We start from the raw sequence: 54,417 nt of genomic DNA on the forward strand, positions 1-54,417 counted from the left end.
TGAACGACTGCATCAACAGGCCGGACACAAGACTGCACCCGACCAACGCGTCAGAAGCTCAATTCGCCACTTGCAATGCGGGAGCCATCCACACAAGACGGCCGCCGACGCGACGAGTGCCTGAACGCAAACTGCGTCCCTGTCGCTGGCCGACATGAGGAACAAGATCGAGACGAGGCGGCGGCACTACAACGAGAGCGGTCCTCAGACCGCCCTGGGGTGGCCAACGGCCCAGGAATTGGCCCTGGAAACGGCCTTGCAAGCCGCCTAATGAGACTTGGAAGCTCACCTTCCGGCCGGATCAAGATCTGAGCGACCCTCAGGAACGTCGTCGCCCATGTTAGGCAATTTGTGATGCATCCCGGCCCGATTGCAAGCGAGATGGTCGACGATCTTTAAGCGTTTGCAGCGCCTTAGCTAATTGGTGGTGGGCCCGGCAGGACTCGAACCTGCAACCAGACCGTTATGAGCGGCCGGCTCTAACCATTGAGCTACGGGCCCGGGAGGCGCCGACGGATAGCCGATCTCCGGCCGGCCGTCACCCGGATTTCGCCGTGCCGCGGCGGCGCCGGGCCCAGGGCGCCGGTTCCGTCCGGGTCGGCAGGTCCGCCGGTAGGTCCGCCGGTGCGGGCGCCGTGTCCTTGATCCGCCACAGGTAGCGGGCCAGGATCGAGCGGTACGGCGCGAAGGCGGCCGCCACCGCGGCGGTGTCGGCCTGCCCGGTGAGGCGGCGCAAGCAGCCCACCGCCGCCACGTCGCCCGCGGGCCAGATGTCCGGGTCGTGGAAGTGGAAGATGCCGACCATGTCGGCCGTCCAGGGGCCGACGCCGCGGATGCCGCACAGGATCGCCGCCCGCTCGGGATGCGGCAGGGCGGCGAGGCCCGGCCCGAGGAGGCCCGCCGTCTCGGCCGCCACGATCGCCTGGAGCGCCCGCACCTTGTTGCCCGAGATGCCGCAGGCCCGCAGCAGCGCCGCGTCCCCGGCCTCGAACAGGCCCCTCGGGCTCGCGCCCGCCGCCGCGGCCGCGGCCTCGATCCGGGCCCAGATCGCCGCCGCCGCCCGGACGGAGAGCTGCTGGTTGACCACCTCGACGAACAGGTGGTCGGCGACGCACGGATGCGCCGGCGGCTCGATCCGGATCGGACCGGCCCGCTCCAGGGCGGCCCGCAGCGGCGGATGGGCGCGCGCCGCGTCCAGAAGATGGGCGTAGATGGCGGGATCCAGCATCGCCGCAGCCTTACCGGCCCGCGGGGCTTCCCGGAAGCGGGCCCGAGTCGGGCTGGAAGCGGGCCCGAAGCGGCGGTGCGGCCGCGCGCCCCGCGCCGGCCGGCCTGGACGGGACGCGCCCGCGGCCCAGGTCTCGACACCATGGCGATCTTCTTCACCGCGGACACGCATTTCGGCGATCCGCACATCCTCCGCCACCGCGGTGCTCGGTTCGGCAGCGTCGAGGCCCACGACGAGGCCCTGGTCGCCGGCTGGAACGCCGTGGTCGGCCCGGAGGACGTCGTCTGGCACCTCGGGGACTTCGCCGCCCATGCCAGCCGGGCGCATTGCGCGGCGATCTTCGCGCGGCTGAACGGCGCCAAGCGCCTCGTCCGTGGCAACCACGATTCGAACCGTGTCCTGGACCTGCCCTGGGCCGAGCCGCCGGTGGAGAGCGCCCGCCTCTCCGTCGCGGACGCGCGCGGGCGGCCGCACCGCCTGTTCCTGTCGCACTACGCGCACCGGGCCTGGCCGGGCCTGTGGCGGGAGACGCGCCACCTCTACGGGCACAGCCACGGCTGGCTCGCCGACACCACGCGCTCCTGCGATGTCGGTGTGGATGCCTGGGACGACCGCCCGGTCACCCTCGAGGCGATCCTGGTGCGCCAGGACGCGGCCGCTTGCGTGCCGGAGGAACTCGCGGCCCACGGCCTGCGCTGATGGGCGGGGACCGGCGCGCTATATCGTGCGCCGGAGCATCGACAGCCCGGCAGGAGGCCGCATCGCCATGACCGACATCCCCGCCCCGCCGCCGGGCCCGGCCGACGCCGCGACCCGGGCCGCGACTCAGGCCGCCACCAAAGCCGCCACCGAACTCGGCCTCGGGACCGACTGGGCCGCCCTCGGCGCGCCGGACTGGGACCGGGTCTGCCGCCGGGCCGGCGCGATCCTCGCCGGGCAGGGCCAGGCGCCGGCGCCCGGCTGGGACGGGGCCCTGGCGCGGGCCCTCGGCCGCCCCGATCCCGCGGCCGCGCGGGACGAGCTGGCCCGCGACGCGGCCAACACCGTGCTGGCCGAGAAGGGCGAGGTCTTCGCCCCGGAGGACGATGCCTGAGGCGGACGACGAGACGCCGCCGGTCGTGCCGCCGGGCGTGCCATCGGGCGGACCGGTGGTTGCCGCGGCGGGGGTGCGGGCCGATGTAGTAGGCATGCCTTATCCCGAACACCGGCCTGAACCGCGGCCCGAGCACCGGCGTGCCGCCCCGAGACCGACCGAGCGCTACGCCCCCGGCGCGGCACCCGCCGCCCTGCGGGTGATCCCCATCGCGGGCGGCCCGACCCTCGACGCGCAGACGCGCGTGCGGCTCGGCCACCAGATGCGGGCGATGTATGATCCGGTGATCGACGAGGCGTTGGATCCCCGGCTGGCGGAGCTGCTGCGGCAGCTCGATGCGGATCGGGGCGGCTCGACCTGAGATCGGGGGCGGGGGTGTCCGGCCCGCGCATCCGCTGCGGCTTCCGGTGAAGAGGCTCCCATCGGTGGATCGGGGGGGTGTCACACCGATGGGAGCCCGGCCGAGTCGACGGATCGACCCAACCCGCCCCATATCGCCCAGGCGGCGGCCCGGGCGCTTTCACCTAAGTCAATTTGCTTGCGAATACGGCCGTCGAAGTGTCGAATTGGCGTATTCGATCGTGAGAATCGTCGCGATCAGGCCGAGGTGCCGGTCACCGAGAGCATGACCCCGTCGCTGCCGATCTCGTCGCCGCCGTAGCCGAGCATGCGCGCGAGTTGCTCGCGGGCGCGCCAGACCCGGCTCTTCACGGTGCCGATCCGGCAGTTCATGACGACGGCGGCCTCCTCGTAGCTCAGGTTCTCGATCGCCACGAGGACCAGCGCCTCCCGCATCACCGGCGCGAGCCGATCCAGGGCCGCGCGCACGTCCTGCAGGTCGAGATGGCCCCCCTGCTCGGGGATGCTGGTCAGCCGGTCGGCGTAGCTGCCGTCGGTGTCGGCGACCTCGCGGCCCTGCTTGCGGTGCTGGCTGTAGAAGACGTTGCGGAGGATCGTGAACAGCCACGCCTCCAGGTTGGTCCCGGCGGTGAATCCGCCGCGGCCGCGCCAGCCGCGCAGCAGGGTGTCCTGCACGAGATCGTCCGCCGCGGCCGGGTCGCGCGTCAACGAGACCGCGAACCGGTGCAGCGCCGGCACCACCTGCAGCAGGCCCGCGCGGAACGTTCTGTCGCGCTCGCCCTCGGCCTGGGCGAGGGCGGCCTCCAGGCGCGCGAGCAGGTCGGCGAAGGGGTTCGCATCCCTGTCCGAGTCGAGGTCGATCCGGTCGTAGGCGCGACCGAGGAGCGTGCCGAGATGGGCGCGCACGGCCTCCGGCAGGCCGAAGCGGGTCTCGTCCCCGGCCTCCTCTGCGACATCCGCGATGGGATCGAGGAGCGATGGGCCTTCGGTGTCGGGCATTCGGTCCGGTCGTCGGCGGGCGGGCCGGTCAAGCCCAGAGGACCGGTTGTGGCGCGCCCCGGCCGCCCATGCCGCAACATGGGTTAACGCCTGTCCCGAACGGGACTCAGCCGCGGGCGCCAAACCGCCGCGCCGCCGCGAGACCGGCGAGGACGGCCGCGCAGGCCCCTGCGGCGGCGAGCCCCGTGCCGAGGGCCGTACTCAGGGTTCCGGCATCGGGGACGCCCTTGCGGGCGCGCCAGCCGCCGTCGGCCCGCGTGCCCTCCGGCGTCGGCGCGCGCAGGGCCCCGTGCGTGCGCGGCCCGGGTTCGGCCCGGTCGAGGGCCCACCGGAACCCGGCACCCATCAGGTGCTCGGTCGGGTACGGAGCCAGCGCGTAGCCGACCTGCGCGAGGCGGGCCGGCCAGCCGACCGCGACCTCGTCGCGCGGGTGGCGCGCGAGGCGGAGATAGGTCTCCGCCACGGCCTCGGGCGCGTAGTACAGGTGCCCGGGATTGAGCCGCCGGCCGCTGACATTGGCGCCGTGCTCCAGGCCCGGCGTGTCGACGATGGCGGGAAATACGGCGCAGACGCGGATGTGGCGGTGCCGGGCGAGTTCCTGGCGCAGGCTCGCCGAGAAGCCGCGCAGGCCGAACTTGCTGGCCGTGTAGGCGGCGGCGAAGGGCGTCGGCGCCCAGCCGCCCATCGAGACCGTGTTGATCAGCGTCCCCCGGCCGCGGTCGAGGAAATGCGGCAGCACCGCGTAGGCCCCGTGCACGGCGCCCAGCAGGTTCACCGCGATCGTCTGCCGGTGCAGGTCCAGGGGAGCGTCCAGCAGGGGGCCGAACACCCCCACCCCGGCATTGTTGATCCAGACGTCGATGCCGCCGAAGGCCCGGAGTGCCTCCCGGGACAGGGCGTCCACCGCCTCGGGCTCTGTGACGTCGGTGGGGACAGCGACGGCCTCGGCGCCCGACGCGCGCAGGTCGCGGGCGATTCCGTCGAGCACGTCGGCCCGCCGCGCCGCCAGCACCACCCGGGCGCCCCGCGCCGCGAAGGCCTCGGCCGCCGCCCGGCCGATGCCGCTCGAGGCCCCGGTGATGACCACCGTCCCGCCGTCCAGGCGTGCCATGCCGGTTCTCCGCGTCGTGTGTCGTCGAGTTGCAACTGCACGGCGAACCCTTCCCCGCGCCGCGGCGTTCCCCCTCGCAGCTGCGGCCATTCGGACGCGCCCGGGACGGCGCGTCCGAATGGCCGCCGCGACGCGCGGCCCCGAAGGCCCGCCCCCGTCTGCCCGAACCCTTCCGAGGTCGCCGATGCCTGCCCCCGATTCAGCCCCCGCCAGGGCCGCCGCGCCCGAGGGAGGCGCCTCGACGGTCTGGACCCTCGCCCTCGCCACCGCGCTGATCGGCATCGTCGCCCTTCCCCGCCGGTCGGCGCGCGGCGCGGTCGGTGCCTCGGTCGACCGTGCGCCCGGCCGGTCCGCCGACCGGGACGGGGCGCGCCGGACGTCGCCTGCGCATGCGGGACGGGAGGCCCACGCCGTGGCCCGGGCCGAGGCCGATCGCGGGCGGCAGGCCGCGACGCCGACCGAGATCCCCGCCAAGGGCTGGAAGGACATCGCGCTGCGCGCCTATCACGACATCGGCGAGAACCGCCTGTCGCTGATCGCGGCCGGCGTCACCTTCTTCACGCTCCTGGCGATCTTCCCGGCGGTGGCGGCCCTGGTCTCCTGCTACGGCCTCGTGGCCGACGCCTCGACCATCAACGACCAGCTCGCCAGCCTCCAGGGCATCCTGCCCCAGGGCGCCCTGGAGATCGTCGGCGATCAGGTGAAGCGGCTGAACGAGCAGGGCAACACCACCCTCGGGTTCAGCCTGCTCATCAGCATCGCCCTGTCCGTGTGGAGCGCCAATGGCGGCGTGAAGCACGTCTTCGACGCCCTCAACCTCGTCTACAACGAGCGGGAGAAGCGCAACTTCCTCGTCCTCAATCTCGTCTCCCTCGCCTTCACGGCGGGGGCGCTCCTGTTCCTCCTCCTGGCGCTGGCCGCGGTGGTGGTGGTGCCGGTGGTGCTGGAATTCGTCGGGCTCGGCGCGGACGCGTGGTGGCTGGCGCTGCTGCGGTGGCCGGTCCTGCTCCTGGCGGTGCTGCTGGGCCTCGCCCTGCTCTACCGCTACGGGCCGAGCCGGGACGCGCCGCGCTGGCGCTGGGTCACGCCCGGGGGCGCCCTCGCGGCCGTGTTGTGGATCGTCGCGTCGCTGCTGTTCTCCTGGTACGTCGGCCATTTCGGCAGCTACAACAAGACCTACGGCTCGCTCGGCGCGGCGATCGGCTTCATGACCTGGATCTGGCTCTCGACCATGATCGTGCTGGCCGGCGCCCAGGTGAACGCCGAGATGGAGCATCAGACCGCCGAGGACACGACCGTCGGCGAACCGCAGCCCCTGGGCACGCGCCGGGCGCGCATGGCCGATACGGTGGGCGCCGCCGCGGAGTAGCGCGGCGCCCGGCCCTCACCGGGGGCACGGCCTCCTGAGCGAGGGGGGCTCGCGGAGCGCGTCGCCGGCGAGAACGCCGACTTAACACAGGTTGGCGCGCGTTTTTCTGCTGCAGGCACAAGCCGATCAAGAAGATCCGGACTTCGATGTTCGGGCGACGGTTTGGCCCCCTGCCGATAGAAATATCTGTGCCTCATTATTTGACCGATACCCATGGCGGCGCCGTCGTTCGGGACGCTTCGGATGGGCGCGACGTCGCCCGATCCCCCATGGCCCCCCGCTTCGGCGACCTCCCCGGCGCCTGTCCCGGCGACTGCCCGGCCGCCGGCACGCCGGCGCCGCGGTGATCTGACCGGAGGCGGACGTGGACAACCCGTTCGTACGGAAGATGGAGCGGCATGTCAGGCTCGCGCCCGAGGACCGCGCGATCCTCGACGGGTTGGGGCGCCTGCATGTCCGCCACGTCGCGGCCCGGCAGGATATCGAGGGGCAGCAGAGCGACCCGTACCACACGCACCTGATCCTCGACGGCTGGGCCTGCCGGTACAAGCAGTTCCCGGACGGCCGGCGGGCGATCGTCGCGCTGCTCCTGCCGGGCGACCTGTGCGACCCGTTCGTGTTCCGCCGGGCACGCATGGACCACGCCATCGGCGCGCTGACGCCCGCCACCGTCGCGCGGATCGCCCCGGAGCAGATCGGCGACGCGGTCCGCGGCCGGCCCGCCGTCGAGGAGTGCCTGTGGCGGGAGCTGCTCGCCGCCACGGCGATCCACCGCGAGTGGATCGCCAGCGTCGGCCGGCGCTCGGCGATCGAGCGGCTGGCGCACCTGTTCTGCGAGTTGCACCTGCGGTTGACGCGCGTCGGCCTCGCGGACGGGACGACGCTGCCGATGCCGGTGACCCAGCCCGACCTCGCCGACGCCCTCGGCCAGACGAGCGTGCACATCAACCGCACCCTGAAGGAGCTGCGCACCGGCGGCCTCGTCGCCCTGCGCAGCCGCCGCCTGACGATCCGCGACCTCGACGGACTGCGGGAGCGCGGCCTGTTCGATCCGGCCTACCTGCAGCTCTCCTGAGCGGCGCGGGCGATACGCCGCGGCACCGGAGGCCGCGTGCGCCTTGCCGCGGGGCTGCCGCGGCCGATCTGAGGCGGACCCGTCACCCGCCACCGGCGCCCGCGCGACACACGATGCACATCCACCTCGACGCCCTCGGCGGCGTCGCCGGCGACATGTTCGCCGCCGCCCTGCTGGACGCCTTCCCCGAGCATCGGGCCGGCGTGTCCGCCAGCGTCCGGGCGGTCGACGCGCGCATCGCCTGCGCGGTCAGCGCGCACAACGATGGGATCCTCAGCGGCGCGCGCTTCACCGTGTCGGCGCCCGGGGCGGAGCCCGTGCCCGCGCCGCACCGGCACGCGCATACCGGGCAGCGCGACCATCCGCATGCTCACGGCCACGATCACGGCCACGATCACGGCCACGATCACGGCCACGATCATGCCCGCGACCACGGCCACCGTCCCTGGTCGGAGATCCGCGCCGCGCTGGAGACGGCGGATCTCGCGCCGGCGGTGCGGGCGCACGCGCTCGGCATCTTCGGGCATCTGGCCGCGGCGGAAGCCCGCGTCCACGGCATCGCGGTCGACGCGGTGGCGTTCCACGAGGTCGGCGCCGCCGACTCGATCGCCGACATCGTCGCCGCCGCCCACCTGATCGCCGCCCTGGAGGCGCGCAGCTGGAGCGTCTCGGCCCTGCCGCTGGGCTCCGGCCGGGTGCGAACCCAGCACGGCCCCCTCCCCGTCCCGGCTCCCGCCACGACGCTGCTGCTCGCAGGCTTTTCCACCCTCGACGACGGGATCCCCGGCGAGCGCGTCACCCCCACCGGCGCGGCGATCCTGCGCCACCTCTGCGGCGACGATCCCGGGCGGGGTCGCCCCCGGGGGATCCTCGGGCGCACCGGCATCGGCTTCGGCACGAAGGTCCTGCCGGGCCTGAGCAACTGCCTGCGCGCCCTCGTGCTGGAGGACGGCGCCGCGTCCCGCCCGGGCCGGCGGGATCTCGCGGTGATCGCCTTCGAGGTCGACGACCAGTCCGGCGAGGATCTCGCCACGGGCCTCGACCGGCTGCGCGCCGAGCCCGGCATCGTGGACGTCGTGCAGATGCCGGTCATCGGCAAGAAGGGCCGGATGATGGCCCGGATCCAGGTCCTGGTCCGTCCGGAGAGCCTGGAGGCGGCGGTCGCGGCCTGCTTCCGGGAGACCACGACCATCGGCCTGCGTTACCACCCCGTGGAGGGCGCGGTGCTCGCGCGCGCCGCCCGCACGGTCGAGCACGACGGCCGGTCGGTTCGCGTGAAGATCGTGGCGCGGCCGGGCGGGCGCACCGCCAAGGCCGAGGCCGACGACGCCCGCGACCGTCCGGACCACGCGGCCCGGGCCGCCCTACGCCGCGAGGCCGAGCGCCTCGCCCTGGAACAGGAGCAGGAGGAGCGGTGACGCGCCAGCATCTGGAATCCGTCCTCGCCGGGCTCGGCCCTGTCGCGGTGGCGGTGAGCGGCGGGGTCGACAGCCTGACGCTCGCCACCCTCGCACACCGGCTGGCGCCAAGCGCTACTCTGGTGGTCCACGCGGTCTCGCCGGCCGTGCCGGAGGAAGCGACCGCGCGCGTGCGCGCCGAGGGCGCCCGCGAGGGCTGGTCCTTACGGGTGATCGAGGCCGGCGAGTTCGCCGACCCGGCCTACCGGGCAAACCCGGTCAACCGCTGCTTCTTCTGCAAGACCAACCTCTACGGCGCGGTCCGGCGCGTCACCGACCGCCAGATCCTGTCGGGCGCGAACCGCGACGACCTCGGCGAGTACCGCCCCGGCCTCGACGCCGCCCGGGAGCACGGCGTGCGCCACCCTTACGTGGAGGCCGGGTTCGACAAGGCGTCGGTCCGGGCGCTCGCCCGCGACCTCGGCCTCGGGGCCGTGGCGGAATTGCCGGCCGCGCCCTGCCTGTCGAGCCGGGTCGAGACCGGCATCGCCATCGAGCCGGAGACCCTGACCTTCATTCACGCGGTCGAGCGGCTGGTCGGCGGAGCGCTGGCGACCGACGGCGCCGGACGGGCCGTCCGCTGTCGGGTCCGCGCCGAGGGCGTGGTGGTGGAACTCGATCCAGCAAGCCTCGCCGCCCTCGACGCCGAGGGTCGCGAGACGCTCGGGGCGGGCATCCGGGACATGGCGCCGGCCCGTCTCGCCGGCCCGGTCCGCTTCGCCCCCTACCGGGTCGGCAGCGCCTTCCTGGTCGAGCCGCGGGAGGCCCGGGCGTGAGCATCTCCGAAGAGTTCACCCTCGATTTCGCCCGGCCCGAGCGGATCGGGCTGGAGGAGGCGATCTTCTGCGCCGGCAAGAGCCCGGAGCAGATCGACGCGATCCTGGAGGCCGCCCGGGCGCGCGGCGCCTCGCTGCTCCTCACCCGCCTCGACCCGGAGAAGCGCAACCGGCTCCGGGACGCCGCGCGGCTCGATTACTGCCCGGTCTCGCGCACGGCGGTGTTCGGCGAGGCCCCCCGGATCACCGGCCCGGCCCGGGTCGCGGTGGTGGCGGCCGGCACCTCGGACGTACCCGTCGCCCGCGAGGCGCTGCGAGTGCTGGCCTATGCCGGACGGGCGGCCTCGCTCTTCGCCGATGTCGGCGTCGCCGGCCTGTGGCGGCTGACGTCGCGGATCGAGGAGATCCGGGCGCACCCGGTGGTGATCGTCGCCGCCGGCATGGACGCGGCTTTGCCCAGCGTCGTCGGCGGCCTCGTGGCGGGCGCGGTGATCGCGGTCCCGACCTCCGTGGGCTACGGTGTCGCCGCGGGCGGGCGCGCCGCCCTCGACGCCGTGCTGGCGAGCTGCGCGCCGGGCATCACGGTGGTCAACATCGACAACGGCTACGGCGCCGCCTGCGCCGCCCTGCGCCTGCTCCACGCGGCGGGACGCCTCGCCACGGGGACCGAACGATGACGCGGCCCGACGCATTACCTCCCCTCACCAGGACATCCTCGAACGGAGACAGCCGATGGAACGCCGCAGCTTCCTCCAGGGCGCCGTGCTCGGCGCGGGCCTCGCTGGCGCCGGCAGCGCGGGTGCGGCCGTGAACGCCCCCGTCCTCCCCGGCAACCGCCCGCAGGACCCCGCGGATCTGCCCTTCGTCACCGATCCCGGCGAGCGCCGGGGCGAGATGCTCTACCGGTCGTTCGGGAAGAGCTCCGAAAAGATCTCGGCGATCGGCATGGGCGGGTTCCATCTCGGCAAGAGCGCCGTGACGGACGACGAGGCGACGCGGCTGATCCATGCCGGGATCGACCGCGGCATCACCTTCATGGACAATTGCTGGGACTACAACGAGGGGCGCTCCGAGCTGCGCATGGGCGCGGCCCTGGCCCAGGGCGGCTACCGCGACAAGGTCTTCCTGATGTCCAAGATGGACGGGCGGACCAAGGAGGAGGCGCTCAAGCAGATCGACCAGTCGCTCCTGCGCCTGCGCACGGACCGGATCGACCTCGTCCAGCACCACGAGATCCTGCGCTACGACGACCCGGACCGGGTCTTCGCCGAGGGCGGCGCCATGGAGGGCTTCCTGGAGGCGAAGAAGCAGGGCAAGCTGCGCTACATCGGCTTCACCGGCCACAAGGACCCGCGCATCCACCTGCAGATGCTGGAGGTCGCCGCCGAGCGCGGCTTCCACTTCGATGCCGTGCAGATGCCGGTCAACGTGATGGACGCGCATTTCCGCTCGTTCAGCCACCTCGTCCTGCCCTACCTCGTGCAGAACGGCATCGCGCCGCTCGCCATGAAGACCTTCGGCGACGGGGTGATCCTGAAGGCGGACGCGCCGATCAAGCCGCTCGAGTACCTGCACTTCTCGCTGAACCTGCCGGTCTCGGTGGTGATCACCGGCATCCAGAACCAGCGCGACCTCGACCAGGCCTTCGAGGCGGTGAAGACCTTCGAGCCGATGGACAAGGCCACGGTGGCCGAGCTGCTGTCGCGCTCGAAGCCCTACGCGCTGGAGGGCAAGTACGAGCTGTTCAAGACGAGCGCGACCTTCGACGGCACCGCCAAGAACGCGGCGTGGCTCGGCGAGGACGTGGCGAGCGTGAAGAAGCTCGCGCCGACGATGGAGTAGGCGGCGGGCAAGCGCGTCCGATATTCCCCTCCCCCTTGCGGGGAGGGGTTAGGGGTGGGGGTGGTTTAGAAGGAACCGCCGAGCCCTTTCCGGCCCCACCCCCACGCGGGATCTGCGATCCCCAAGCTCCTCCCCGCAAGGGGGAGGAGAGTCAGCCCCTCACGCTACGTCCTCCAGCCGGATCGGCAGGCTGCGGATCCGGCGGCCGGTGGCGTGGTGGATCGCGTTGGCGATGGCCGCGTTCACCCCGATGATCCCGAGCTCGCCCAGGCCCTTCAGGCCCAGCGCATCGACCTGATCGTCGGGATCGGGCACCAGCAGCGCCTCCACCTCCGGCGCGTCGGCCGCCGTCGGGACGAGGTACTCGGCGAGATCCGAGTTGCGGTAGGCGCCGCCGTCCACCACCGTCTCCTCAAGAAGCGCCGAGCCGAGGCCCCAGATCATCCCGCCCGTGAGCTGGCTCCGCGCGGTCAGCGGGTTGAGGATGCGCCCCGCCGCGAAGGCGCCGGTGAGCCGGGCGACGCGGATCTCCCCGGTCTCGGCGTGGACGTGGACCTCGGCGAACTGCGCGCCGAAGCCCCAGGAGACGGCCTTCCCGCCCCCACCGAGGGCGAGCCCGATTTGGCCCTGCCGCAGGCCCGCGAGCGCCTTCTCCCGGTCGCCGCCCTCGGGCACGAACTCCGCGACCGTCTCGACGCCTTCCGGGTCGACGACCTCGCCGAGCGCGATCCCGGCCCCGTCCGGCGCCGCGAGCCGGTCGCCCGCGAGGCGCAGGCTGCCCGGATCGCGGCCGGCGAGGCGCCCGCCCTGCCCGGTCGCGGCCTGCGCCAGGCTCTCGCGGATCTGGCGGCAGCCGAGCGCCAGGGCGCTCATCAGGCTGGTGGTCGTGCTCGACCCGCCCGAGATCCCCGCCGCCGGCAGGTCGGTGTCGCCGAGCCGGACGGTGACCCGCTCCACCGGCACGCCGAGACCGTCCGCCGCGCCCATCGCCAGCAGCGTGGTGATGCCGTTGCCGATCTCGTGGTGCGCGCAGGCGACCTCCGCGGCGCCGTCCGGGCCGAGCCGGACCCGCAGGGTCGCGGCCGCGATCTTGGTGGGCCGCACCGAAGTCGCGCAGCCGAGACCCACCCGCCAGGGCCCGTCGCGCATCGCGCCCGGGCGCGGCACCCGGCGCGACCAGCCGAAGGCCTTCGCGCCGGCGTCGAAGCAGGCCATCAGCGGCCGGGTCGAGAACGGTTTTCCGGAGACCGGATCGACCGCCGTGTCGTTGAGGCGGCGCAGCGCGATCGGGTCCATGCCGAGCGCGACCGCCATCTCGTCGACGGCGCTCTCCAGGGCGAACAGGAACGGCACCTCCGGGGGCGCCCGCATCGGCCCCGGCGTGTTGCGATCGACCCGCACGGCCCGCTCCTCGGTGCGGATGTTCGGGCAGGCGTAGAGGCTCGCCGTCACCTCCGCGCCCTCCATGACGAAGGGATCGAAGCGCGACGTCACGGTCTCGGCCTCGTGGACCAGGGCGGTGAACCGGCCCGTCCGGTCGGCGCCGAGTCGGATGCGGTGGCGCGATTCCGGCCGATAATTGGCGATGGTGAAGCACTGTCGCCGGCTGGGCACCAGCGAGACCGGCCGGCCGAGGTGCCGCGCCGCGAGCGCGACCAGCGCGGTGTGCTGCGACAGGGCGAATTTCGAGCCGAAATGGCCGCCGATCAGCCCCGCCACCACCCGCACCTGCGCGGGATCGAGCCCGAGCTGCGCCGCGAGCCCGTGCTGCACGGCGCCGACGTAGCGGGTCGGCTCGTGGACGGTGAGCCTTTCGCCGTCCCAGGCGGCCCGGGTGGTGAACAGCTCGATCGGGTTGTGGTGCTGGACCGGCGTCGCGTAGCGCGCCTCGACGCGGAGCGCGGCGTCCCTAAACCCCGCCTCGGCATCGCCCCGGGCGATGTCCGCGTGGTGGGGCTTCAGGTCGGCGAGGCGCACGGTCTCGGCCCCGGGGGCGTCGAAGCCGCCGGCGGCGGGCTCCTCCGCGTAGGCGACCTTCACCGCACCGGCCGCCGCCTCGGCGGCCCCCTGACTCTCGGCGACCACGAGGGCCACGATCTGGCCAGCATAGGCGACTGCGTCGGAATCGAGCGGACGGTGCGAGCTGTTGGCGTACCCGCCGGCCATCAGGTGCTTCACCGGCGCCACCGCGCCCGCGAAGTCCCGGTGGGTGAAGATCCGGAGGAGTCCCGGCACCCGCTCGGCCGCCGCGAGGTCGAACCCGGTGATGCGGCCCCGGGCGATGGTGCTGGTCACCAGGGCCGCGTGGGCCGTGTCCCGGTCCGGGCCGGTCAGGTCGGAGCTGTAGAGCGCCCGGCCGGTGACCTTGTCGGGTCCCTCGATCCGGGTGTGGGGGCGGCCGAGACGGCCGTCGGTGTCCTGCGCGCCGGCGTCCATGCCGCCCTCCCCGTTCGCGGCCGCCCGGGCCGCATCGCAAAGGGAGGAAGCGCCGTGAGGGCTCGACGGCTCCCCGGACGGTGGAGCGACATGATGCAGCAACCGACCCGGTCGTCCTCGCGAGCGCGGCGACGCGACCCAGGGCAGCGCGCCCTGGATCAGCGCGGCGCCGCCTGGATCGCCAGGCTGCGCTCGCGAGGTCGGTGCGGGCTGCGGCAGCCTTCACTGCCGCAGCCTGGGACCTCAGTTCAGGATTTCAGTTCAGGACCTTGCCGTCCGGTCCGACCTTGACCTCCTGCTCCTTGTCGGCGCCGGCGACCTTAATCTCGTACTGGACCGAGGAGCCGTCCTTCTCGACCTCGGCCTCGTAGGCCTTGCCGCCGCCGGCCTTCTGCTCGGCGATGGCCAGCGCGTCCTTCAACGAGGTCTTGGCGTTCTGGAAGTCGGAGGCCTTCAGCCGGGTGAAGTAGCGCTCGAACGGCTGGTTCTCGGTCTTGTAGAGGGCGCCGGTATCGGCGTTGATGCCGTACTCGACGAGCTTGCCGCTCGGGTAGACGACCTTGATCGCGTAGTGGGCCGGATCCTTGCTGCCGGCCTTCTCGAAGTCGGCGTCGATGGCGCGGCCGCCCTTCTCGTCGCCCTGCGACTCGGCGGTGGCCAGCGCCTGGGCGAGGCCGACCTTGGCGACCTTGGCGACCTGCCACTCCTTCATGTTGCTGTCGGCCTTGGTGGCGGGCTCGGCGGGCGTCGCGGTGGGCGTCTGGGCCAGGGCGAGGCCGGTGGAGAGGGCCAGGAGGCCGGCTGCGGCGGTGAGACGGGTGATCATGGCGGTGTGTCCCTTCGTGGGTTCGTTCACGGATGCGTGAAACGTCGGGTCCGGAAATCCGGTTGCCCGCGATCGGGAAAAAATTCGGGTCCCGTCGCCCGGGCGGGGCCGGGTCGGCGCCTGGGGCCGCGCGGGGTCGAGGGCCCGGCGAGACGGACGGCCGGCGCCCCTGTATGACACGCGGACGATCCGGCGCGCCCCCGCGGGGACGGCGGACATCCCCCCGATGGAGCAGGCCATGACCGCGCACGAGCCCGAGCCGCTGGACGAGTTCACCCGCCTGCACGCCAAGCTGTCCGCCCTGGAGATCGTGCTCGGCGTCCTGATCGGGCGGCTCTCCGAGGAGAACCCGGAGATCCGCGAGGACGTGAAGCGCGACGTGGCGGCGATCCTGTCGGACCTGCCGATCGACGGCCCGAGCGAGGAGATGATCGCCGCCGAGGTCCGCCGCGCCGCCGAGGTGCTGACCAGCGTGTCGATCGGCTGAGCCGTCAGCGCGGCGGCATCCGCAGCGCCCCGTCGAGCCGGATCGTCTCGCCGTTCAGCATCGGGTTCTCGCAGATGTGCCGGACGAGGTCGGCGTATTCCGACGGGCGGCCGAGGCGGGCTGGGAACGGCACGCTCTGGCCGAGCGTGTCCTGCACGTCCTGGGGCAGACCCGCCATCATCGGCGTCTCGAAGATGCCCGGCGCGATGGTGACCACCCGGATGCCGTGCCGGGCGAGTTCCCGGGCGACGGGCAGCGTCAGGGCGACCACCCCGCCCTTCGAGGCCGCGTAGGCGGCCTGCCCGATCTGGCCGTCGAAGGCCGCGATCGAGGCGGTGTTCACGATCACGCCCCGGGCGCCGGCCGCGTCCGGCGCCTCGCGGGCGATGGCGTCGGCGGCCAGCCGGATCATGTTGAACGTGCCCACGAGGTTGACCGAGACCGCCCGCGCGAAGGTCTCGAGCCGGTGCGGCCCGTCGCGGCCGACCACCTTCTCCCCCGGCGCGATGCCGGCGCAGTTCACCAGCCCGTGGAGGTGCCCGAACGCGTCGAGCGCCGTCCGGACCGCCGCCGCGCCGTCCGCCTCGCGGGTGACGTCCGTCTCGGCGAACCGGGCCTGCGCCCCGAGATCCGCCGCCACCTGGGCGCCGGCCTCCCGGGCGATGTCGGCCACGACCACCCGCGCCCCCGCCGCCGCGAGGCCCCGCGCCGCCGCCTCCCCAAGGCCCGAGCCCGCGCCCGTGACGATGAAGACCCGGTCCCTGATCATCGCGCTCGCCATCCTGGCTCCCCGCCGCTCCCGGGCGGCCGACGGCGCCCCGCGAGTCCCGAGGTAGCGCGGCGCCGCGGCCGCCGGAAGGCGTCCGGCCCGGCACATGGGCCCGATCGCGTCCGCGCCGCGATTGACGTGTAATTTTTTCCCACATATACGAGGTGAAGATGATCCGATGTACTGGATCATATTAACAAGTGTTTCTGCGAATTTTATCCGGTGATCCGTCGCGCGGCGGCAAGTCGTTCGGCCGCGCGTGACCTGTCGTCCCCTGTATCCGGGCTGTGGACCGGCCCGCGCCCGTCATCCTCCGGTCCCGGCCGTCCGGGAACGGCCGCTCCCTCACGCCTGATCAGGACAGCCATGGGCGCCCACTGGATCGAGAATGCGGCCCGGCACTGGCGGCACGGGCGGATCGTCGGGCACCGCTTCGCCGAGCGGCGTCCCGGCATCCGCGCGGCCCTCCGGGCGGCCGCGCCCGGCAGCGTGCTGCTCGCTGGCAATTCCCACGCGGAGCTCGTCGGCGCGCCGGATCTCGGCGGCCGGCCCTGCATCAACGTCGCGGTCGGCGGCAGCACCGCGGCCGATTGCGGCCGCCAGCTCGCGGCGCTGCGCGTCCCGGTCCGCTGCGCGGCCGCGGTGCTGATCATCGGCACCAACGACATCCAGCGCTGGCGCCATCCCGAGCGGGCCGGGGTGGTCGACCGGTTCGAGGCCGATGTCCGGGACATCCTGCGCCGCCTGGAGGCCTGGACCGCGCAGGTCTTCGTCGCCGCGATCCCGCCGATCGGTGCCGGGGCGACCGGGCGCGATCCCGCCGCCGTCGCGGTCTTCTCGGATCGCCTCGCGGCACTCTGCGCCGCGGGGGGCCGCACCTTCTTCGACCCGTTCGCGCCGTGGCGATCCGGCACCGGCGGCCTCGCCGGTCCGGGCCTCCACCGGGACGGCGTGCATCTGGCCGACTACGCGCCCCTGGCCGCGGCGCTCGCCGGCGCGGTGGTGCTCGATGCGCTCCCGCTCGCGCCCGTCCGGAGGCCCGTGCCGGCCGCGCCCCTGCGGATCCTGCGCGCCGCCTGGATCGGCCGGCCGTGAGGCTCCACGCGCGCCTCGCCGCGGCCCTGCGGCCGCCCGCGCGCGCCGGCGTGCAGCACCTGCCCCGGCGGCTCTGGCCCGGCGAGGAGGCGGCTTGGCGCGACGAGAACGGCGTCCGCCACCCGCGGGCGGTGCGCAGTGCCCTCGCGGCGCTGGCCGCCCTCGAACCCCGCGGTCGCTACGGCGCCCGGATCGAGGGACGGGGCAAGGTCGTGACCGGCCCGGCCAGCGCGCTCGTCCTGCGCGACGCGGATGCGGAGATCGGGTTCGTCCTCGGCCTCACGCCCGACGGGTACGGCGCGGAGCCGTTCTGAGCGGGTCCGGATCAGGGCGGGGTCGTGCACAGCAGGGTCGGCGCGCAGGCCGTCCGGAAGCCTGCCCGCGCGTAGAGGGCCTCGGTCCTGCCGTCGGCCGGGCATTGCAGGAAGACCTGCGCGGCTCCCCGCGCCCGCGCCTCGCGCAGGGCCGCGACCGTCACGGCGGTGCCGAGGCCGCGGCGCTGCCGGTCGGCCCGCGTGCTGACATTGTACAGGCCCGCCGTCTCGCCGCGCAGGTAGAGGCTGGCGCAGGCCGCCGGGCCGGCGGCGTCGCGCAGGACGAGGTGCAGGGTCACGAGGCCGTGCCGGCCCCGGGCCGCGCGCAGCGCCGGGATGTAGTAGCGGCGCAGATGCGTCCGCACGCCCGGCGCGTCGGACAGGTGGGCGAAGACCCTCTCGAAATCCGGCCCCGGCGCGGGCGTCGCCTGCACGGTGACGGCGCTGCCGGCCGGGGCCGGCGCCGGAAGCTCCCGCGCCACCATCCAGCGCGCCGGGTAGAGGATCGCGGGCTCGAACAGGGCGCGCAGCAGCGCGATCTCGCCGTCGTCCCGGGCCAGGAAGGCCGGCGCCCGCGCGCGCCCGAGGGCGGCCGCGCCCGCCCAGGCGAACTGGTCGGGACGGTGCACGCCGAAGGCGAAGTTCACGGTCGGGTCCGGGATGCTGCGCGACCAGACGTAGCCGGCGCCCCCGGGGCCGTGCTCGACGCCGTCGATCAGGGAGCCGGTGAGCGCGGCCACATGGGCGTCGCGCAGGGTCTCGAAGGTCGGTTCGGGCGCCTGCATGTCAGGCGGCCGTCCGAGCGGAGGCTCGCGCGGGGGACGGTGCCCGGGCCTCGGCGATGTCCCTGGCTGCGTCCCCGGCCGTGTCCCCGGCCGTGCCCGGACCTGCCTCCGCAGCCGTGTCCGCGCCCGCCTCCTGGCCGTGCCTGTCCATCCGCTCGCTCCTGCGCCGCTCGGGCTTCGACGGAGTGACGGTTGAGGCGGGGCGCCGTTCATGCTGTCGCACCCGGTGCCGGCGGATGGCGCCCGCACGAAACCTCTGAACGCCGGACGGGCCCATCCGTCAGGGAGGTGCCGGCGACGCGGAGGTGCCGGCGACGCGCGGAGGACGGATGACGGACGCTTCGAGCCAGCGGATGCGCGACGCGGGGGCGCATCCCCCGAAGCCGCGCGATGACAGGGCGCTGGAAACCGCGCGGGACGCCGCGCCGGTGTCCCTCACCCTGGAGGGGACCCGCGAAGTGCCGGTGATCCGCCTCGCCGAGCCGGTCGCGCCAGCGGCGGCCGCGGAGGCGATCCTGGCGCGCGCCGAGGCGCTGACCGCCCAGGACATGCAGGTCCTGCGCATCGTCGTCGCGGCCGATCCGGCGACGTCCGGACGGCTGCTCGACCTCGGCGCGGCCCGGGCCCTCGGTGACGGCGACGGGGTCGAGATCCTGCCGGGGCTCCTCTGGCAATGCGCCGCCCGCTGGCTCCCGCGGGCCCGGCCGCCCTTCCCCGAGCTGTTCACCGCCACGGCCGGCCGCCGCCACCCGCTGCGGCCCCGGACGCCCGCCGGCACGGTCTACGCGCGGGCGATCCCGTGGCTCGATCGGCGTCTGAGCTTCCGCACGATGACGGAGCCCGGCGACGTCGCCCTGTTCTCGACCTGGATGAACGACCCCCGCATCGCCGCGATCTGGCAGGAGACCGGTACCCTGGAGGCGCACGCCGCCTACATTGCCGGGCTCCAGGCCGACCCCGCGACCCTGCCGCTGTTCGGCTGCCTCGACGGCAGGCCGTTCGGCTATTTCGAGCTGTACTGGGCGCGGGAGAGCCGCCTCGGGCCGCTCTACGAGGCCGGCCCCTACGACCGCGGCTGGCACGTCGCGATCGGCGACGCGTCCGTGCGCGGGCGGCCCGCGCTCTCGGCCTGGCTGCCGTCGCTGATGCACTACCTGTTCCTCGACGAGCCGCGCACGCAGCGCGTCGTCGGCGAGCCGCGGGCCGATCACGCCCAGCAGATCCGGAACCTCCACGGCTCCGGCTTCGCGACGATCGCGACCGTCGACTTCCCCCACAAGCGCGCGGCCCTGGTCGCGCTGTCGCGCGAGCACTTCGTGCGCGACCGGCTCTGGGTGCCGGGGGCGGCCGCCGCCGACGCCGTGCCGCGGCCTCCCGCGGTGCCCGCCTAGACCGCCCTCCGCGAACAGGGGTGAGCGTCCGCGGTGACACCCCCGCCCCCGCCTACGGGCCCGTCGCCGGCGGGCTGACGATCGCCTGCGCCGGGCCGCGGCCGAGGTCCTGGCCGACGGGCGCGGTCCGGCGCCGCTGCCGGCCTGGGGCCTCGGCGCGCGCCGGGCAGGCGGCGCAGCGCCGGTCGAGGGCCGCGAGGCAGTGCAGGTGGCCGCGGCGCACGAGGCCGCACACCAGGGCGCGCGAGACCCCGAGCCGGGCCGCGATCTCGATCTGCGGCACGCCCTCGACCCGGTGAAGCTGGAAGGCCGTGCGCACCGGCTCCGGCAGCTCGGCCACCGCGGCCTCCACCTGCCGCAGGGATTCCCGCGACGCCGCGGCCGCCTCGGGGGTCCCGGTGCCGGGATCGGCCGCGTCCGGGACGGCATCGAGGCCGGTGAACAGGCGCCGCTCGAGGCCCCGCCGCCGCGCCCGGTCCAGGGCGAGGTTGCGCACCATCCGCCCGACATAGGCGGCCTGGATCGCGGTCTCGGCCGGGGGCGGATCGGCGATCAGCCGGAGCAGCACGTCCTGGACCACGTCCTCCGCCTGGGCCGGGCAGCCGAGGATGCGGCGCGCCCGCGCCAGATAGGCGGCGCGATGGCGCTCGAACGCCGCGAGGTTCCATGATCCGCCGGGCGGAGGGCGGCCGGGCCGGCCCGGCGGGACCGCGGCGATCCCGTGGCCGGAGGGACCGGCGTCGCAGTTCCAGGTCGCCACTGTCCCGCTCACAAGCTCCCATCGGCACGGCGCGTGCGGGCGGGACGCGTAACACGCGGCTCTTCTGTGTAACAACGACTATCTTCATGGATTGGAATTATTAAAACTCGAAATATCGACATCCGTTCGAGAGAATAGATGAAAGATCTGGACGTTCGCCCCGGCGCGGGGCGAGAAATCGTTCCGAATTCTGCATTCCACGGTGCCACGCCCGGGATCGGGCCGGCGGCCGCGCCGGATTTCCGCTCGCGCCAGGGTCCGTCGGCGCGTGTATGCTGGCGCTTCCTCGATTCGGGGCGCGGTGCGCGCCGCCGAACCCGTCCCCGCAGGATCGCGGCAGGAGAGCCAGGGCCGCGATGCCGTCCGTCGATACGCTCGTCCCGGTGGGTGCCTTCGCGCTGCTGGTCCTGGCGTTCGCCGTGAAGCACCTCGCTGCGGACTTCTTCCTTCAGACCAACTGGATGGCGCAGGGCAAGCAGCGGTCGTCCGCCTGGCTCGCCCCCCTCTGCGCCCATACCGGCCTGCACGGCCTCGGCACGCTGGCGATCGCGCTGGCGGTGAAGCCGGCCCTGTGGTGGCTGGCGCTCGTCGATTTCGCGATCCACACGGGGATCGATCGCGGCAAGGTGCTGGTCGGCCAGCGGACCCGCCTGCCGGCCACGGACGCCCGGTTCTGGTGGCTGATCGGCATCGACCAGTTCCTGCACCAAGTCACCCATCTCGGGCTCGCCGTGGTGCTGGCGGCGGCCTGACCCCTGACCGGGAGAGCGGGCGCCGCCGGGCGCCTCACTGCATCTCGGCCTCGAGCAGCCGGTTCGTGTCGGAGACCTTGCCGGCCAGTTCCAGGATCAGGAAGCGCTGGAAGGCGAGCGCGAGGTCCGGGCGCTCCCGCTCCATCCGCGCGAGGGCGGCGCGGTCGATGACGATCACCCGGCAGGGGCTCTCGGCGACGGCGGTGGCGGTGCGCCGCCCGCCCTGGACCAGCGCGATCTCGCCGATCACGGTGCCGGCCGTGGTGGTGCGCAGGCGCAGGTTGCCGCGGCCGGGGACCTCCATCTCGATGGAGACGAGGCCCTGCTCCAGGAAGTAGAGGGCATCGGCCGCCTCCCCCTGGCGCATCAGCGCCGCGCCCGCCGCGAGCTCGCGGACCGTCAGGTAGGGCGCGAAGTCGTCCGGGCCGAACGTGCTGCCGAGCCGGTCGGCCATGTGCCGGGCGAAGACGGCGACTTCCCCCGGGCCGGCGCCGCCGGCCTCCGCCAGGAGCGTCGCCTCGGCCGCGCGCAGGGCCTCGTCCAGCGTGTCGAGGATCCGGACACGCGGGTCGGCGGTGAGGCCGTTGCGGGTGATCAGCAGGCGCGCGACCGGATCCACGTGGACCAGCAGCACCTCGAAGCGCCGCTGCTCGGCGAGCTGGCCAACCTTGCGGAACGCGATCAGCGCCGAGCTGTCGAGTCCCACGGTCTCGCGGAAATCCAGGATCAGCACGCGCAGATCCCCGGCCTCCGCGGCGGCCCGGCGGAAGATCGCCTGCGCGTTGAGGAAGAACAGGTAGCCCTGCAGGGTGTAGATCCGGGTCCGGCCGCCGGCCGCCTCGAGCCGCGCGGCGGCGTCGGGACCGCGGATCACGCTGCTGCGCCGGTCCGCCCCGGAGAGCGACCGGCGGATCGCGCCGATCTGCCCGTACTGGACCCCGAAGATCAGGATCGCCAGCAGGACGCCGACGAGGAAGCCCGTGGTGGCCCCGAAATACGCGGTGGCGGTGCACACGACCAGCGCGATGGCGATCTCCCAGCCCGGCAGGGTCCGGCTGGCGACGCCGAGGTTGAACAGGAGCCCGATGCCGATGGCGATCAGGGCGCCGCCGGCCAGCGGGCGGGGCAGCAGCGCCAGGGGGCTCGCGCCGACGATGAGGAGCGCCGCCATGACCGCGAGGGTCAGCCACCAGCCGAGCCAGTGGCCGCCGCCGATGTTGTGCAGCAGCAGCGTCGAGGTCCGGCCGAAGCCCATCGCGGAGCTGCCGAACACGCTGCCGACCAAGTTGGTGGCGCCCGAGGCGACGAACATCCGGTCGATGTCGAGGTCGCGCCGGATCTCCAGCTCGACGCTCACCACGTAGAGGATCTGGATGATCACCGCCACGACGACCAGGGTGGCGATCTTGGGCCAGATCGGCAGGAGCAGGTGCGGATCGAAGGCCGTCAGGCTGCCGATGGCGGGCGGCCGCAGCAGCGTGCCCGTCGGCAGCGGCTCGATCAGCCATCCCGATGCCTGCCCGGCGGCGACGCTGGTGCCCGTCCAGGCCAGCCCGAGATGGACCACCGCGAGGCTCGACAGGATCACCGTCGGGTAGGTCCCCCAGTGCCGAACGATCCGGGGGAGGTAGAAGGCGCAGAACCCGATCACGAGGGTCAGGGCGATGCGCGCGAGCGCCCCGGCATCGATCCGGCCCGGATCGAGGTTCGCCGGATCGACGGCGTGGAGCAGGGCCGCGAGCGGGTCGTCGACATGGCCGCCGATCTGCACGCCGCTGCGCAGGAACAGCAGGCCGACGCCGCCGAGGAAGCCGGCGAGCACCGGGTAGGGCAGGAGCTGCACCAGCAGGGAGGCCCGCAGGGTGCCGAGCAACGCGAAGATCACGCCGGTGGCGAAGGTCGAGACGCCGCAGGCGACGAGCACGAGCTGGCCGACCGTCTCCGGATCGGTGACGCCCGCGGCCTCGAGCTGCCCGGCGACCGCCGAGGCGATCGCCGCCTGCACGATCGCGGCCGCGCCGATGAAGGACAGCGAGATCCGCGCGGTGCGGCGCAGCGCGATGAAGACGAGGCTGCCCAGCACGTAGGCCGCGAGCAGCGCCGACAGGCCGGCCGCGCGGCTCTCCACCAGCGGCCCCGAGAAGATGAGCTGGGAGTAGCTGATGAGGTCGAGGAGCAGCACCATCACGGTGACGGCCGCCGCCGCTCCGATGCGGGCCCCGCGCAGGATCGCCGCGCGGCCGCCGGCCGGGGATGCGGTCCCGGCGGACGTCAGGTCGGTTGTCGTCATCGGCACGGTACCCGCGTCTCGAAATCCCGATGGGCGCGGAGATCGCAGATCCCGGTGCAGATCCCGTGCGATCACGTGCACGGATCGTCGCCGAATCGCAGGACCTGACCTTGGCCACGCCAGTTCTCAACCGATGGCAGGTGCCGGCTTAAATTATCGTGCAGGCCGCTTCTGCGCGGCAGCATTGTGGGATCGCCGCGGTGGATCGCGCGGCGGATCGGCCGATCCGCCGCGCCGTCGGGGGCTCCCGGGTCGCGGCCGCCGCGACGGGCCTTCGGCCCTCAGCGCGCCTCGCTGACGCGCTTGGTCGCCCGCTGCTCCTTCTTGTAGGCGGTGATCGCCGCCGAGCAGTTCGGGGAGAGCTTCTTCAGGTTGGCCTTGAAGCAGGCCTCGACCTCCGGGCCACCCGGCGCGTAGGCGCTGCAGAAATCCATGTAGTCGCCGGTGCAGTACTGCTTGAGGGCTTCCCGGGCCGGGGATTGCTCCGCGAAGGCCGCGGCGGGGCCGAGGCACAGACCGATGGCCAGGAGGGCCGTCTTGGTCGAAGTCATCGAAATCCTACGCTCGTCCAGGCCGCGCGAGCGGGTCGCGCGGCGATGGGCGGTGCGGATGGGCGCCAAGGATGGCATGACCATGACGCCCGGGCTGCCCGAACGCAGATCAGCCATGCCCCGTGCCGGCGGGGCCGCCGGTCAGTGCGCGCTGACGCGGCGGGTCGGAACGAGGTCGTTGGCGATGATCTCGCCGAACGGGCCGTCGTTGCGGGCATTGCCGGCCGGCCGCCCGGTCGTGGCGCGCAGCGGCAGCTTCGGGAAGACCAGCTCGGCGAACCGGTAGGCCTCCTCCAGGTGCGGGTAGCCCGAGAGGATGAAGCGGTCGATCCCGAGATCGATGTACTCCTTCATCCGGTCGGCGACCTGGTCGGCCGAGCCGACCAGCGCCGTCCCGGCGCCGCCGCGGACGAGGCCGACGCCGGCCCAGAGGTTCGGCGCCACCACGAGCTTGTCGCGGCTGCCGCCGTGGAGCGCCATCATGCGGCTCTGGCCGACGGAATCCTGCCGCTTCAGGGTCTCCTGCGCCTTGGCGATGGTGGCGTCGTCGAGCTTCGAGATCAGCTGCTCGGCGGCCTCCCAGGCCGCGGCCTCGGTCTCGCGGGCGATGACGTGCAGGCGGATGCCGTACGAGAAGGTCTTGCCCTTCGCCTCGGCGGCCTCCCGGGCGGCGGCGATCTTCTCGGCGACCTGGGCCGGGGGTTCGCCCCAGGTCAGGTAGACGTCGCAATGCTCGGCCGCGACTGCCATGCCGGCCGCCGACGAGCCGCCGAAATAGAGCGGCGGATAGGGCTTCTGCACCGGCGGGAAGATCAGCCGGCCGTTCTCGGTGCGCAGGTGATCGCCCCGGAAGGTCACGGTCTCGCCCGCGAGCAGGCCGCGCCAGATCGTCAGGAACTCGTCGGTGACGGCGTAGCGTTCGTCGTGGGACTGGAACACGCCGTCGCCGGCGAGTTCCACCGGGTCGCCGCCGGTGACGACGTTGATCAGGAGGCGCCCGTCCGAGATCCGGTCGAGGGTCGCGGTCATGCGGGCCGCCGCGGAGGGCTCCATCAGGCCCGGCCGCACCGCCACGAGGAAGCGCAGCTGCTTGGTCAGCGGCGCCAGCGCCGAGGCGACGATCCAGGAATCCTCGCAGGAGCGTCCGGTGGGCAGCAGCACGCCGTAATAGCCGAGCTCGTCCGCCCCCTGCGCGATCTGCCGGAGATAGCTGAGCGAGACGTCCCGGGCCCCCTCCCGCGCGCCGAGATAGCGGCCGTCGCCGTGGGTCGGCAGGAACCAGAGGACGTCGGCGCGTCCGTCATTGGCTGCTGTCATCGGAATCTCCTGTGCGGCCCGGTGGCCGGATGCGGAAAAGCCGGACCCGACTGCGCGGATCCGGTGATCGTCGAGAGCTAGGGCGGGCCGCCGCTTCCGGGAAACGGCGGCCCGCGTTCAGGCGGTCGGCTGCGATCCGAGCAGGTGATCGAGGATGCGGCCCTCGAGGCGGGCGAGGTCCGGATCCCCGCGCCGGCGCGGCCGCGGCACGTCGACCCGCAGGTCGAGGGCGATCCGGCCGGCCTCGACCACGAGGATGCGGTCGGCCAGCGCCACGGCCTCGGCGACGTCGTGCGTGACGAGGAGCGCGGTGAACCCCTGCGCCCGCCAGATCCGCTCGATCAGGTCCTGCATGCCGATCCGGGTCAGGGCGTCGAGGGCGCCCAGCGGCTCGTCGAGGGCGAGCAGGCCTGGCCGGCTCACCAGCGCCCGGGCCAGGGCCACGCGCTGGCGCTGGCCGCCCGACAGGGTGGCGGGCCACTGCCCGGCCTTGTCGGCGAGGCCGACCTCGGCGAGCGCCGCCAGCGCCCGCTCCCGGCGCTCGGCCCGGGAGCCGTGCCCCGACAGGCCGACCGCGACGTTGTCGACGACCCGCGCCCAGGGCAGCAGCCGCGGCTCCTGGAACATGATCCGCTTCGGCGGCTCGGACCGGCGCGGGGAGCGCTCCGGCCCCTCCAGGTCGATCCGCCCGCCCGTGGGCGTGTCGAGCCCGAGGATGAGGCGCAGCAGGGTGCTCTTGCCGCAGCCGGAGCGGCCGACCACCGCGGTGAACCCGCCGGCCGGCAGGAACAGGTTCAGGCCCTCGATGACGGCGGTGCCGTCGAAGCTCTTGTCCAGGTCGCGGACGGTGACGGCGATCCCGCGGGCCGGCGGTGACGGGGGCAGATCCGCGGGCGGCTCCGCGGGCAGATCCGCTTGCCTGTGCCCCGGGGCGGCGCCGGGCGCCGGGCGCGGATCCGTGCCCGGGTCGGGAAGCGCCTCGCGGCGGACGGCGTCGAGCAGCATCAGGCGCTCCTGTAGGCGGGGTTCCAGGCGAGGCAGGCGCGCTCGAGCTGGCGGGTCAGGGCGTCGGCGAACTTGCCGAGGGCGGCGTAGATCAGGATCGCCAGCACGACGACGTCGACCAGCATGAACTCCCGGGCCTGCATGGCCATGTAGCCGAGCCCCGACGAGGCCGAGATCGTCTCGGCGACGATCAGCGTCAGCCACATGATGCCTAGCGCGTAGCGCAGGCCCACGAAGATCGACGGCAGGGCGCCGGGCAGCACCACGCGGGTGAACAGCTCGGTGCGGGACATGCCGTAGACCCGGCCCATCTCCACGAGGCCCGGATCCACCGAGCGGATGCCGTGCAGGGTGTTGGCGTAGATCGGGAAGAACACGCCGAGCGCCACGAGGAACAGCTTGGCCTCCTCGCCGATGCCGAACCACAGGATCACCAGCGGGATCAGCGACAGGTGGGGCACGTTGCGCACCATCTGCACCGAGGTGTCGGTGAGCCGCTCCGACAGGCGCGACAGGCCGTTGGCGAGGCCGAGCCCGAAGCCGATGCCGCCGCCGATCACGAAGCCCGCCAGCGCCCGCAGGGTGCTGACGCCGAGATTGGTCCAGAGTTCCCCGGTCCGCCCGGCCTCCCAGCCGGCCCGGACCACGTCGAGGGGCGCCGGCATGAAGCGGTTGGAGACGAGGCCGGCCGAGACCGCGGCCTGCCAGCCGAGCAGGATGGCGGCCGGCAGCAGCCAGGGCACCGCGGAGTCGCGCAGGCGAACGAGCTTCGAGGGGCGCATCAGCGGTTCTCCGTCCGCTTCTCGGACTTGAGGGCGTCCGCGGGCCGGGGGGGCGTCCAGACCGCGTCGGCGACCCGGACGGGCTTCGGCAGGAGCCCGAGACGGTGGAAGCTGTCGGCGACCTTCTGCTGGTCGGCGATCGCGGCCGCGTCGAGGGGCGCGACGCCGTAGGACAGGCGGCCGAGCGCCACGGCGAGGACCGGCGCGGGGATGCCCACCGAGGGCGCTAGTTCCGCCGCCACGGCGTCGGCATGTCCCTCGGCCCAGGCGTCGATCTCCCCGATCGCCTGCAGCACGGCCGAGACGATCGCGGGGCTGGTGTCGGTGAAGCCGCGCCGGGACAGGTAGAACTGGCGGTTGGGGGCGAGCGCGTGCCCGTCGCCTCCGCGCCCGTCGACCAGGACCCGGGCGCCCGTGGCGCGCTCGGCGGCGGCCTGGAACGGGTCCCAGATCACCCAGGCATCGACGGAGCCGCGCACGAAGGCGGCGTTGGCGTCGGCCGGCGCGAGGTAGGCGAGCGTCACCGCGTCGTAGGGGACGCCCGCCTGCTCCAGGGCGCGCACCAGCAGGTAGTGGACGTTCGATCCCTTGTTGAGGGCGACGGTCTTGCCGCGCAGGTCGGCGACGCTGCGGATCGGGCTGTCCTTGGGCACGAGGATCGCCTCGCCCCGCGGCGCCGGCGGCTCGGCGGCCACGTAGCGCAGCTCCGGGCTCGCCGCCTGGGCGAAGATCGGCGGCGCCTCGCCGGCCGAGCCGAAATCGATCGCCCCGGCATTCAGCGCCTCCAGGAGCGGCGGCCCGGACGGGAACTCGGACCACGCCACCGCGGTGCCGAGGGGCTGGAGGGCCTTCTCCAGGGTGCCGCGGGCCTTCAGCAGCACGAGGGACCCGTATTTCTGGTAGCCGATCCGGATGCTGCCGGCCGCGCGGGCGGGCCGCAGCAGCGCGGCCGCCGCGAGGCCGAGGCCGGCGGACAGGAGGAGGCGGCGGTTCGGGGCGCCGGCGGATGACAGGGACAGCGCGCGGGGCGATCGGTCGGTCATGGCTCTCTGCGGTCGGTCTCAGCCGTTGCGGGCGGGGGGCGTCCAGACCGCGTCGGCGATGCGGATCGGCTTGGGGATCAGCTTCAGGGCGTGGAAGCGGTCGGCGACCCGCTGCTGCTCGGAGGCGACGCGGTCGGTCATCGGTCCGATCACGTAGTCGGTCCGGTCCACCGCCCGCCGCGTCGCGGCCAGCGGCACGCCGGTGCCCTGCGACAGGAGTTCCGCCACCGCGCCGCGATTCTGCGTGCACCAGGCCGCCACTTCGCCCAGGGCGTCGATCACCGCCGTGAGGACCGGGGCCCGGCTCTCCGCGAAGGGCCGGCTCGCCAGGAAGAAGTTGTTCTGCGGGGTGACGTCGGTGGCGCGCACCAGCACGCGCACGCCCTCCCCCTGCTCGGCGATGGCGAAGTACGGGTCCCAGATCGTCCAGGCGTCGATGCTGCCCCGGGCGAAGGCGGCCGCGGCATCCGCGGGCGCCAGCGTCACCGGCTCGATGTCGGCGTAGCTCAGGCCGGCCTTCTCCAGCGCCGCGATGGTCAGGTTGTGGGAGCTCGACGCCTTGGCGAAGGCGACGCGCTTGCCCTTGAGCTCGTCGAGGCTGCGGCTCTCCGAGCCCTTCGGCAGCAGGATCCCGGCGCCGGAGCCGCCGGCCTCCTGGGCGGCCGCGTAGACGAGGTTGGAGCGCGCGGCCTGGGCGAAGATCGGCGGGGCGTCGCCGGTCTGGCCGAGATCGATCCCGTCCAGCGACAGGGCCTCCAGCAGCGGCGGCCCGAAGGAGAACTCGACCCAGCGCACCGCGTATCCGACGGGCTCCAGGCGCTTCTCGATGATCTTCTGCTGCTTGGCGACGACCAGGATGCCGTTCTTCTGGTAGCCGATCCGCAGCACGCCGGGCTCGCCCGCCCGGGCGCCCGAGACGAGGGCCGGCGCGAGGGCCGGTGCTAGGGGCAGGGCCGCGAGGGCGGCCAGCAGGGCGCGACGGTCGAGCATCGGCCGGCTCACTCGGCGGCGGCGAGGGTGAGCGGCGCCGCGGCCGCCCGGTGCACAAGCAGCGCGGCGAGCTGCCCGCCGGCCTCGCGGGCGCGGGCGCGCACCCCGGCCTCCGTCAGCGCGCCGTCGCTGAAATCGGGATCGGAGGCGTAGACCGCGGTCGGGATCTGGAGCGCCCCGAAGAAGCCGAAGAGCGGCCGGAACGCGTGCTCGACCACGAGGGCGTGGCGCGCGCCGCCGCCCGTGGCCACGATCGCCACGGGCTTCCCGGCCAGCGCCCCCGGATCGACCAGGTCGAACAGGTGCTTGAACAGGCCGGTATAGGCGCCCTTGTAGACCGGCGAGCCGACGACCAGCCCGTCCGCCTCCTCGATGGCCGCGAGCACGCCGCGCGCGGCCGGCGCGAGCTGGTCGCGGGTCCAGGCGGCGCCGAGGCCGGTCCCGGCATCGACGAAGTCGAGGATCTCCGCGTCGAGAGAGGCCTGGGCGCTGGCCTCGCGGAGCACGGCATCCACCAGCGTGCGGGTCTTCGAGGGCCGCTGCACGTTGGCGCTCAGCCCGACGAGTCTCGGTCGTGTCATTCCGGATGCCTTGCTGTGAGACAGGATGACGGACCGCCCCGTCTCCGAAGAGCGGAGGTTGCGCGGCCGGACATCCGAACAGGCCGCTAGAATTGATGGCTGCGACTTCCGCCGTCAATGAAACGGCGTTCCCAATTGACCCGTGAAGGAAAAACGTTCTCCCCGAAATCGGGCGACCAATATGGAATTTCATCTCGACCGCCGCGCAGAACGGGCGCGAGATCTTGCGTGCCCGTGGTTCATCCGCGCGAGAGGCGGGGTTTTATTCTCTCGGAGCGCCCGGCGGGAGAAGCGTGTTCTCGGTACGTGGGCGGACCTGGAACCGAATCGCCAAGCCCGGGATCCGGGGCGGCGGGGGAATCCGGCGCGACCGGAACGCTGCCCGCGGTGACACCTTCGCGGTCGTCAGCGTCGTCATCGCCGCCGTCCTCGACGACGCGCCCGGGCCGCTCCGGATCGGAAGGCGGTGCCTACTTGCGGACGAGGAGGTGCTGCACGGTGCCGTCGTCGCCGTACTTGGCCCACATCTGCGCGCAGGCCTCCTCCGGACGCTCCCGGAGCTGCGCCAGTTCCGCGTCGAGGTCGTGCTGCAGGGCGACCGAGCGCTTCTTCGTGAAGAAGTCCGCGTGGTTCAGATGGTTCTCGCGCGAGAACTGACGGAAGCGCTCCGTGTCGATCCGGACGGCCGCACAGTGTCTCGCGGCCAGATCGGCCTCGATCCCCGGGCGGAGCGCCGGAATGTCCTTCTGCAAGGACGAGCGACGGGCTTCGGCCCAGGTACCGAACACGGCCCAGGCCAGTGCGGCCGCCACGAGAGGAACAAATCTATTCATCGCAAGACATATCGCTGTGCTGCGACATCCCAAATCTCGCACCTGCGATAAGTTCGATCAGGGCCGCAGAAGGCAAGACACTTCTGTGTGAAAGCGCACACCCCGCGACAGGCGCGGCCTCGGGTCCGGAACCCTGACCGCCTCAGTACGCCGGGACGACGCGCGTCTCGGGCAGCGGCGCCCGCATGGTGAAGTGCAGCCCGGCCGGCTGGAAATCGAAGGCGATGTCCGCCTGGCACTGGACCTTCAGGACACGCTGCAGCAGCGTCGAGCCGAAGCCCTTCCGCGTCGGCACCGCCGTGGCCGGACCACCCCGCTCGGTCCAGTCGAGGTGCAGCATGCGGGCGGCCGGCGTCTGCTCGATATCCCACCGGATCGCGATCCGGCCCTCCGGGACCGACAGGGCGCCGTGCTTGGCCGCGTTGGTCGTCAGCTCGTGGATGGCCATGCCGGTCGGGACCGCGAGGTCGCCCATCAGGTCGATCGCGGGGCCCTCCAGCTGGATGCGGGCGCCCTCGACGTCGTTGTAGGGCCCGAGCTCGTTCATCAGCATCTCGCGCAGGGGCGCCTGCTGCCAGTAATCCTCGGTCAGGAGATTGTGGGTCTTGGCCAGCGAGATCACCCGCGCCGAGAACGACGCGTAGAACGCGTCGACGCTGGTCGCGGACCGGGCCGAGGCCCCGAGCAGCGCCTGCACGGTGGCCAGCGTGTTCTTCACCCGGTGATGCAGCTCGCGGATCAGGAGCGCCTGCCGCTCGGTCGTGCGCTCGCGCTCCTCGAGATGGGCGCGCGCCTCGAGCTGCCGGCGCTTGGCGCGGTGGGCGGAGCGGGCCGCCATGACCAGCGTCGCCGGGTGGAACGGGCGTTCCAGCACGCTGACGTTGCCGAGCATGTCGGTCAGCTGCGCGTTGGGCTCGGCGCCCCGCAGCCGCAGGAGGATGAACGGGAAATCGGACCAGGGCGGCTGCGCGGCGATCCAGTCCGCCAGGGCCTGGCGGTTCGAGGACAGCAGCGCCTCCTCGGTGAGGACCGCGCAGGCGGCCGTGTCGAGCCGGGAGACCACGTCCGCGAGGCTGGCGCACATCTGTGCCGCGATCCGCGCCTCGCCGAGGATCGCCGCGGCGACGGCGGCGTCGCGGCCACCCGGCGCGAAGATGAGAACCGGCAGTTCAGCCTCGGTCATCAACCGCGCGGGTCGGCAGGAGCGACGACCGCTCACCCTCGAATGTCGGAACGCCGGTCATGATACCTCGGAACGCGCTGAGCGGTTCGCCAACGCGGATCCCGCCGGAGTCGATCCGCAATTCGCGGATCGTGTCCTCGTGGCTGCCGGTCCGCTTCTTCACGACCGAGATCGCGCGCCGAAGCCGCCCGTCGGCCTCGAAGGTGCGGAACAGCAGGATCGTGTCGCTGAGGTAGGTGAGGTCGACAGTCGCGCCCATCGCCCCGATCATGCCGTGCTGGGCCAGGACGAGGAGCGAGAGCACGCCCTGCTGGTTCAGGTAGGTCAGCATCTCGTGCATCTGCAGGAGCAGGTAATTCTCCTCCGGCATGGCGTTGTGATAGCCGGTCAGGGAGTCGATCACGACCGTCGTCACGCCCCGGTGCTCGACCGCGTTCTGGACGATGTCGGCGAGTTCGCCGGGCGAGACCTCGGCCGGGTCGATCTGCTCGACGATGAGCGATCCGGCGGCGATCGCGTCGTCGACCGGCATGGCGAGACCGCGGGCCCGGCGACTGAGGACGCCGGTGGTCTCGTCGAAGCTGAGGATCAGCGCGCGCTCGCCGCGGGCGATCGCCGCGGTGACGCAGGTGAGCGCTACCGTCGACTTGCCGACGCCGGACGGTCCGATCAGCATCGTGCTGGTGCCTCGGTCGAGGCCGCCGCCGAGCAGCTGGTCCAGTTCGGGGCTGCCCGTGCCGCACTGGTCGTCGGGGAAGGTGCCGAGATGCTCGGCCGCGACGAGGCGCGGGAACACCGTGAGCCCGCCGCGCCGGATGACGTAGTCGTGGAAACCGCCCCGGAACGGCGTGCCGCGCATCTTGATCACGCGCAGGCGCCGCCGCTCGCCGCCGTACAGGGGCGCGAGCTGCTCCAGCCGGATCACGGCGTGGCTGAGGCTGTGCAGGTTCAGGTCGTCCGTCTCGGCGGTGAGATCGTCGAGGAGCAGCGCCGTGGTGTTCTGGATGAGCAGGAAGCTGCGCAGGGCGTGGACCTGCCTGCGGTAGCGCAGCGATCCCTGCGAGAGCAGCCGGATCTCCGAGAGGCTGTCGAACACCACGCGCTGCGGCTTGAGCCGCTCGATCTCGGCGATCGCCATCCGGACGGTCTCGCCGAGCTCGAGGTCGGACGAGTGGACGAGGCTCTGCTGCTGCCCGGGGTCGAGGCTGAGTTCCGGCGCGACGAGCTCGCAGATCTCGATGCCGTCGAGGGACCAGCCGTGGCGCTCCGCGACGTTCAGGAGCTCGCGCCGGCTCTCCGAGAGCGTGATGTACAGGCAGCGCTCGCCCCGGCGCACGCCGTCGAGGAGGAACTGCATCGCCAGCGTCGTCTTGCCGGATCCGGGCCGCCCCTCGATGAGGTGCGAGCGCTGGGACGCGTAGCCGCCGGCCAGGATGTGGTCGAGGCCGGTCACCCCGGTGGAGACCGGTGCCGCGTCGTGATCGGTCACTGCCATGTCGAGGTCTCTGCCGTCGTCCCACGGGCGGGCGGCCCGTCGACCGCGCGACGGAACGCGGAGCCCGGTCTCGTACACGAAGCCGCGCGCGGCGCGAAACGCCGCCGGCGGTCGCGCCCCGCGTCTCACGGTTGCAGGATGCCCCTCCCCGGCGCCCGGTTCCCGGGGAGCGCGACGCGCGCAGGGCGCGGACGCCGGGGTGGTCGGCGCGTCACTGGCTGCCCGGCCCCTTCGCGAGGCCGGCCAGGGTGAACAGGTCCACCGACAGTTTCGCGCCGATCACGAAGGCATCTGGGATCGGCTTCGGGCGGAACGGGAAGCGGGTCTGGTCCGGGTCGATCACGTATTGCAGGTTCGGCATCAGCCGCACCGCCGGGGTGAGCTGGATGCCGTAGCTCAGCTCCAGGATGGTCTGCAGGGACTCGACGGTCCGGGTGCCGAGCCCCAGCGACGCGCGCGCCGCCCGGATGTTGGCCGTGCCCAGCGGCGAGAGCTTCTCCATGGCGAAGACGAGGCCGAGGGTGTCGTAGGGCCGACCCGGGAAGGTGCCGGTCAGCACGGCGCCGCCCTCCAGGAAGTAATCCTGGGTCTGCCGGCCGCCGGTGCCGCCGATCACGACGCCGAACACCGACAGGCCCTGGACGCCGTTCGGATCCGGCCGCCAGACCATCTGGTCGAAGCGGGCGTAGACCGCCGACCGCCCGAACCGGGTCAGCGGATCGAGGCCGCTGAAGACCTGCGCGCCGCCCCGCCGGTCGAGCACGGGATCCGTGTAGTCCGACCGGTCGAACACGGCGCCGATGCTGTAGTTGCGCGGCAGCGGGTCGTTGCCGAAGTTGGTCGAGTAGCCGACCTCCACCGGCACCAGGACTCCGGTGGCGCCGTTGGTCGACCAGTCGACGCCGTTCCGGGTCGGCAGCTGGTCGCGCGGGTTCACCTCGTAGATGCCGGCGTGCAGGAACACCCTGTCGGTGACCCAGGCCTTGGCATGGCCGCCCCAGGTGGCGATCGGCCAGTAGGTGAAGTTCGTCAGCTTGAAGATGGACTTGGGCGCGCCGCAGGTCGCGTTGTTCTGGAAGTTGCAGTAGAGCGGCGAGGCCAGGAAGTTGGGGTTGGCGAGCAGACGGCCGACCTCGAGGTCGAGGCGGTTGTCGAGCAGCTTCTGCTGGTAGGACAGCAGCGTCAGGTGGGCGGTCTGGCCGCCGCCGTAGATCTCCTGCACGCTGCCGTTGAAGCCGATGTCATCCTGCGCCAGGCTCCGGCCGTGGCGCTGGGTGACGACGGTGTAGACCGAGCCGCCGTCGATGCCGGCGAGGCGGCCGAGATCGGCATCGAGGCCGAACGCGATCTGGCCCGCATAGGCCGAGCCCTGCCGGATGCCGCCGGACGGGTTGGCGGCGAACTCGCCCGTGTAGTTCAGGACCATGCTGATCCCGTTGCCGAGATCGAGGGTGCCCGGCGGCAGGCTGGGCGGCGTCGCGCTGCTGCCCTGCACGTCGAGGCTGGCGGCGGCGCTGCTGGCGCCCGAGAAGCTCCGCGCCTCCCGGATGACCCGTCGCCGGGCGCGGTTCGCCCGGTACCGGGCCTTCTGCGCCGGGCTCGCCTTCGGTCCCGGATTCACCGGGGCCGGTCCCCCGTCCGGTGCCGTCGCCTCGACCTGCGCGACCGCCGGGCCCGCGCCCGCCGTGATCGACGCGGCGCAGAACGCCAGCGCGGCCCATCGCCAATGCTTTGCCCGATGCTTGCCCCGATGCTTGCCCCGATGCTTTCCCATGTGTGACTCCCCCTTAACCGCGCGGCCTTGCCTGGCTCTGTCGCGTTCGTGTCCCGCAGGGGGACCTCCCGGTCAGTCCGTGAAGGCCTCCACCGCGCGGCGCTCGCCGCGCATGAAGGCGTCGGCGGCGTGGATCAGCGGATTCAGGTCGACGTCACTGGTGCCGGAGCGGACCAGGGCGGCGAAGCGGTCGTAGAGGCCGCGGTACTCCGCCTCGGGCGGGAGCGGCTGGTCGCGGCCGGCGATCGTGAGGGCGGCCCCGCCCCGCGACAGGACCAGGGGGCCGTCGTCGGTCTCGACGCGGATGTCCCAGGTCTGCGGCCCGGTCTGGCGCCAGTCGAACCGGGCGCGGATCGGGGTGCCGGCGGCGTCCGCGAAGTGCAGGTCGGCGGCGATCGGCGCCTGCCGGTTCGCCGGCACCGACAGGGTCGCGCCGGTGAGGAAGAACGGCGGCAGGATGTGGGTGGCGATCGACAGGGCGTTGATCCCCGGATCGAACACGCCCATCCCGCCCGCGTCCCAGATCCAGTCCTGGCCCGGGTGCCAGTGCCGGACATCCTCCAGCCAGGCGATCGCCACCGACCGGATCCTGCGGCCCGACAGCCACCGGCGGGCGGGCTCCACCCCCGGCGCGTAGCGGGAGTGCCAGCTCGCGAACAGGCTCACGCCCCGGTCCCGCGCGGCCGCGACCAGGAGCCCGACCTCGGCCAGCGTCGCGCCCGGGGGCTTCTCGAGGAAGACGTGGCGGCCCGCCGCGATCGCCGCCAGGGCCGCCGCGCACCGCGCCTGCGGCGGCTGGCACAGGGCGACGGCGTCGAGGTCGCCGTGCGCCGCCAGCATCGCCTCCAGGGTGGCGTAGCTCGGCACCCCGTCGAGGCCGCCGTGCCGGCTCGCCACCGCCACGAGCGCGTAGTCCGGCGAGGCGGCGATGGCCGGCAGGTGCTGGTCGCGGGCGATCTTGCCGACGCCCACGAGGCCGATGCGGATCGGGGCCGCCATGTCAGAGCACCCGCACGGACGGCGCGTCCGCCGGCGCGATCGCCAGCGGGTTGCGCAGGGGCCGCGTGAACGGCGCCGCCGCGATCTCGAACACGTCGCCCGGCCGGGTCGCGACGCCGTCGCTGAACGACAGGGTCGCGGTCCCGAAGAAGTGGACGTGCACGTCGCCGGGGCGCCGGAACGGCGCGTACTTGAAGTGGTGCCGCTCCAGATTGGCGATGCTGTGGGACATGTTGGCCTCCCCGGACAGGAACGGCTTCTCCCAGAGCACGGCTCCGTCGCGCAGGATGCGGCTCGTGCCGCGCACGTCCGGCGGCAGGGCCCCGAGCCACAGCTCCGGGCCGAGGGCGGCCGGGCGGAGCTTGGAATGGGCGAGCCACAGGTAGTTGCCGCGCTCGGTCACGTGGTCGGAGAACTCGTTCGCCAGGGCGAAGCCGAGGCGCACCGGCGTTCCGTCGGCGTCGATCAGGTAGATCCCGGCGATCTCCGGCTCCTCGCCGCCGTCGCGGGCGAAGGCCGGCGAGATCAGCGGCTCGCCGCAGGCGACGAGGCCGGAGCCGTCGCCCTTGTAGAACCACTCGGGCTGCGCGCCGGTCTCGCCCGGCGCCGGCTTCCCGCCCTCGACGCCCATCCGGAACATGCGCATCGAATCGGTCGGCGCCGGGTCGGTCGCGGCCGCGCGGTGCATCGCGTCGCGGCCCTCGGCGGAGCCGAGATGCGTCAGGCCGGTGCCGCTCAGCATCAGGTGCGCGGGATCGGCGTGGTCGATGGGCGGCAGGAGCCGGACCGCGTCGAGATCGACGGGCGCGCCGAGCCCCGCGTGCTCCGCCGTCGCGGTCAGATCGTCCCCCGCCGCGAGGGCCCTGTGCGCCAGGGCGAGCACGCTGTCGACGCCGAGCACCCGCCGCGCCCGGCCGTCGGCGAGCAGCGCGACGGCCCGCTGCCCGTCAGCCGCGCGGAATTGTAGGAGTGATCGTCCCATCTGTGTCCTCCCGGGGATGCCCGCTTCGGGGCGTCCTGAACGCGCGGCCGTCGAGGGTCGCGCGGCGGCCTGTCAGCGGCCGGGTTGCGGGGCGCGAGCGCTGTCGATCCGGCGCGCGCGGTGCCGGGGATTGTCCGGGCGCAGGAAGCGCTCGATCGCCGGCGGTCCGACCGCGCTGCTGCGGCCGTCCGAGGTCGCCGGGAACGGGCCGCCCTGCACCATCGCGGGGGCGACCTCCGCGCCGGTCGGCCAGCCCTTCGCCATGACCCGGCCGGACCTGCGGGCGGAGCGGACCGGATCCGCGAACAGGCGCGGCTGCCCAACCGCGCGGGCGCGCTCGCCCTCGACCCGCGCGCGCGGCTGGCCCGTCTCGGCCATCGCCCGCTCGATCGGCGGCGCACCGAGTTCGGCGATGCCGTCGGCGACAGCCTCGCGACAGCGCGCGCGTGTTTCCAGGGGCGCCCCGGAGACGTGCGGGAACGCCGCCTCCGCCGGGGCGCAGGCGGCCTCGACCTCCGCGGGGCCGGCGGCCCGGAAGACCGCGGCCGTGGCCGATTCGGCGGCGCCGCTCGGGACGCCGCCGCGGACCGAGACGGGCCCTGGCGGTTCACTACTCATACAAATAAGCTAGAGCAGTTCGCTCCCGGCAGCAAGTGCGGCCGCGGTCCCGGTGCGGCGGGCGTTCCTCTTTGCGCTCCTACAACTTCAGGATACGATCACGCCGTTCCTGCCCCGACCCGGTGGCCCGGACCGGAGGTGGATGCGGTGAGGCAGGAGCGGAGCTCGGAGAACGTGACGCTGCCCCTCGCCTCGGGGTCGCGCCGCATCCACGGCTCGGTCGCCCGCGATCTGGGCGCGGCGATCCTCGGCGGCCGCTACGCGCCCGGGGACGTGCTGCCCGGCGAGATCGAATTCTCTGAGAAATTGAACGTCTCGCGCACCGCCTATCGCGAGGCGATCCGCATCCTGAGCGCGAAGGGGCTCGTCGAGAGCCGCCCGCGCACTGGCACCCGCGTCAGCCAGCGCAGCCGCTGGAATCTGCTCGATCCCGACATCCTGGCCTGGGCCTTCGAGTCGGAGCCGAGCGAGTCCTTCATCCGCGACCTGTTCGAGCTGCGGATGATCGTCGAGCCGGCCGCGGCCGCGCTCGCGGCCGAGCGGCGCTCTGGCCTCGACATCGCCCGGATGGGGCACGCCCTGGAGGAGATGGGCCGCCACGGCCTCGCCACCGAGGCCGGGCGGGCCGCCGACCAGGCCTTCCACAACACGATCCTGGAAGCGGCCCGCAACGGCGCGCTGATCGCCCTGTCGAGCTCCATCGCCGCCGCGGTCACGTGGACGACGATCTTCAAGCACCGCCGCCAGGGCCTGCCCCGGGATCCGATGCCGGATCACCGCGCCCTCTACGACGCGATCGTGGCGGGCGACCCGGACGCCGCCCGCGCGACGATGACCGAGCTGGTCCGCCTCGCCCTCGCCGACACCGAGCTGGCGATGCGGCCCTGACGGTGCCGGCGGCGGGGCGCCGCCGGCCCGGACATCGCCCGAGTGGCCCGAGTGGCCCGAGTGGCCCCAGCGGCCTCAGTGGTTGTCGCGCGGCACGCCGCGCGTCTGCGCGATGCGCTGGAACGCCTCGGTGCCCTCCAGGATCGCCCCGGTGTGCATCTGCCCCACCGCGGCGCGCTGCATCGCCTGCCAGGGGGTCTGCGAGGCCGGATAGGCGTAGCCGCCCGCCGCCTCCAGGGCCGCGCGCCGCCGCGCGATCTCGTCGGCGTCGACCAGCATGTCGGCGGTGCCGCGGCGCAGGTCGATCCGCACCCGGTCGCCGGTGCGCAGGAGGGCGAGGCCGCCGCCGGCCGCCGCCTCGGGCGAGGCGTTGAGGATCGACGGCGAGCCGGAGGTGCCGGACTGGCGCCCGTCGCCGAGGCAGGGCAGCGCGTGCACGCCGGCCCGGATCAGCTGCGCGGGCGGGCGCATGTTCACCACCTCGGCCGCCCCCGGGTAGCCCACGGGCCCGGCCCCGCGCATGACCAGCAGGGTCTCCACGGTGATGCCGAGGCTCGGGTCGTCGATCCGGGCGTGGTAATCCTCCGGCCCGTCGAACACCACGACGGGGCCCTCGAAGGCGTCCGGATCCTCCGGGTTCGACAGGTAGCGGCTGCGGAACTCCGCGCCGATGACGCTGGTCTTCATCACCGCGGCGTCGAACAGGTTGCCGCGCAGGACCAGGAAGCCCGCCGCCTCCTTGAGCGGCCGGTCGATCGGCCGGATCACGTCCTCGTCCTCGATCGCGGCGCCGCGGCAATTGTCGCCGAGGGTGCGCCCGTTCACGGTGAGGGCGCCCTCGCGGATCAGGCCGCGGCGCATGAGCTGCGCCACCACCGCGGGCAAGCTGCCGGCGCGGTAGTAATCCTCGCCGAGATAGGCGCCCGCCGGCTGCAGGTTGACGAGGAGCGGCACGTCGAGGCCGTGGGTCTGCCAGTCCGCGATGTCGAGCGCGACCCCCATGTGGCGGGCGATCGCCGCGAGGTGGATCGGCGCGTTGGTCGAGCCGCCGATCGCGGAATTGACCGCGATGGCGTTGAGGAAGGCGTCGCGGGTCAGGATGTCGGAGGGCTTCAGGTCCTCGGCCACCATGGCGACGACGCGCTTGCCCGTCAGGTAGGCGGCCTCCTGCCGGTCGCGGTAGGGCGCCGGGATCGCGGCCGAGCCGGGCAGCATCATGCCGAGCGCCTCGGCGAGGGTGTTCATCGTGGTGGCGGTGCCCATCGTGTTGCAGAAGCCGGTCGAGGGCGCCGACGAGGTCACCAGCTTGATGAAGCCGTCGTGGTCGATCTCGCCGGCCGCCAGCATCTCGCGGGCCTTCCAGACGATCGTGCCCGAGCCCGTGCGCTGGCCCTTGAACCAGCCGTTGAGCATCGGCCCTACCGACAGGGCGATGGCCGGGATGTTCACGGTGGCGGCCGCCATCAGACAGGCCGGGGTGGTCTTGTCGCAGCCCGTGGTCAGCACGACCCCGTCGAGGGGGTAGCCGTAGAGCAGCTCCACGAGCCCGAGATAGGCGAGGTTGCGGTCGAGGCCGGCGGTCGGCCGTTTGCCGGTCTCCTGGATCGGGTGGACGGGGAATTCGAGGACGATCCCGCCCGCCTCGCGGATGCCCTCGCGGATCCGCTCCGCGAGGACGAGGTGGTGGCGATTGCACGGGGACAGGTCCGAGCCGGTCTGGGCGATGCCGATGATCGGCTTGCCCGAGCGCAGCTCCTCCAGGCTGAGGCCGAAGTTCAGGTAGCGCTCCAGGTAGAGCGCCGTCATGTCGATATTGTCGGGGTTGTCGAACCACGCGCGCGAGCGCAGGGGCCGTGCAATCGGTCGGTCGGTCATTTCTGGGTCCGGGGGGCGGGGCTGGTCGAGAAGCGGTAGGTGATCACGTTCCGGTAGGTCTTGCCGGGATCGAGCCGGGCCGAGCCGAAGGCCGGCTGGTTCGGCGTGTCGGGGAAGAGCTCCGGCTCCAGCGCCAGGGCGTCCGACTGGCGGTAGGCGAGGCCGGACTTACCGACCGCGGTCCCGTTGAGGTAGTTGCCGGCGTAGAACTGGAGGCCTGGCTGGTTGCTCGCCACGTCGAGGATGCGGCCCGATCCCGGATCCTCGACCCGCGCCACCGGGTGCGGCTCGGCCGTGGGCGCGTCGGTCACGACCCAGTTGTGGTCGTAGCCGCGCCCGCGCACGATCTGCGCGTCCCGCCCGTCGCGGATCCGCGCGCCGATCACCGCGGGCTCGCGGAAGTCGAAGGGCGTGCCGGCCACCGGCAGGTGCGCCCCGGTCGGGATCAGGGTGGCGTCGACCGGCGTGAAGCGCTCCGCCGGGATGGTCAGAATCTGGTCGAGGATCGAGCGTCCCGAGCCCTCGCCCGCGAGGTTGAAGAAGCTGTGGTTGGTCAGGTTGACGATCGTCGGCTTGTCGGTCGTCGCCTCGTAGGTGACCGTGAGGGTGTTCGTGTCGTCCAGCGCGTAGGTGGCGGTCGCCGTCAGCGTGCCGGGATAGCCCTCCTCGCCGTCCGGGCTGACGTAGCGCAGGGTGACCGAGGGGGCCGCGCCGCCCTTGACCGCGGTGATCGTCCAGAGCCGCTTGTCGAAGCCGGACGCGCCGCCGTGCAGGGCGTTCGGGCCGTCGTTGGTGGCCAGCGTGTAGGTCCGGCCGTCGAGGGTGAAGCGCCCGGCGCGGATGCGGTTGGCGTAGCGCCCGACGCTCGCGCCGAAATAGTTGCCCTTGGCCAGGTAGGAGGCGAGGTCATTGTAGCCGAGCACGACGTCCGCGGCCTTGCCGGAGCGGTCCGGCACGTCGAGGCTCCGCAGGAGCGCCCCCCACGACAGGATCCGCGCCGTGACGCCCTTGCCGTTCGTCAGCGTCACCTCCTCCACCGTCCGGCCGTCCGGCAGCGTGCCGAACACCGCCCGGGTCGGTTCGGCCGCCCGGGCCGGTGCCGGCGTCAGGCCCGGCAGGGCCGCACAGGCGCACAGCGCCAGGGATCCCACTCCACGCATCGCGCTCTCCCCCTTCGTGATTCCGCCCGCCGCGCCGGTCGTGCGCCGGACCGCGACGGGACTCGCGATTGACGTCCGCGAGCCCGATATATACTCAGACAAATAAAAGGAACAACACGGGACCCCGACAAGGCGGCCCGAGAGGCAGAGGACAACGCCGGATGGCAGGACCGATCGCGACCGCGGGGACCGCGGCGCCCCGGACGGGGGCGGAGGCCGCGCGCGACCGGGGCGGCTACCGCCCGGCCCTGTCGCTGCTGGCGAGCCTGTTCTTCATGTGGGGCTTCATCACGGTCATCAACAACACGCTGCTGCCGCACCTGCGCAGCGTGTTCGACCTCGACTACACGCAGACCACGCTGATCGAGTCCGTCTGGTTCATCGCCTACTTCGTCGCCTCGATCCCGGCGGCCAAGCTGATCGAGCGCGTCGGCTACCAGCGCGCCCTGGTGACGGGACTGGGCATCATGGCGCTGGGCACGCTCGGGATGATCCTGGCCGCCCACCGGGTCTCCTACGCGATCACGCTCACGGCCCTGTTCGTGATCGCCAGCGGCATCACCCTCCTGCAGGTCGCCGCGAACCCCTACGTGGCGGTGGTCGGCCCGGCCGAGAGCGCCCCGGCGCGGCTCAACCTCGTGCAGGCGTTCAACTCCCTCGGGACGACCCTGGCGCCGCTGTTCGGGGGCTACCTGATCCTCGGCCGCTCGGCCTCGGGCAACGCCGCCGCCGGGGCCACCCTGACCCCGGCCGAGCGCCTGGCCGACGCGCAGTCGGTGCAGCTGCCCTACCTGATCGTGGCGGTGGTGCTCGTCGTCCTCGCCGCGGTCATCGCCCGCTTCCCGCTGCCCGCCATCAGCGGTTCCGGCGGCACCACCGCCCGGGCCGCCAGGGCCGAGCGCGCCGGCCTGTCGCTCTGGCGCCACCGCAACCTCGTGCTCGGCGTGCCGGCGATCTTCATTTACCTGATCGCCGAGATCGGGGTGTCGAACCTGTTCATCAACTTCGTGTCGCAGCCCGAGATCGGCGACCTGACCCACGCCCAGGCCTCGCGCTACCTGTTCCTGCTCTGGGGCGGCATGATGGTCGGCCGCTTCGTCGGCAGCTACCTGATGCAGCGGCGCCCGGCCGAGACCGTGCTGGCCGGCGCGGCGGTCGGCGCCTGCGCGGTGATGCTGGTGGCGACCTTCGCGACCGGCCACCTCGCCCTGTGGGCGCTGATCTCGGTCGGCCTGTTCCACGCGATCATGTTCCCGACGATCTTCACCCTGGGCATCCGCGGCCTCGGTCCGCTCACCGAGGAGGGCGCCGGGCTGCTGATCATGGCGATCGCGGGCGGGTCGCTGGTGGTGGTGCAGGGCTGGGCGGCGGACCGGTACGGGCTGCAGCACTCCTTCCTGATCACCGCCGCCTGCGAGCTCTACGTCCTGTTCTACGCGCTCTGGGGCTGCCGGACCGGCGCCGCAGCGCGGCCGGCCGGCGCCTGAGCGTCGGCCAGATCGGGGAGCCCGCCATGGACCCGCGGATCCGCATCCTCGACCGGCCCCGGCGCGACCGGCTCGGCGAGGGCCCGATCTGGGTTCCGGACCGGGGCGTGCTGTTCTGGGTCGATATCGAGGCGCCGGCCCTGAACTGGCTCGACCTCGCCGACGGCGCCATGGGCACGCGCCCGTTCCCGGAACCGCTCGGCTGGATCATCCCCCGCGCGGGCCGGCGCGACTTCGTCGTCGGGCTGAAGAGCGGCTTCGCGACCTACCACCTGGAGGCCGACCGCCTCGCGCCGATCGGCGACCCCGAGCCCGACGATCCCGACAACCGCCTGAACGACGCCAAGGTCGATCTCGCCGGCCGGATCTGGGCCGGGAGCATGCACCAGGCCGAGACCGCGGTGTCAGGCGCCCTGCACCGGCTCGACCCGGACCTGACGTGGCGGCGGATGGATACCAGCTACGGCGTCGCCAACGGGCCGACCTTCAGCCGCGACGGGCGGATCCTCTATCACAGCGACAGCGCCGCCCGGACGGTCTACGCCTTCGACCTCGCCGCCGACGGGGCGCTGACGGGCAAGCGGCCCTTCCTCCGCTTCCCCGACGATTGGGGCTGGCCCGAGGGCATGACCACGGACGAAGAGGCCTGCCTGTGGATCGCCCACTGGGGCGGCGGCCGGCTCAGCCGCTTCGATCCCGCGGGGCGCCTGCTGCGCGCGATCTCCCTGCCCGCCCCCAACATCACGAGCTGCGCCTTCGCGGGTCCCGGCCTCGACCGGCTGTTCGTCACCTCGGCGGCGCGGGGGGCCGAGCACGTGCCGGAGGCCGGCGCGCTGTTCGAGCTCGACGTCGGCGTCGCCGGCCTGCCGCCCCGCGCCTTCGCGGGCTGACCGACCCGGCGCCGAGGACGTTGAGTCCCCTGCGCAGATCTTTCCTCCAGCGGGGCGGGTCCTCCGGCGGCCGGGCTGCCGCGCTGCGGCGGGCGGTCGCGGGTCGGCAGTCGCGGGCAGGCGGTCGCGGGATCGTGCGTCGGCGTCCTCCGGATGGGGGATGCGGCCACCCTGTGGCGGGTCTACGGTCGGGCCTTCTCCGAGACGAGATCACCTTCAGCCCGCCCGGCCAGGCCGCGGCGGGCTTCTTGTCGGGCGCTACCGCCGGATCGGCAGCCGGTGGCGGGCGTGCCCGGCGGCGTCGCGCACGACCAAGCTCCAGGACCGGTCGGGATCGGCGGCGCAGACCTCGTCGGCCATCTCGGCGATGACGCTGCGCGCCTCGGCCATGGCCTCGGCCAAGCTGCCGACCTCCACGCCGTCGTCGTCCCGGATCGTCTCCTCGCCGCTCTCGAGGTCGAAGTAGAAGCGCTCGGACACCGACCTCCCCCCTGCTGCAGCCCCGCGGCGAACGTCCGGATATCTCTACGTAGTGCGATACACGACTGGGAAAGGTCTTCGGTCGGATAAACCTTAATGCATCTAAAACATGGAGTTTGCTCGGATCTGCGCCGTCCGCCCGAGATTCCGCTCACGTTATCAAGTACAAGAATCCCCAGCGTCCCCCCGCCGTCGTCCGACGGCCCGGAGCGGTGGCGCGCCTGAGCCGGGGCCCCGTGACATGTCGACCTCCGCCAACCCGCCCGACCCGTGCGCCGAGACGGCCGCGCTCCGCAAGGACAAGCTGCGCGCGCACATCAGGAGCGTGCTGTCGACGATCCGGTCCCATCATACGGGCCGCGGGGCGCCGTCGATCCGGGCCACGGGCTACGTCCTTGGAGGGTGGTTCTGCGGCTCGGCCGCGGCAACGATCCCGCTTTTTACGTAGCAACGGTCCGTCCAAGGGATGTGTTTCTCGAGGCGCCGCGATCCGGCGTTTCGAACGGCGTCCCATGGCAGAGAACACCCAGCTTCGATCCCATATCCGCGGCGTGCTGCTCAGATTGGTGCGGCGCCTGCGCGATCGGGCCGGCTGACGGGGTCCTGTTCGAGGCCGGTGGGACAATTGCGAGACAACTACGAGACAACCGCGAGGAGGCCGGTGCGCCGCGTGGCGCACCGACCCCGTCGTCCGGCCGCTTACCCCGGCTGAGCGCCCATCATCGCCTGCATCCGATCGAGCCGGGCGATGTGCAGGTTGATCAGCGGCAGGGCGCCGCGGGCGATCGCGCGCAGGCCGGGATCCTCGCCCGACCGGGCGTAGGCGCCGTGGATGCCCAGCGCCTCCTGATGGCCCTGGAGCGAGGCGTTCACGAAGGTGGCGTCGTATTGCGGCCCCGGCGGCATGGCGCTGAGCTGCGCCAGGATCTGCGCCTTCTGCGCGTCGGTGGTCATGCCCTGGGCCGGAGCCGGTCCGCCGAGCACGCCGCCGACGACACCGCCGGCGACACCGCCCGCCGCATTCACGGCCGTGCCGGCCACCGCCACCGGCGCCGCGACGAGGCCGCCGATCAGGCCACCCGGGCCCGCCGCGGCCGGGCCCGGGATCGGGGCGCCGCCCGTGTAGGCGCTGATCTTGCGGGCGAGGTTCACCTGTTCGACCACCTCCGCGCGGGCGAACTTCTTGACGGCGGGATTGGTGGTCTTCGCGTGGGCGTCGCGGGCCGTGTTCTCCAGGAACAGGCCGCCGCCGGTGGCCATCTGGAGATAGGCGCCGGTCGGAATCGCGCCGGCCGGCGTGACCTGCGCGAGGGCTGTGCGGGTGACCGCCAGGGCCGCGGTGGCGCCCAGCATCGTGGTGAGGAGAGCGCGTCTGTGCATGCGACGGTGCATCATGGGAGTGGCATCCGGATTGGGTGAGGCACCCGACGCCCCGATCATCGCTTGAGGTGCTGCCCGGCGAACCGCACAGGGGGGACAAGGTTCCTGCCCGGCGGGCCGTCCGAACGGCGGGATCGGGGCACCGAGAAACCGCAGGATGGATCGGATTTCGCGCGCGAATGACCGGTCCTGCGCAGCCTTTGCGCGGGCATACGCCGTCTTCGCCGCCCGGCCCGCGGCTTTATCTCCGATCGATACAGATCTAGATTGGCGCACCGAACGAGGCGGCGCCGCGCGGGGGGCGCGGCCATCCGGACCGGCTCTCGAGGTGACGATGGGCCAGACGACGATCAAGGACGTCGCCCGACGGGCCGGCGTGAGCTTCCAGACGGTCTCGCTGGTCCTGAACCACCCGCAGAAGGTCGCCCGGACCACGCGCGAGACCATCGAGACGGCCATGCGCGACCTGGACTTCGTGCCCAGCCTCGCCGCCCGGTCCCTGCGCAAGAAGCCCAGTCGCAGCATCGCCTGCGTGTTCGCTCCGGCGCCGGAGCCCGCCGCCGACGGGGGCCGCCCGGGGGAGACGGCCGATCACGGCCACGTCCTCCGGACCTTCGGCACCGTCACCGACCGGCAGGGCTACACCCTGGTCCACCGCTGCCGCCGCGCCGACGACCCGGACGGCCCGGGCCGGATCGCCGGCCTCGTCAGCGAGGCCCGGGTCGACGGCCTCGTGGTCTTCGCCGAGGATCGGGACGACCCGCTGATCGGCCTGCTCCAGGCCAAGCGATGCCCGTTCGTGGTGTTCGGCCTGGAGGTGCCCGGCACGCACTACGTCGCGCTGGCGGAGCGCGACGCGGTCCACGGGGCCGTCCGCCACCTGATCGCGGCGGGGAGCCGGTCGATCTGCCTGCTCGCGGGCGACGCGCGCCGGCCCGCCGCCGCCACCGAGCGGTTCCGCGGCTACCAGGATGCCCTCGCGGAGGCGGGGCTGCCCCTGCGCGACGCCCTCGTGGTCTCCTGCGACGGGACCGCCGCGGGCGGCTACCGGGCCGCGCGGGCTCTCCTGGAGGCCGGACCCGGCGCCCGGCCGGACGCCGTCGTGGCCGCCAGCGACCGGGTGGCGTTCGGCGTGCTGCGGGCGCTGCACGAGGGCGGCGTGCGGGTCCCCGCGGAGATCCGCGTCGTCGGCTTCGACAACCTCAGCCAGGGGGCCTACGCGGTCCCGAGCCTGACCTCGGTCGATGTCCCGGTGCTCGACATGGTCCGGTCCGCCTTCGCGACGCTGGTCGAACTAATCGAGGGGACGCGGGCGCCGGACGACCTCGCCCAGACGCTTTTCCCCGCGCGCCTCGTCGTGCGCGAGTCGAGTGCGCCGGCGGCACCCTAGCGAGGCCGGCTCTCACTCCGCCGCGAGGACGCCCGCGCCGGCTTCGCCGCGCCCGAACTGCGCCGCGTGCAGGCGGCTGTAGGGGCCGCCGGCGGCGAGCAGTGCCGCGTGCCGGCCCTCCTCGACGACCCCGCCCTCCCCCAGGACCACGATGCGGTCGGCGTCCCGGATGGTGGCGAGGCGGTGGGCGATCACCAGGGTCGTGCGCCCGCGGGCGAGCTCGGCGAGCGCCCGCTGGATCTCCCGCTCGGTCTCGGTGTCGAGCGCCGAGGTCGCCTCGTCGAGGATCAGGATCGGCGGGTTCTTGAGGAAGACCCGCGCGATGGCGATGCGCTGCTTCTGGCCGCCCGACAGGCGCACGCCGCGCTCGCCCACCACGGTGTCGAGGCCCTCCGGCAGGCTGTCGATCAGCCCGCCGAGACGGGCGCGCCGCGCGGCGGCGTCGATCTCGGCCTCGGCGGCGTCGAGGCGGCCGTAGGCGATGTTCTCCCGGATCGTGCCGGCGAACAGGAACACGTCCTGCTGGACGATGCCGATCTGGCGGCGCAGGCTCGCCAGGGTGATGTCGCGGATGTCGATCCCGTCGACGGTGATGCGGCCCGCCTCGACCTCGTAGAAGCGCGGCAGCAGGGCGCAGAGGGTGGTTTTCCCGACCCCCGAGGGGCCCACGAACGCCATCGTCTCGCCGGCCGCCACCGCGAGGTCCAGACCGGTGAAGACCGGGCGGCCGGGCCCGTAGCCGAAGCCCACCCCCTCGAAACGGATGTCGCCGCGCAGGGCGCCGACCGCGCGGGCGCCGGGCCGGTCGGTGATGTCGGGCTCGGTGGCCAGCAGTTCCTGGTAACGGCGGAAGCCCGCGACCCCCTTCGGGTACGTCTCGACCACGGCGCCGATCTTCTCCAGCGGCCGGTAGAACACGCCCACCAGCAGCAGGAAGCCCACGAAGCCCCCGGGCGTCAGGTCGCCCCGGACCACGAAGGCGGCGCCGCCGAGCAGCACCGCGATCTGGACGAGGCGCAGGCCCAGGTAGTTGATCGACAGGCCGGCCGCCATCAGCCGGTAGGCCTCGAGCTTGGTGTCCCGGTAGCGGGCGTTGTCGAGGGCGAAGAGGGCGCGCTCGTGGGGCTCGTTGGCGAAGGCCTGCACCACCCGCATCCCGCCGACATTCTCCTCGATCCGCGCGTTGAAGGCGCCGACCCGGCCGTACTGGGCCTGCCAGTTGCGGGTCATGCGGCCGCCGTAGCGGATCGACACGAACGCGATCAGCGGCAGGATCGCCGCGGTGATCAGCGCCAGCGGCGCGTGGACGTAGAGCATCAGCGCGAAGGCGCCGAACAGCGTCATCACGGCGATGAACAGGTCCTCGGGCCCGTGATGGGCGACCTCGCCGATCTCCTCCAGGTCCTTGGTCACCCGGGCCACGAGGTGGCCGGTCTTCTGGCCGTCGTAGAAGCGGAAGGAGAGCTTCTGCAGGTGGTCGAAGGCCCGCGCCCGCATCGTGGTCTCGATGTTGATGCCGAGCACGTGGCCCCAGTAGGTGACAACCACCATCAGGCCGGCATTGGCGACGTAGACCAGCGCCAGCGCGGCCGCGGCGAGCAGGATCAGGCCCCAGTCCTGCCGGGGCAGCAGGCTGTCGATGAAGCCCTTCACGGCGATGGGGAAGCCGAGCTCCAGCAGGCCCGACAGCACCGCGCAGCCGAAATCGACCAGGAACAGCGTCCGGTACGGCCGGTAATAGGCGAGGAAGGCCTTCAGCATCGCGCGGCTCGGATCAACGTTGGGCGGCGCACTCGACGGGGCAGAGCGCGCCGCAGGACGGCACCCCCGGCAGGCGGTGGCGCAGACAGCAGACGCGCCGCCGCCGGCAGCCCGAAGGTCCCGGGCAGAGCGCCTGCGCAAGAGGACTCTCGAGCGGGCTCCTAGCGCAGCCGGGGCCGGCGCGCCATCCGAGGCAGGCCGCGACGTCGTCACAGGCGGCGGCGTGGTCTGCGGCGCGGGCGGTAGGGCAGGTGGTGGTACAGGCGCTCGCGCAGGTGGTGCCGGCCCCCTCCCCGTCCCCAGCCAGCCCGGCGAGCGGGTCCCCGAGTTCCCGGGCGACGTAGTCGAGGATCACCGCAGCGTTGCCCCAGAGGACCCTGGGGGCGATCCCGCACCGGGCGTGGCAGAGCTCGACGAACGGGCGCAGATGCGCCTCCACCAGCCCGGTCAGGCCGGGCGCCGGGCAGGCCGCGCGGGCCGACGCGTCCGCGGGCAGGCGGAAGCGGCACGGGCGGCCGGCCGCGTCGAGCTCGAGGCTGACCGCGTCGAAGGCGAGCGGCAGCGGCCGGCCGAGGCGCACCAGGGCGGTCAGCGCCGGCGTCGCCAGGGCCGCGAGGTAGAACTGGCTCCAGTACGAGACCCGGACCCGCGGATCCGCGGTCCGGAACGCCGCGCCGAACCCGGCCCCGAAGGCCGCCAGCGTCGCGTCGAACACGGCCCCGTCGCGCAGGGCGCCGAGGGGCAGCGCCTCCGGGCCGCCGGGGCCCTCGGCGATCCCGTCCCGGTAGGCCGCGAGCGTGTCGGGAACCTGGGCGGCGACCTCGGCGATCATCGCACCGCCCCGTCGTCGCGCAGGGTCCGGTCGACCGCGACGGCGAGCCACGCCACCGCGGCGGCGTAGAGCGGCAGGGTGGCGGCGAAGTAGCCCGGCCAGCCGATCCAGCCGGCGAGCGCCGGGGCTGCCACCCGCAGCGGCATCGCGGCGAAGAAGGCGGCGCCGAACAGGAGCGCGTAGTCGGTGGCGGGCTTCGGCCCCTGGGCCCAGCGGTAGATCATGTTGAAGACCGGCACGCCCAGGAACCCGCCCGCGACGAAGCCCAGCACGGCGGCGGTGATGCCGAGATCCGGCACCCGGCCCGCGCAGGCGACGACCATCAGGCCCCCGGAGGCCAGGACGCCGAGGGCCCCCACGGCGATCAGCCGGACCGTGCCGAACCGCGCGGCCAGCCATCCGGCCGCCAGCGCCATGACGAGGTTCACGGCCGGGAGCACGGTGCCGGTGAGCGTGCCGACCTGCCCGAGCGGGACGCCGAGATCGAGGAGCGCCAGGGTGTTGGGCCCGCCCACGAGGTAGGAGGCGGCGAAGTAGGCGCCGAGCACCAGCACGCGACCGCCCAGGCGGCGCAGCCGCGCCAGGGAGCCCGACCAGCGTTCCGGGCCCGCACCGGCCGCGGTGCCGGCACCGCGGCCGGTGCGGGTCTCGCGCAGGCGCGACTCCCGGTAGCCCAGGATCGGCAGCAGGCAGAGGGCGTCGAGGGCCGCGCAGGCCAGGACCGCCCCGCGCCAGCCCAGGCTGTCGTAGGAGCCGACCAGCACGCCGACCCCCAGGATCCCGCCGAGGGAGGCGCCGCACAGCTTGGCCGAGGCCACGAAGGCGCGCCGCTCCGCCGGCACGGTCTCGACCACCAGGGCCTCGAGGGCGATGTCCATGGTCGCCACGCAGGCGCAGGCGGCGATCGCCAGGGCGAGCAGCGCCGGGAGCGGCCAAGCCTCGCCGAGGCTCAGGACGACCAGCAGGAGCACCGAGGCGGCCTGCGCGGCCGCGATCCAGCCGATCCGGTGGCCGAGGATCGGCAGGCGGAGCCGGTCGAGCAGGGGTGCCCACAGGAAGGTGAGCCCGACCGGCAGGTTGATGAGCTGCAGCAGCCCGACCTCGGCCAGCTCCACGCCCCGCGCCCGCAGGATCAGCGGCGCCCCGCCGGACAGGAAGCCGAGCGTCGCCCCGAAGGTCACGTACAGGCAGAAGAACGGCGCCAGCGGCCGCAGGGCCGCCAGGGTGTCGACGACCCGGGTGCCGATGGCGGGTCCGGCGGAACCGGTCATCGCCCCCCGCACGCCGTACCTCGACCGGTACCACGATCCGGGCCGGTCCGGAGACCGCAGTTTATAATCACACTAATCTATTGATTTACCTCGGTTTTCGCTGTTTAGAGAGGCCTGTGCCGGGGATCAAGCCGGCGGGTATTCGCGGCGCGCCGCCCCGCCGGATCCGGCGTTAACCTTTCGTCAACCATGCCCCCGACAGAGTCCCCGGCGGAGGGCTGAGCCATGACCCGACGCCGGGATTTCGACGCGCTGAGCGAGGCGCAGATCGCCGCGGACCGCACGCAGGGACGCTGGGTCGAGCCGAGGGCGGGCTTCCGGCCGGCCGGGCCGCGGGCCGTGTCCGATCTGCTCGACACGATCCAGCACGTGGCCGAGGCCGCGACCGGCGAGCGCAGCTTCCTGCACCTGCGTCCGGAGGCCGGCCGGCCCCGCGGGCGCTGAGGCGAGCCGGCCCACGGTCCCGCCGCCCCGACCGCGCGGCGCACTGGCAAGGGCCGACCGGTTCTGCAACAACGCCGACATGAGACGGCGTCCGGCCCTCGAATCCGCCCCCGCGCGCGCCGATCGCATCCGCCCGATCCGGCGGCGCCCCATGGGCGCGGCCGCGGCGGCCGGGCGGCTGGTCGGCCATGGCGGCCTGCCCGGCGGCCGCGACGGCCGGATCCGAGGGGCCAGGTCATCACCGGCTCCGCCGAGAACGCGACCTTCGCCACCTGCGGACTCGAATCGGGGATGCGGATGATCACCGAGCCGTACTCCGTGGAGACCCTGGCCGCGCGGGCGCCCGCGCCGATCGCCGGTCGCGACTGACCGCCGATGCCGCTGTCGCTGACGACCCGCATCCTGCTGCTCGTCCTGCTCGCCCTCGCCCCGGCGCTGGCGATCCAGGGCTACAACGAGGTCGCCCTGCGGGCGAGCCGCGACGCGGCCGTGCGGGCCGACGCCCGCGCCACCGCGCGGGACGTCGCGGAGGATTTCGCCCAGATCTCCGAGCGGATGCAGCAGGCCCTCGACCTGATCTCCGAGGATGCCACCGTGCAGGTGCGGGAGCCGGTGGCCTGCACCGCCTACCTGCGGCGGGCTGCCGCGCGGCTGCCGCACGTGCTGCTGATTGCCCTCACCGACCCCGACGGGGCCGTGATCTGCGACAGCGCCGGCGCGCCTGCGGGCTCCTACTCGAGCCGCGGCCGGGCCTATCACCGCCGCGCCCTGGAGCGGGGCGGCTACGCGGTGGGCGGCTACGCGGTCGGCTTCCAGACGAAGCGGTCGTCGATCCACTTCGCCCGGGCCGTCCATGTCGGCGAGTCGGCGGGGGCCCCGGCGGGCGTCCTGCTCGCCGCCGTCGACCTCGACTGGCTCTCCGATCACCTGGAGCAGGCGCTCCATCAGCCGGAGACGGCGATCACCGTGACGGACCGGGACGGCCTGATCATCGCCCGCCGCCCGGACGAGGCGGCCTGGATCGGCAGGCCGATCCCGCCCGACCGGGCCGCCATGCTGGAGGCCCAGGGCAGCGACGTCCGCGTCGCCGCCGGCCTCGACGGCCGGAAGCGGATCATCGCCACCGCGATGCCGGACGGCCCGCTGGCCGGGGTGCGCGTCGTCGTCGGGCGCGACTACGCCACCGCCTTCGCGGATATCGACGCCGCCACCCGCCGCGGGCTGATCCTGATCGCCCTGGGGGCGGCGCTGGCGCTCGCCGCCGCCCTCGTGGCCGGGCGGGTGTTCATCCGGCGCCCGGTCGACCGGCTCCTGCGCACCGCGGCGGCGTGGCAGGCCGGCGACCTCGCCGCCCGCACCGGCCTGCGCGGGGCCGCGGAGTTCGACCGGCTCGGCAGCAAGCTCGACGCCATGGCCGGCACCCTCCAGCGCAACACCGCCGAGCTGCGCGCGGAGATCCAGCGCGGGCGCGCCCTGCAGGCGCAGCAGGGCACGATGCTGCACGAGCTGAACCACCGGGTGAAGAATACCCTGGCCACCGTCCAGGCCCTCGCCCGACAGTCCCGCGGCTCCGCGGAGGTCCTGGAGGCGCGGATCCTGGCCCTGTCGAAGACCCACGACCTCCTGACCCGCGAGGACTGGAGCGGGGCCCCCCTGCGCGAGGTGCTGGAGAGCGAGCTCGGACCCTACCGGACCGGCGACGACCAGATCCGCCTGGACGGGCCGGACGTGTCGCTGAGCCCCCGCGAGGTGCTGGCCCTCGGCATGACGGTCCACGAGCTGACCACCAACGCGGCCAAGTACGGCGCCCTCTCGGTCCGCGAGGGCCGCGTCCGGGTGGCGTGGTCGCTCGCCGCCGGCGCGGCCGGGGAGCGGCGCCTGCGGATCAGCTGGGAGGAGCGCGGCGGCCCGCCGGTGCGGGCGCCGACCCGGGTGGGCTTCGGGACGCGGCTGATCGCCGGCGGCGTGCGGCGCGAACTCGCCGGCACCGTCGACCTCGCCTTCGAGGCCGAGGGCCTGCGCTGCCGCCTCGACGTCCCGCTCGATCCGGGTCTCGGCACCATGCTGGCGCCGACGGGCTAGGTGCAGACCGGCTCGGGCGGATTCAGTCGTCGGAGCAGAGCTTTGAGCACGGATCCTGGCAGATCGGTTGAACGCGCTCCTCCGCACGCCGCGCGTCGCGCGCGGTCGACCCGCGCTCAGAGTGCGCGCGAGCATTCCTCTGAAACGCGTTGATACCTTTGGGTTTTCCGGTCCCGGTCTCACGCGCCGGCGCGCGTCACCTCCTGGACATCGCGCTTCACCTGCCGCCACGTCCGCCAGGGCTCGAGGTTCGAGAGCGCCATCCGGCGGGCGCCCATCCAGCCGAGGCCGAGCGCGATGACGAGGAACGGCGCGGCGACGATCAGCGCGGCCGGCGCCTCGGCACCGAACGGCACGGCCAGCAGTTTCACCACGGCGTCGAGGCCGAGGAAGAAGGTGACGATCAGCAGCACCGGGATCGTGCCGACGATGGCGATCAGCGACACGATCGCCCGGAAATTGCCGTCGACCTCCGTCCGCGCCAGCGTGAGCAGCGCCTCGACATGCGCCGTGCCCTCGCGCAGGGCCGCGATCAGCAGGGCGAGGGTTCCGTCCGGGGTCTGACGCATGGATACGAGAATCCTCGGGGCCGTCACCGGCCGGCTCTCGCCAACGGAGCCGCGGCCCGATGCGTTCCGCGCCGGGCGCTCACAGCATCAGGAGCACGGCGCCGAGGATCAGCACGGTCGCCAAGCCTGCCAGGAGGACGGCCCGGCCGGCATCGGCGCCGTCGTCCGGGACCGGCTCCGGGGCGGCCGGCGCGGCGGATGCGGGCGCCGCGAAGGCCGCGCCCTGCCCCGCCTCCGCCTCCGCGGCCCGGACCGGCGGCGTGCCGGGCCGCGGCGCCGGAAGCGCGACCGAGACCGGGATCGCCCGGTCCGTCGGGGGGCCGAAGGCCTCCGGCTCGACGCTCACGCCCGCCGCCTCCAGCTCCAGCATCACGAGGACCAGGGCGTCGACGTCCATCCGCTCGACGGGCAGCGCGGCGCGCAGATCGTCGGCGGTGAGGAGGCCCCGGTCGCGGCCGAGGGCGACCAGCCGGTCGAGCGTCGCGCGATCCAGAGCCTGCGTCATGTCCCGCCTCCGCGGCCGCGTCCCGATGGTCCATC

Annotated in this window: 51 protein-coding genes, 1 tRNA gene and 3 pseudogenes; 21 read left to right on the forward strand and 34 right to left on the reverse strand. The window is 73.5% G+C overall.

What is annotated here, in order from left to right; all coding sequences use genetic code 11:
• Window positions 1–18: 18 nt before the first annotated feature.
• Window positions 19–271: pseudogene (locus tag ABIC30_RS28715) on the forward strand (integrase core domain-containing protein); the annotation flags it as partial.
• Window positions 272–425: 154 nt separating this feature from the next.
• On the opposite strand, the gene ABIC30_RS28720 reads toward ABIC30_RS28715, so the two are convergent.
• Together ABIC30_RS28720 and ABIC30_RS28725 are read right to left on the reverse strand one after the other, a co-directional pair.
• Window positions 426–501: transfer RNA gene (locus ABIC30_RS28720), tRNA-Ile, on the reverse strand.
• A gap of 37 nt (window positions 502–538) precedes the next feature.
• Complete coding sequence (locus ABIC30_RS28725; protein ID WP_020094809.1) at window positions 539–1,228, reverse strand: DNA-3-methyladenine glycosylase family protein; 690 nt, start codon at window positions 1,226–1,228, stop codon at window positions 539–541.
• 141 nt (window positions 1,229–1,369) lie between these two features.
• Between ABIC30_RS28725 and ABIC30_RS28730 the strand changes: the two genes are divergently transcribed.
• The 3 genes from ABIC30_RS28730 (at window position 1,370) to ABIC30_RS28740 (ending at window position 2,682) form a co-directional block, all read left to right on the forward strand.
• Complete coding sequence (locus tag ABIC30_RS28730; RefSeq protein ID WP_020094808.1) at window positions 1,370–1,927, forward strand: metallophosphoesterase; 558 nt, start codon at window positions 1,370–1,372, stop codon at window positions 1,925–1,927.
• A gap of 67 nt (window positions 1,928–1,994) precedes the next feature.
• On the forward strand, window positions 1,995–2,321 hold the full coding sequence (locus tag ABIC30_RS28735; protein WP_354456508.1) for a hypothetical protein: 327 nt from the start codon (window positions 1,995–1,997) through the stop codon (window positions 2,319–2,321).
• Complete coding sequence (locus ABIC30_RS28740; protein WP_354456509.1) at window positions 2,314–2,682, forward strand: hypothetical protein; 369 nt, start codon at window positions 2,314–2,316, stop codon at window positions 2,680–2,682. The genes ABIC30_RS28735 and ABIC30_RS28740 overlap by 8 nt, the downstream gene beginning before the upstream one ends.
• 236 nt (window positions 2,683–2,918) lie before the next feature.
• On the opposite strand, the gene ABIC30_RS28745 is transcribed toward ABIC30_RS28740, so the two are convergent.
• Both ABIC30_RS28745 and ABIC30_RS28750 read right to left on the reverse strand, forming a co-directional pair.
• A complete protein-coding gene (locus ABIC30_RS28745; RefSeq protein WP_354456510.1) occupies window positions 2,919–3,680 on the reverse strand; it encodes a sigma-70 family RNA polymerase sigma factor in 762 nt (253 codons plus the stop codon).
• Between the two features lie 106 nt (window positions 3,681–3,786).
• The gene (locus ABIC30_RS28750) at window positions 3,787–4,791 is read right to left on the reverse strand and encodes an SDR family oxidoreductase (RefSeq protein ID WP_354456511.1); all 1,005 of its coding nucleotides are present in this window, start codon (window positions 4,789–4,791) and stop codon (window positions 3,787–3,789) included.
• Window positions 4,792–4,975: 184 nt separating this feature from the next.
• Between ABIC30_RS28750 and ABIC30_RS28755 the strand changes: the two genes are divergently transcribed.
• The 6 genes from ABIC30_RS28755 to ABIC30_RS28780 all read left to right on the forward strand — a co-directional run bounded on the left by ABIC30_RS28755 (window position 4,976) and on the right by ABIC30_RS28780 (window position 11,310).
• Entirely contained in the window at window positions 4,976–6,160 is a 1,185-nt protein-coding gene (locus ABIC30_RS28755) for a YihY/virulence factor BrkB family protein (protein ID WP_354456512.1), read from the forward strand.
• 364 nt (window positions 6,161–6,524) lie between these two features.
• Window positions 6,525–7,235 carry a Crp/Fnr family transcriptional regulator gene (locus ABIC30_RS28760; RefSeq protein ID WP_354456513.1) on the forward strand — a complete coding sequence of 237 codons (711 nt, stop codon included), beginning with the start codon at window positions 6,525–6,527 and terminating at the stop codon, window positions 7,233–7,235.
• A 113-nt stretch (window positions 7,236–7,348) separates the two neighbouring features.
• Window positions 7,349–8,653: a nickel pincer cofactor biosynthesis protein LarC gene (larC, locus tag ABIC30_RS28765; RefSeq protein WP_354456514.1), complete on the forward strand. Its 1,305-nt coding sequence runs from the start codon at window positions 7,349–7,351 to the stop codon at window positions 8,651–8,653.
• A complete protein-coding gene (gene larE, locus ABIC30_RS28770; protein ID WP_020094799.1) occupies window positions 8,650–9,468 on the forward strand; it encodes an ATP-dependent sacrificial sulfur transferase LarE in 819 nt (272 codons plus the stop codon). Before larC ends, larE begins: the two co-directional genes overlap by 4 nt.
• Window positions 9,465–10,145 carry a nickel pincer cofactor biosynthesis protein LarB gene (gene larB, locus ABIC30_RS28775; protein WP_331298186.1) on the forward strand — a complete coding sequence of 227 codons (681 nt, stop codon included), beginning with the start codon at window positions 9,465–9,467 and terminating at the stop codon, window positions 10,143–10,145. Before larE ends, larB begins: the two co-directional genes overlap by 4 nt.
• Before the next feature lie 55 nt (window positions 10,146–10,200).
• Complete coding sequence (locus ABIC30_RS28780) at window positions 10,201–11,310, forward strand: aldo/keto reductase (RefSeq protein ID WP_331298187.1); 1,110 nt, start codon at window positions 10,201–10,203, stop codon at window positions 11,308–11,310.
• Window positions 11,311–11,469: 159 nt separating this feature from the next.
• Here ABIC30_RS28780 and ABIC30_RS28785 read toward each other — a convergent pair whose 3' ends face one another.
• Complete coding sequence (locus tag ABIC30_RS28785; RefSeq protein ID WP_354456515.1) at window positions 11,470–13,746, reverse strand: xanthine dehydrogenase family protein molybdopterin-binding subunit; 2,277 nt, start codon at window positions 13,744–13,746, stop codon at window positions 11,470–11,472.
• Between the two features lie 256 nt (window positions 13,747–14,002).
• Complete coding sequence (locus ABIC30_RS28790) at window positions 14,003–14,572, reverse strand: PepSY domain-containing protein (protein ID WP_020094795.1); 570 nt, start codon at window positions 14,570–14,572, stop codon at window positions 14,003–14,005.
• A 238-nt stretch (window positions 14,573–14,810) separates the two neighbouring features.
• On the opposite strand from ABIC30_RS28790, the gene ABIC30_RS28795 reads away from it, so the two are divergent.
• Window positions 14,811–15,059, forward strand: coding sequence for a hypothetical protein (locus tag ABIC30_RS28795; protein WP_026605197.1), 249 nt, complete (start codon window positions 14,811–14,813; stop codon window positions 15,057–15,059).
• A 4-nt stretch (window positions 15,060–15,063) separates the two neighbouring features.
• On the opposite strand, the gene ABIC30_RS28800 is transcribed toward ABIC30_RS28795, so the two are convergent.
• Window positions 15,064–15,840 (reverse strand): SDR family NAD(P)-dependent oxidoreductase, encoded by a 777-nt coding sequence (locus tag ABIC30_RS28800; RefSeq protein ID WP_354456516.1) that lies wholly within the window; start codon window positions 15,838–15,840, stop codon window positions 15,064–15,066.
• 354 nt (window positions 15,841–16,194) lie between these two features.
• Here ABIC30_RS28800 and ABIC30_RS28805 point away from each other — a divergent pair, with 354 nt between their 5' ends.
• Window positions 16,195–16,923, forward strand: coding sequence for an SGNH/GDSL hydrolase family protein (locus ABIC30_RS28805; protein ID WP_205833522.1), 729 nt, complete (start codon window positions 16,195–16,197; stop codon window positions 16,921–16,923).
• Window positions 16,920–17,237, forward strand: a complete 318-nt coding sequence (locus ABIC30_RS28810; protein ID WP_354456517.1) for a hypothetical protein — start codon at window positions 16,920–16,922, stop codon at window positions 17,235–17,237. The genes ABIC30_RS28805 and ABIC30_RS28810 overlap by 4 nt, the downstream gene beginning before the upstream one ends.
• 11 nt (window positions 17,238–17,248) lie before the next feature.
• Here ABIC30_RS28810 and ABIC30_RS28815 read toward each other — a convergent pair whose 3' ends face one another.
• Window positions 17,249–18,022 carry a GNAT family N-acetyltransferase gene (locus ABIC30_RS28815; RefSeq protein WP_091682592.1) on the reverse strand — a complete coding sequence of 258 codons (774 nt, stop codon included), beginning with the start codon at window positions 18,020–18,022 and terminating at the stop codon, window positions 17,249–17,251.
• A 329-nt stretch (window positions 18,023–18,351) separates the two neighbouring features.
• On the opposite strand from ABIC30_RS28815, the gene ABIC30_RS28820 reads away from it, so the two are divergent.
• Complete coding sequence (locus tag ABIC30_RS28820; protein WP_354456518.1) at window positions 18,352–19,413, forward strand: GNAT family N-acetyltransferase; 1,062 nt, start codon at window positions 18,352–18,354, stop codon at window positions 19,411–19,413.
• A gap of 52 nt (window positions 19,414–19,465) precedes the next feature.
• Here the strand turns inward: ABIC30_RS28820 and ABIC30_RS28825 are convergent, their stop codons facing one another.
• Window positions 19,466–20,185 carry a sigma-70 family RNA polymerase sigma factor gene (locus ABIC30_RS28825; RefSeq protein WP_354456519.1) on the reverse strand — a complete coding sequence of 240 codons (720 nt, stop codon included), beginning with the start codon at window positions 20,183–20,185 and terminating at the stop codon, window positions 19,466–19,468.
• A 344-nt stretch (window positions 20,186–20,529) separates the two neighbouring features.
• Between ABIC30_RS28825 and ABIC30_RS28830 the strand changes: the two genes are divergently transcribed.
• Entirely contained in the window at window positions 20,530–20,925 is a 396-nt protein-coding gene (locus ABIC30_RS28830; RefSeq protein WP_091682595.1) for a DUF3307 domain-containing protein, read from the forward strand.
• 34 nt (window positions 20,926–20,959) lie between these two features.
• On the opposite strand, the gene ABIC30_RS28835 is transcribed toward ABIC30_RS28830, so the two are convergent.
• The 16 genes and pseudogenes from ABIC30_RS28835 to ABIC30_RS31880 form a co-directional block, all read right to left on the reverse strand.
• Window positions 20,960–23,215, reverse strand: coding sequence for a cyclic nucleotide-binding domain-containing protein (locus tag ABIC30_RS28835; protein WP_354456520.1), 2,256 nt, complete (start codon window positions 23,213–23,215; stop codon window positions 20,960–20,962).
• Window positions 23,216–23,496: 281 nt separating this feature from the next.
• Window positions 23,497–23,766, reverse strand: coding sequence for a hypothetical protein (locus ABIC30_RS28840; protein ID WP_012318328.1), 270 nt, complete (start codon window positions 23,764–23,766; stop codon window positions 23,497–23,499).
• A gap of 141 nt (window positions 23,767–23,907) precedes the next feature.
• On the reverse strand, window positions 23,908–25,083 hold the full coding sequence (ssuD, locus tag ABIC30_RS28845) for an FMNH2-dependent alkanesulfonate monooxygenase (protein WP_354456521.1): 1,176 nt from the start codon (window positions 25,081–25,083) through the stop codon (window positions 23,908–23,910).
• 117 nt (window positions 25,084–25,200) lie between these two features.
• A complete protein-coding gene (locus ABIC30_RS28850; RefSeq protein ID WP_170868163.1) occupies window positions 25,201–26,088 on the reverse strand; it encodes an ABC transporter ATP-binding protein in 888 nt (295 codons plus the stop codon).
• Entirely contained in the window at window positions 26,088–26,870 is a 783-nt protein-coding gene (gene ssuC, locus ABIC30_RS28855; RefSeq protein ID WP_056527222.1) for an aliphatic sulfonate ABC transporter permease SsuC, read from the reverse strand. The genes ABIC30_RS28850 and ssuC overlap by 1 nt, the downstream gene beginning before the upstream one ends.
• Window positions 26,870–27,913: a sulfonate ABC transporter substrate-binding protein gene (locus ABIC30_RS28860; RefSeq protein WP_331327546.1), complete on the reverse strand. Its 1,044-nt coding sequence runs from the start codon at window positions 27,911–27,913 to the stop codon at window positions 26,870–26,872. The genes ssuC and ABIC30_RS28860 overlap by 1 nt, the downstream gene beginning before the upstream one ends.
• An 18-nt stretch (window positions 27,914–27,931) precedes the next feature.
• Entirely contained in the window at window positions 27,932–28,903 is a 972-nt protein-coding gene (locus tag ABIC30_RS28865) for an aliphatic sulfonate ABC transporter substrate-binding protein (protein WP_354456522.1), read from the reverse strand.
• 8 nt (window positions 28,904–28,911) lie between these two features.
• Complete coding sequence (msuE, locus tag ABIC30_RS28870) at window positions 28,912–29,484, reverse strand: FMN reductase (RefSeq protein ID WP_091928616.1); 573 nt, start codon at window positions 29,482–29,484, stop codon at window positions 28,912–28,914.
• Window positions 29,485–29,954: 470 nt separating this feature from the next.
• Window positions 29,955–30,317 (reverse strand): hypothetical protein, encoded by a 363-nt coding sequence (locus ABIC30_RS28875; protein ID WP_042672098.1) that lies wholly within the window; start codon window positions 30,315–30,317, stop codon window positions 29,955–29,957.
• Window positions 30,318–30,459: 142 nt separating this feature from the next.
• A complete protein-coding gene (locus tag ABIC30_RS28880) occupies window positions 30,460–31,500 on the reverse strand; it encodes a sensor histidine kinase (RefSeq protein ID WP_354456523.1) in 1,041 nt (346 codons plus the stop codon).
• Window positions 31,487–32,995: an ATPase domain-containing protein gene (locus ABIC30_RS28885; protein ID WP_354456524.1), complete on the reverse strand. Its 1,509-nt coding sequence runs from the start codon at window positions 32,993–32,995 to the stop codon at window positions 31,487–31,489. Before ABIC30_RS28885 ends, ABIC30_RS28880 begins: the two co-directional genes overlap by 14 nt.
• Window positions 32,996–33,206: 211 nt before the next feature.
• Window positions 33,207–34,769 carry a carbohydrate porin gene (locus tag ABIC30_RS28890; protein ID WP_354456525.1) on the reverse strand — a complete coding sequence of 521 codons (1,563 nt, stop codon included), beginning with the start codon at window positions 34,767–34,769 and terminating at the stop codon, window positions 33,207–33,209.
• Window positions 34,770–34,841: 72 nt separating this feature from the next.
• On the reverse strand, window positions 34,842–35,768 hold the full coding sequence (locus ABIC30_RS28895) for a Gfo/Idh/MocA family protein (protein WP_354456526.1): 927 nt from the start codon (window positions 35,766–35,768) through the stop codon (window positions 34,842–34,844).
• Window position 35,769: 1 nt separating this feature from the next.
• The gene (gene araD1, locus ABIC30_RS28900) at window positions 35,770–36,750 is read right to left on the reverse strand and encodes an AraD1 family protein (protein ID WP_354456527.1); all 981 of its coding nucleotides are present in this window, start codon (window positions 36,748–36,750) and stop codon (window positions 35,770–35,772) included.
• Between the two features lie 72 nt (window positions 36,751–36,822).
• Window positions 36,823–37,005 (reverse strand): annotated as a pseudogene (locus ABIC30_RS31875) (aldehyde dehydrogenase (NADP(+))); the annotation flags it as partial.
• A gap of 42 nt (window positions 37,006–37,047) precedes the next feature.
• Window positions 37,048–37,368: pseudogene (locus ABIC30_RS31880) on the reverse strand (aldehyde dehydrogenase family protein); the annotation flags it as partial.
• Window positions 37,369–37,542: 174 nt separating this feature from the next.
• Here ABIC30_RS31880 and ABIC30_RS28910 point away from each other — a divergent pair.
• On the forward strand, window positions 37,543–38,256 hold the full coding sequence (locus tag ABIC30_RS28910) for a FadR/GntR family transcriptional regulator (RefSeq protein WP_244491948.1): 714 nt from the start codon (window positions 37,543–37,545) through the stop codon (window positions 38,254–38,256).
• 75 nt (window positions 38,257–38,331) lie between these two features.
• On the opposite strand, the gene ABIC30_RS28915 is transcribed toward ABIC30_RS28910, so the two are convergent.
• Window positions 38,332–40,131, reverse strand: a complete 1,800-nt coding sequence (locus ABIC30_RS28915) for an IlvD/Edd family dehydratase (RefSeq protein WP_354456529.1) — start codon at window positions 40,129–40,131, stop codon at window positions 38,332–38,334.
• On the reverse strand, window positions 40,128–41,291 hold the full coding sequence (locus tag ABIC30_RS28920) for an aldose epimerase family protein (protein WP_354456530.1): 1,164 nt from the start codon (window positions 41,289–41,291) through the stop codon (window positions 40,128–40,130). The genes ABIC30_RS28915 and ABIC30_RS28920 overlap by 4 nt, the downstream gene beginning before the upstream one ends.
• A 161-nt stretch (window positions 41,292–41,452) precedes the next feature.
• Here ABIC30_RS28920 and ABIC30_RS28925 point away from each other — a divergent pair, with 161 nt between their 5' ends.
• Both ABIC30_RS28925 and ABIC30_RS28930 read left to right on the forward strand, forming a co-directional pair.
• Window positions 41,453–42,778 carry a sugar MFS transporter gene (locus tag ABIC30_RS28925; protein WP_354456531.1) on the forward strand — a complete coding sequence of 442 codons (1,326 nt, stop codon included), beginning with the start codon at window positions 41,453–41,455 and terminating at the stop codon, window positions 42,776–42,778.
• 26 nt (window positions 42,779–42,804) lie between these two features.
• Complete coding sequence (locus tag ABIC30_RS28930) at window positions 42,805–43,668, forward strand: SMP-30/gluconolactonase/LRE family protein (RefSeq protein WP_354456532.1); 864 nt, start codon at window positions 42,805–42,807, stop codon at window positions 43,666–43,668.
• 258 nt (window positions 43,669–43,926) lie between these two features.
• On the opposite strand, the gene ABIC30_RS28935 is transcribed toward ABIC30_RS28930, so the two are convergent.
• Together ABIC30_RS28935 and ABIC30_RS28940 are read right to left on the reverse strand one after the other, a co-directional pair.
• Window positions 43,927–44,148, reverse strand: coding sequence for a DUF6894 family protein (locus tag ABIC30_RS28935; RefSeq protein ID WP_091980657.1), 222 nt, complete (start codon window positions 44,146–44,148; stop codon window positions 43,927–43,929).
• Window positions 44,149–44,847: 699 nt separating this feature from the next.
• A complete protein-coding gene (locus ABIC30_RS28940; RefSeq protein ID WP_354456533.1) occupies window positions 44,848–45,528 on the reverse strand; it encodes a DUF4142 domain-containing protein in 681 nt (226 codons plus the stop codon).
• A gap of 334 nt (window positions 45,529–45,862) precedes the next feature.
• Between ABIC30_RS28940 and ABIC30_RS28945 the strand changes: the two genes are divergently transcribed.
• The gene (locus ABIC30_RS28945) at window positions 45,863–46,918 is read left to right on the forward strand and encodes a LacI family DNA-binding transcriptional regulator (RefSeq protein ID WP_091682613.1); all 1,056 of its coding nucleotides are present in this window, start codon (window positions 45,863–45,865) and stop codon (window positions 46,916–46,918) included.
• Window positions 46,919–46,930: 12 nt separating this feature from the next.
• On the opposite strand, the gene ABIC30_RS28950 is transcribed toward ABIC30_RS28945, so the two are convergent.
• Genes ABIC30_RS28950 through ABIC30_RS28960 form a run of 3 tightly spaced genes read right to left on the reverse strand, consistent with a single transcriptional unit; the run spans window position 46,931 to window position 50,782 of the window.
• Window positions 46,931–48,679: an ABC transporter ATP-binding protein gene (locus ABIC30_RS28950; protein ID WP_354456534.1), complete on the reverse strand. Its 1,749-nt coding sequence runs from the start codon at window positions 48,677–48,679 to the stop codon at window positions 46,931–46,933.
• Window positions 48,680–48,692: 13 nt separating this feature from the next.
• Window positions 48,693–49,511 carry a siderophore-iron reductase FhuF gene (fhuF, locus tag ABIC30_RS28955; protein ID WP_354456535.1) on the reverse strand — a complete coding sequence of 273 codons (819 nt, stop codon included), beginning with the start codon at window positions 49,509–49,511 and terminating at the stop codon, window positions 48,693–48,695.
• On the reverse strand, window positions 49,508–50,782 hold the full coding sequence (locus ABIC30_RS28960) for an MFS transporter (RefSeq protein WP_354456536.1): 1,275 nt from the start codon (window positions 50,780–50,782) through the stop codon (window positions 49,508–49,510). The genes fhuF and ABIC30_RS28960 overlap by 4 nt, the downstream gene beginning before the upstream one ends.
• 225 nt (window positions 50,783–51,007) lie before the next feature.
• Here ABIC30_RS28960 and ABIC30_RS28965 point away from each other — a divergent pair, with 225 nt between their 5' ends.
• Both ABIC30_RS28965 and ABIC30_RS28970 read left to right on the forward strand, forming a co-directional pair.
• Window positions 51,008–51,226, forward strand: coding sequence for a hypothetical protein (locus tag ABIC30_RS28965; RefSeq protein ID WP_020094759.1), 219 nt, complete (start codon window positions 51,008–51,010; stop codon window positions 51,224–51,226).
• 375 nt (window positions 51,227–51,601) lie between these two features.
• Complete coding sequence (locus ABIC30_RS28970) at window positions 51,602–53,308, forward strand: sensor histidine kinase (RefSeq protein ID WP_354456537.1); 1,707 nt, start codon at window positions 51,602–51,604, stop codon at window positions 53,306–53,308.
• A gap of 179 nt (window positions 53,309–53,487) precedes the next feature.
• On the opposite strand, the gene ABIC30_RS28975 is transcribed toward ABIC30_RS28970, so the two are convergent.
• Together ABIC30_RS28975 and ABIC30_RS28980 are read right to left on the reverse strand one after the other, a co-directional pair.
• Entirely contained in the window at window positions 53,488–53,877 is a 390-nt protein-coding gene (locus tag ABIC30_RS28975) for a phage holin family protein (protein ID WP_042669436.1), read from the reverse strand.
• A 79-nt stretch (window positions 53,878–53,956) separates the two neighbouring features.
• On the reverse strand, window positions 53,957–54,382 hold the full coding sequence (locus ABIC30_RS28980; protein WP_354456538.1) for an RNA polymerase sigma factor region1.1 domain-containing protein: 426 nt from the start codon (window positions 54,380–54,382) through the stop codon (window positions 53,957–53,959).
• Window positions 54,383–54,417: the final 35 nt, after the last annotated feature.

Origin of the sequence: Methylobacterium sp. 1030 (assembly GCF_040544715.1) — a bacterium.
Lineage (GTDB): Bacteria > Pseudomonadota > Alphaproteobacteria > Rhizobiales > Beijerinckiaceae > Methylobacterium.

What these genes read in the sequence shown, in the direction of transcription:
- fhuF (WP_354456535.1), bottom strand. Translation starts at nt 49,511, where the DNA reads ATGATCGCCGAGGTCGCCGCCCAGGTTCCCGACACGCTCGCGGCCTAC.
- ABIC30_RS28815 (WP_091682592.1), bottom strand. Translation starts at nt 18,022, where the DNA reads ATGCAGGCGCCCGAACCGACCTTCGAGACCCTGCGCGACGCCCATGTG.
- ABIC30_RS28945 (WP_091682613.1), top strand. Translation starts at nt 45,863, where the DNA reads ATGGGCCAGACGACGATCAAGGACGTCGCCCGACGGGCCGGCGTGAGC.
- ABIC30_RS28800 (WP_354456516.1), bottom strand. Translation starts at nt 15,840, where the DNA reads ATGGCGAGCGCGATGATCAGGGACCGGGTCTTCATCGTCACGGGCGCG.
- ABIC30_RS28880 (WP_354456523.1), bottom strand. Translation starts at nt 31,500, where the DNA reads ATGACCGAGGCTGAACTGCCGGTTCTCATCTTCGCGCCGGGTGGCCGC.
- ABIC30_RS28730 (WP_020094808.1), top strand. Translation starts at nt 1,370, where the DNA reads ATGGCGATCTTCTTCACCGCGGACACGCATTTCGGCGATCCGCACATC.
- ABIC30_RS28940 (WP_354456533.1), bottom strand. Translation starts at nt 45,528, where the DNA reads ATGCACAGACGCGCTCTCCTCACCACGATGCTGGGCGCCACCGCGGCC.
- ABIC30_RS28875 (WP_042672098.1), bottom strand. Translation starts at nt 30,317, where the DNA reads ATGAATAGATTTGTTCCTCTCGTGGCGGCCGCACTGGCCTGGGCCGTG.
- larC (WP_354456514.1), top strand. Translation starts at nt 7,349, where the DNA reads ATGCACATCCACCTCGACGCCCTCGGCGGCGTCGCCGGCGACATGTTC.
- ABIC30_RS28965 (WP_020094759.1), top strand. Translation starts at nt 51,008, where the DNA reads ATGACCCGACGCCGGGATTTCGACGCGCTGAGCGAGGCGCAGATCGCC.
- ABIC30_RS28740 (WP_354456509.1), top strand. Translation starts at nt 2,314, where the DNA reads ATGCCTGAGGCGGACGACGAGACGCCGCCGGTCGTGCCGCCGGGCGTG.
- ABIC30_RS28960 (WP_354456536.1), bottom strand. Translation starts at nt 50,782, where the DNA reads ATGACCGGTTCCGCCGGACCCGCCATCGGCACCCGGGTCGTCGACACC.
- ssuC (WP_056527222.1), bottom strand. Translation starts at nt 26,870, where the DNA reads ATGCGCCCCTCGAAGCTCGTTCGCCTGCGCGACTCCGCGGTGCCCTGG.
- ABIC30_RS28795 (WP_026605197.1), top strand. Translation starts at nt 14,811, where the DNA reads ATGACCGCGCACGAGCCCGAGCCGCTGGACGAGTTCACCCGCCTGCAC.
- araD1 (WP_354456527.1), bottom strand. Translation starts at nt 36,750, where the DNA reads ATGGGACGATCACTCCTACAATTCCGCGCGGCTGACGGGCAGCGGGCC.
- ABIC30_RS28830 (WP_091682595.1), top strand. Translation starts at nt 20,530, where the DNA reads ATGCCGTCCGTCGATACGCTCGTCCCGGTGGGTGCCTTCGCGCTGCTG.
- ABIC30_RS28930 (WP_354456532.1), top strand. Translation starts at nt 42,805, where the DNA reads ATGGACCCGCGGATCCGCATCCTCGACCGGCCCCGGCGCGACCGGCTC.
- ABIC30_RS28975 (WP_042669436.1), bottom strand. Translation starts at nt 53,877, where the DNA reads ATGCGTCAGACCCCGGACGGAACCCTCGCCCTGCTGATCGCGGCCCTG.
- msuE (WP_091928616.1), bottom strand. Translation starts at nt 29,484, where the DNA reads ATGACACGACCGAGACTCGTCGGGCTGAGCGCCAACGTGCAGCGGCCC.
- ABIC30_RS28925 (WP_354456531.1), top strand. Translation starts at nt 41,453, where the DNA reads ATGGCAGGACCGATCGCGACCGCGGGGACCGCGGCGCCCCGGACGGGG.
- ABIC30_RS28980 (WP_354456538.1), bottom strand. Translation starts at nt 54,382, where the DNA reads ATGACGCAGGCTCTGGATCGCGCGACGCTCGACCGGCTGGTCGCCCTC.
- ABIC30_RS28915 (WP_354456529.1), bottom strand. Translation starts at nt 40,131, where the DNA reads ATGACCGACCGACCGATTGCACGGCCCCTGCGCTCGCGCGCGTGGTTC.
- ABIC30_RS28950 (WP_354456534.1), bottom strand. Translation starts at nt 48,679, where the DNA reads ATGCTGAAGGCCTTCCTCGCCTATTACCGGCCGTACCGGACGCTGTTC.
- ABIC30_RS28890 (WP_354456525.1), bottom strand. Translation starts at nt 34,769, where the DNA reads ATGGGAAAGCATCGGGGCAAGCATCGGGGCAAGCATCGGGCAAAGCAT.
- ABIC30_RS28755 (WP_354456512.1), top strand. Translation starts at nt 4,976, where the DNA reads ATGCCTGCCCCCGATTCAGCCCCCGCCAGGGCCGCCGCGCCCGAGGGA.
- ABIC30_RS28860 (WP_331327546.1), bottom strand. Translation starts at nt 27,913, where the DNA reads ATGACCGACCGATCGCCCCGCGCGCTGTCCCTGTCATCCGCCGGCGCC.
- ABIC30_RS28780 (WP_331298187.1), top strand. Translation starts at nt 10,201, where the DNA reads ATGGAACGCCGCAGCTTCCTCCAGGGCGCCGTGCTCGGCGCGGGCCTC.
- ssuD (WP_354456521.1), bottom strand. Translation starts at nt 25,083, where the DNA reads ATGACAGCAGCCAATGACGGACGCGCCGACGTCCTCTGGTTCCTGCCG.
- ABIC30_RS28840 (WP_012318328.1), bottom strand. Translation starts at nt 23,766, where the DNA reads ATGACTTCGACCAAGACGGCCCTCCTGGCCATCGGTCTGTGCCTCGGC.
- ABIC30_RS28970 (WP_354456537.1), top strand. Translation starts at nt 51,602, where the DNA reads ATGCCGCTGTCGCTGACGACCCGCATCCTGCTGCTCGTCCTGCTCGCC.
- ABIC30_RS28805 (WP_205833522.1), top strand. Translation starts at nt 16,195, where the DNA reads ATGGGCGCCCACTGGATCGAGAATGCGGCCCGGCACTGGCGGCACGGG.
- ABIC30_RS28790 (WP_020094795.1), bottom strand. Translation starts at nt 14,572, where the DNA reads ATGATCACCCGTCTCACCGCCGCAGCCGGCCTCCTGGCCCTCTCCACC.
- ABIC30_RS28885 (WP_354456524.1), bottom strand. Translation starts at nt 32,995, where the DNA reads ATGGCAGTGACCGATCACGACGCGGCACCGGTCTCCACCGGGGTGACC.
- ABIC30_RS28785 (WP_354456515.1), bottom strand. Translation starts at nt 13,746, where the DNA reads ATGGACGCCGGCGCGCAGGACACCGACGGCCGTCTCGGCCGCCCCCAC.
- ABIC30_RS28850 (WP_170868163.1), bottom strand. Translation starts at nt 26,088, where the DNA reads ATGCTGCTCGACGCCGTCCGCCGCGAGGCGCTTCCCGACCCGGGCACG.
- ABIC30_RS28835 (WP_354456520.1), bottom strand. Translation starts at nt 23,215, where the DNA reads ATGACGACAACCGACCTGACGTCCGCCGGGACCGCATCCCCGGCCGGC.
- ABIC30_RS28895 (WP_354456526.1), bottom strand. Translation starts at nt 35,768, where the DNA reads ATGGCGGCCCCGATCCGCATCGGCCTCGTGGGCGTCGGCAAGATCGCC.
- ABIC30_RS28735 (WP_354456508.1), top strand. Translation starts at nt 1,995, where the DNA reads ATGACCGACATCCCCGCCCCGCCGCCGGGCCCGGCCGACGCCGCGACC.
- ABIC30_RS28750 (WP_354456511.1), bottom strand. Translation starts at nt 4,791, where the DNA reads ATGGCACGCCTGGACGGCGGGACGGTGGTCATCACCGGGGCCTCGAGC.
- ABIC30_RS28865 (WP_354456522.1), bottom strand. Translation starts at nt 28,903, where the DNA reads ATGCTCGACCGTCGCGCCCTGCTGGCCGCCCTCGCGGCCCTGCCCCTA.
- ABIC30_RS28920 (WP_354456530.1), bottom strand. Translation starts at nt 41,291, where the DNA reads ATGCGTGGAGTGGGATCCCTGGCGCTGTGCGCCTGTGCGGCCCTGCCG.
- ABIC30_RS28725 (WP_020094809.1), bottom strand. Translation starts at nt 1,228, where the DNA reads ATGCTGGATCCCGCCATCTACGCCCATCTTCTGGACGCGGCGCGCGCC.
- ABIC30_RS28745 (WP_354456510.1), bottom strand. Translation starts at nt 3,680, where the DNA reads ATGCCCGACACCGAAGGCCCATCGCTCCTCGATCCCATCGCGGATGTC.
- ABIC30_RS28820 (WP_354456518.1), top strand. Translation starts at nt 18,352, where the DNA reads ATGACGGACGCTTCGAGCCAGCGGATGCGCGACGCGGGGGCGCATCCC.